The sequence below is a fragment of the Enterococcus olivae genome, assembly GCF_053760925.1.
The window spans coordinates 1-57,671 of the sequence record NZ_JBSMVT010000012.1 but is presented as its reverse complement, the minus strand read 5'-3'; the positions used below and the strand labels follow the sequence as shown (position 1 = coordinate 57,671).

At 38.7% G+C, this 57,671-nt stretch carries 54 protein-coding genes, 1 pseudogene, 1 CRISPR repeat array and 1 riboswitch (1 of these 57 running past the window's edge); of the genes and pseudogenes, 45 read left to right on the top strand and 10 right to left on the bottom strand.

Annotated features, from left to right (window positions below; translation table 11 throughout):
- A protein-coding gene (locus ACWODM_RS09300) for an APC family permease (RefSeq protein WP_455321105.1) crosses the window boundary here: on the top strand, positions 1-175 show its 3' end. Its footprint begins 1,142 nt before the window's first position; 175 of the gene's 1,317 nt are visible here — the last part of the coding sequence; its start codon lies beyond the left edge, outside the window; its stop codon occupies positions 173-175.
- A 44-nt stretch (positions 176-219) separates the two neighbouring features.
- Here the strand turns inward: ACWODM_RS09300 and ACWODM_RS09295 are convergent, their stop codons facing one another.
- On the bottom strand, positions 220-2,268 hold the full coding sequence (locus ACWODM_RS09295) for a methyl-accepting chemotaxis protein (protein WP_455321104.1): 2,049 nt from the start codon (positions 2,266-2,268) through the stop codon (positions 220-222).
- A gap of 314 nt (positions 2,269-2,582) precedes the next feature.
- Between ACWODM_RS09295 and ACWODM_RS09290 the strand changes: the two genes are divergently transcribed.
- From ACWODM_RS09290 to ACWODM_RS09275, 4 genes are all read left to right on the top strand, one after another.
- A complete protein-coding gene (locus tag ACWODM_RS09290; RefSeq protein ID WP_455321103.1) occupies positions 2,583-2,807 on the top strand; it encodes a DUF1858 domain-containing protein in 225 nt (74 codons plus the stop codon).
- 39 nt (positions 2,808-2,846) lie between these two features.
- Positions 2,847-4,184 (top strand): DUF438 domain-containing protein, encoded by a 1,338-nt coding sequence (locus ACWODM_RS09285; protein ID WP_455321102.1) that lies wholly within the window; start codon positions 2,847-2,849, stop codon positions 4,182-4,184.
- Positions 4,185-4,380: 196 nt separating this feature from the next.
- Complete coding sequence (locus ACWODM_RS09280; protein WP_455321101.1) at positions 4,381-5,115, top strand: metal ABC transporter ATP-binding protein; 735 nt, start codon at positions 4,381-4,383, stop codon at positions 5,113-5,115.
- Positions 5,105-6,859 carry a metal ABC transporter permease subunit gene (locus tag ACWODM_RS09275; protein WP_455321100.1) on the top strand — a complete coding sequence of 585 codons (1,755 nt, stop codon included), beginning with the start codon at positions 5,105-5,107 and terminating at the stop codon, positions 6,857-6,859. Before ACWODM_RS09280 ends, ACWODM_RS09275 begins: the two co-directional genes overlap by 11 nt.
- Positions 6,860-6,880: 21 nt before the next feature.
- Here the strand turns inward: ACWODM_RS09275 and ACWODM_RS09270 are convergent, their stop codons facing one another.
- Together ACWODM_RS09270 and ACWODM_RS09265 are read right to left on the bottom strand one after the other, a co-directional pair.
- A complete protein-coding gene (locus ACWODM_RS09270) occupies positions 6,881-7,750 on the bottom strand; it encodes a metallophosphoesterase (protein WP_455321099.1) in 870 nt (289 codons plus the stop codon).
- Between the two features lie 511 nt (positions 7,751-8,261).
- Complete coding sequence (locus ACWODM_RS09265; protein WP_455321098.1) at positions 8,262-8,909, bottom strand: hypothetical protein; 648 nt, start codon at positions 8,907-8,909, stop codon at positions 8,262-8,264.
- A 280-nt stretch (positions 8,910-9,189) separates the two neighbouring features.
- On the opposite strand from ACWODM_RS09265, the gene ACWODM_RS09260 reads away from it, so the two are divergent.
- The 4 genes and pseudogenes from ACWODM_RS09260 (at position 9,190) to ACWODM_RS09245 (ending at position 12,137) form a co-directional block, all read left to right on the top strand.
- The gene (locus tag ACWODM_RS09260) at positions 9,190-9,960 is read left to right on the top strand and encodes a TatD family hydrolase (RefSeq protein ID WP_455321097.1); all 771 of its coding nucleotides are present in this window, start codon (positions 9,190-9,192) and stop codon (positions 9,958-9,960) included.
- Complete coding sequence (rnmV, locus tag ACWODM_RS09255; protein ID WP_455321096.1) at positions 9,957-10,520, top strand: ribonuclease M5; 564 nt, start codon at positions 9,957-9,959, stop codon at positions 10,518-10,520. The genes ACWODM_RS09260 and rnmV overlap by 4 nt, the downstream gene beginning before the upstream one ends.
- Positions 10,517-11,404, top strand: a complete 888-nt coding sequence (gene rsmA / locus ACWODM_RS09250; protein ID WP_455321095.1) for a 16S rRNA (adenine(1518)-N(6)/adenine(1519)-N(6))-dimethyltransferase RsmA — start codon at positions 10,517-10,519, stop codon at positions 11,402-11,404. The genes rnmV and rsmA overlap by 4 nt, the downstream gene beginning before the upstream one ends.
- A gap of 1 nt (position 11,405) precedes the next feature.
- A pseudogene (locus tag ACWODM_RS09245) lies at positions 11,406-12,137 on the top strand (class I SAM-dependent methyltransferase).
- A gap of 63 nt (positions 12,138-12,200) precedes the next feature.
- On the opposite strand, the gene ACWODM_RS09240 reads toward ACWODM_RS09245, so the two are convergent.
- Entirely contained in the window at positions 12,201-13,619 is a 1,419-nt protein-coding gene (locus ACWODM_RS09240) for a helix-turn-helix domain-containing protein (protein ID WP_455321094.1), read from the bottom strand.
- 335 nt (positions 13,620-13,954) lie between these two features.
- Here ACWODM_RS09240 and ACWODM_RS09235 point away from each other — a divergent pair, with 335 nt between their 5' ends.
- The 5 genes from ACWODM_RS09235 to ACWODM_RS09215 all read left to right on the top strand — a co-directional run bounded on the left by ACWODM_RS09235 (position 13,955) and on the right by ACWODM_RS09215 (position 20,289).
- Entirely contained in the window at positions 13,955-16,249 is a 2,295-nt protein-coding gene (locus ACWODM_RS09235; protein ID WP_455321093.1) for a glycosyltransferase family 2 protein, read from the top strand.
- 7 nt (positions 16,250-16,256) lie between these two features.
- A complete protein-coding gene (locus ACWODM_RS09230) occupies positions 16,257-17,843 on the top strand; it encodes a carbohydrate-binding protein (protein ID WP_455321092.1) in 1,587 nt (528 codons plus the stop codon).
- A gap of 605 nt (positions 17,844-18,448) precedes the next feature.
- Positions 18,449-19,012: a hypothetical protein gene (locus ACWODM_RS09225; RefSeq protein WP_455321091.1), complete on the top strand. Its 564-nt coding sequence runs from the start codon at positions 18,449-18,451 to the stop codon at positions 19,010-19,012.
- A 285-nt stretch (positions 19,013-19,297) separates the two neighbouring features.
- Positions 19,298-19,483: a hypothetical protein gene (locus ACWODM_RS09220; RefSeq protein ID WP_455321090.1), complete on the top strand. Its 186-nt coding sequence runs from the start codon at positions 19,298-19,300 to the stop codon at positions 19,481-19,483.
- A 137-nt stretch (positions 19,484-19,620) separates the two neighbouring features.
- A riboswitch (THF riboswitch) is annotated at positions 19,621-19,718 on the top strand.
- Positions 19,719-19,746: 28 nt separating this feature from the next.
- Entirely contained in the window at positions 19,747-20,289 is a 543-nt protein-coding gene (locus ACWODM_RS09215) for a folate family ECF transporter S component (protein WP_455321089.1), read from the top strand.
- A gap of 66 nt (positions 20,290-20,355) precedes the next feature.
- On the opposite strand, the gene ACWODM_RS09210 is transcribed toward ACWODM_RS09215, so the two are convergent.
- Positions 20,356-21,030, bottom strand: a complete 675-nt coding sequence (locus ACWODM_RS09210) for a DUF4956 domain-containing protein (RefSeq protein ID WP_455321088.1) — start codon at positions 21,028-21,030, stop codon at positions 20,356-20,358.
- Entirely contained in the window at positions 21,020-21,736 is a 717-nt protein-coding gene (locus ACWODM_RS09205; protein ID WP_455321087.1) for a VTC domain-containing protein, read from the bottom strand. The genes ACWODM_RS09210 and ACWODM_RS09205 overlap by 11 nt, the downstream gene beginning before the upstream one ends.
- A gap of 179 nt (positions 21,737-21,915) precedes the next feature.
- Between ACWODM_RS09205 and ACWODM_RS09200 the strand changes: the two genes are divergently transcribed.
- The 7 genes from ACWODM_RS09200 to ACWODM_RS09170 all read left to right on the top strand — a co-directional run bounded on the left by ACWODM_RS09200 (position 21,916) and on the right by ACWODM_RS09170 (position 28,098).
- The gene (locus ACWODM_RS09200; RefSeq protein WP_455321086.1) at positions 21,916-22,593 is read left to right on the top strand and encodes a response regulator transcription factor; all 678 of its coding nucleotides are present in this window, start codon (positions 21,916-21,918) and stop codon (positions 22,591-22,593) included.
- Complete coding sequence (locus ACWODM_RS09195) at positions 22,590-23,888, top strand: sensor histidine kinase (protein WP_455321085.1); 1,299 nt, start codon at positions 22,590-22,592, stop codon at positions 23,886-23,888. Before ACWODM_RS09200 ends, ACWODM_RS09195 begins: the two co-directional genes overlap by 4 nt.
- 15 nt (positions 23,889-23,903) lie before the next feature.
- Positions 23,904-25,091: a glycoside hydrolase family 3 N-terminal domain-containing protein gene (locus ACWODM_RS09190; RefSeq protein ID WP_455321084.1), complete on the top strand. Its 1,188-nt coding sequence runs from the start codon at positions 23,904-23,906 to the stop codon at positions 25,089-25,091.
- A gap of 103 nt (positions 25,092-25,194) precedes the next feature.
- A complete protein-coding gene (locus tag ACWODM_RS09185; protein ID WP_455321083.1) occupies positions 25,195-26,601 on the top strand; it encodes an aldehyde dehydrogenase family protein in 1,407 nt (468 codons plus the stop codon).
- 113 nt (positions 26,602-26,714) lie between these two features.
- Positions 26,715-27,101 carry a hypothetical protein gene (locus ACWODM_RS09180; RefSeq protein ID WP_455321082.1) on the top strand — a complete coding sequence of 129 codons (387 nt, stop codon included), beginning with the start codon at positions 26,715-26,717 and terminating at the stop codon, positions 27,099-27,101.
- Positions 27,102-27,103: 2 nt separating this feature from the next.
- Positions 27,104-27,772, top strand: a complete 669-nt coding sequence (locus tag ACWODM_RS09175; protein ID WP_455321081.1) for a hypothetical protein — start codon at positions 27,104-27,106, stop codon at positions 27,770-27,772.
- On the top strand, positions 27,718-28,098 hold the full coding sequence (locus ACWODM_RS09170; protein WP_455321080.1) for a hypothetical protein: 381 nt from the start codon (positions 27,718-27,720) through the stop codon (positions 28,096-28,098). Before ACWODM_RS09175 ends, ACWODM_RS09170 begins: the two co-directional genes overlap by 55 nt.
- Before the next feature lie 361 nt (positions 28,099-28,459).
- Positions 28,460-29,314: a CRISPR direct-repeat array (repeat unit 34 nt; unit sequence GTTGCGAACTTATACGGTTCGCATGGATTGAAAT).
- 119 nt (positions 29,315-29,433) lie between these two features.
- Here ACWODM_RS09170 and ACWODM_RS09165 read toward each other — a convergent pair.
- Together ACWODM_RS09165 and ACWODM_RS09160 are read right to left on the bottom strand one after the other, a co-directional pair.
- The gene (locus ACWODM_RS09165; protein ID WP_455321079.1) at positions 29,434-31,185 is read right to left on the bottom strand and encodes an ABC transporter ATP-binding protein; all 1,752 of its coding nucleotides are present in this window, start codon (positions 31,183-31,185) and stop codon (positions 29,434-29,436) included.
- Complete coding sequence (locus ACWODM_RS09160; RefSeq protein ID WP_455321078.1) at positions 31,182-32,900, bottom strand: ABC transporter ATP-binding protein; 1,719 nt, start codon at positions 32,898-32,900, stop codon at positions 31,182-31,184. Before ACWODM_RS09160 ends, ACWODM_RS09165 begins: the two co-directional genes overlap by 4 nt.
- Positions 32,901-33,155: 255 nt before the next feature.
- Between ACWODM_RS09160 and ACWODM_RS09155 the strand changes: the two genes are divergently transcribed.
- The 24 genes from ACWODM_RS09155 to tagD all read left to right on the top strand — a co-directional run bounded on the left by ACWODM_RS09155 (position 33,156) and on the right by tagD (position 56,695).
- Complete coding sequence (locus ACWODM_RS09155) at positions 33,156-34,025, top strand: Rpn family recombination-promoting nuclease/putative transposase (protein ID WP_455321077.1); 870 nt, start codon at positions 33,156-33,158, stop codon at positions 34,023-34,025.
- Between the two features lie 48 nt (positions 34,026-34,073).
- A complete protein-coding gene (locus ACWODM_RS09150) occupies positions 34,074-34,307 on the top strand; it encodes a hypothetical protein (RefSeq protein WP_455321076.1) in 234 nt (77 codons plus the stop codon).
- 389 nt (positions 34,308-34,696) lie between these two features.
- On the top strand, positions 34,697-35,872 hold the full coding sequence (locus ACWODM_RS09145) for a 3D domain-containing protein (protein ID WP_455321075.1): 1,176 nt from the start codon (positions 34,697-34,699) through the stop codon (positions 35,870-35,872).
- 194 nt (positions 35,873-36,066) lie between these two features.
- Positions 36,067-37,125 carry a hypothetical protein gene (locus ACWODM_RS09140; protein ID WP_455321074.1) on the top strand — a complete coding sequence of 353 codons (1,059 nt, stop codon included), beginning with the start codon at positions 36,067-36,069 and terminating at the stop codon, positions 37,123-37,125.
- 36 nt (positions 37,126-37,161) lie between these two features.
- Positions 37,162-38,124 carry an LCP family glycopolymer transferase gene (locus ACWODM_RS09135; protein ID WP_455321073.1) on the top strand — a complete coding sequence of 321 codons (963 nt, stop codon included), beginning with the start codon at positions 37,162-37,164 and terminating at the stop codon, positions 38,122-38,124.
- Positions 38,125-38,126: 2 nt separating this feature from the next.
- Positions 38,127-39,125: a dTDP-glucose 4,6-dehydratase gene (gene rfbB, locus ACWODM_RS09130; RefSeq protein ID WP_455321072.1), complete on the top strand. Its 999-nt coding sequence runs from the start codon at positions 38,127-38,129 to the stop codon at positions 39,123-39,125.
- 30 nt (positions 39,126-39,155) lie between these two features.
- A complete protein-coding gene (gene galU / locus ACWODM_RS09125) occupies positions 39,156-40,028 on the top strand; it encodes a UTP--glucose-1-phosphate uridylyltransferase GalU (protein WP_455321071.1) in 873 nt (290 codons plus the stop codon).
- Between the two features lie 145 nt (positions 40,029-40,173).
- The gene (locus tag ACWODM_RS09120) at positions 40,174-40,932 is read left to right on the top strand and encodes a hypothetical protein (RefSeq protein ID WP_455321070.1); all 759 of its coding nucleotides are present in this window, start codon (positions 40,174-40,176) and stop codon (positions 40,930-40,932) included.
- A 27-nt stretch (positions 40,933-40,959) separates the two neighbouring features.
- Positions 40,960-41,748 carry a YveK family protein gene (locus ACWODM_RS09115; protein ID WP_455321069.1) on the top strand — a complete coding sequence of 263 codons (789 nt, stop codon included), beginning with the start codon at positions 40,960-40,962 and terminating at the stop codon, positions 41,746-41,748.
- A 12-nt stretch (positions 41,749-41,760) separates the two neighbouring features.
- The gene (locus ACWODM_RS09110) at positions 41,761-42,459 is read left to right on the top strand and encodes a CpsD/CapB family tyrosine-protein kinase (protein ID WP_455321068.1); all 699 of its coding nucleotides are present in this window, start codon (positions 41,761-41,763) and stop codon (positions 42,457-42,459) included.
- 21 nt (positions 42,460-42,480) lie between these two features.
- On the top strand, positions 42,481-43,245 hold the full coding sequence (locus ACWODM_RS09105) for a tyrosine-protein phosphatase (RefSeq protein WP_455321067.1): 765 nt from the start codon (positions 42,481-42,483) through the stop codon (positions 43,243-43,245).
- Between the two features lie 13 nt (positions 43,246-43,258).
- Positions 43,259-43,963 carry a sugar transferase gene (locus tag ACWODM_RS09100; protein ID WP_455321066.1) on the top strand — a complete coding sequence of 235 codons (705 nt, stop codon included), beginning with the start codon at positions 43,259-43,261 and terminating at the stop codon, positions 43,961-43,963.
- Between the two features lie 19 nt (positions 43,964-43,982).
- Complete coding sequence (cps2T, locus tag ACWODM_RS09095; RefSeq protein ID WP_455321065.1) at positions 43,983-45,164, top strand: beta 1-4 rhamnosyltransferase Cps2T; 1,182 nt, start codon at positions 43,983-43,985, stop codon at positions 45,162-45,164.
- Positions 45,165-45,995, top strand: a complete 831-nt coding sequence (locus tag ACWODM_RS09090; protein WP_455321064.1) for a LicD family protein — start codon at positions 45,165-45,167, stop codon at positions 45,993-45,995.
- Between the two features lie 953 nt (positions 45,996-46,948).
- Positions 46,949-48,187 (top strand): hypothetical protein, encoded by a 1,239-nt coding sequence (locus ACWODM_RS09085; protein ID WP_455321063.1) that lies wholly within the window; start codon positions 46,949-46,951, stop codon positions 48,185-48,187.
- Positions 48,180-49,106, top strand: a complete 927-nt coding sequence (locus tag ACWODM_RS09080) for a capsular polysaccharide synthesis protein (protein ID WP_455321062.1) — start codon at positions 48,180-48,182, stop codon at positions 49,104-49,106. The genes ACWODM_RS09085 and ACWODM_RS09080 overlap by 8 nt, the downstream gene beginning before the upstream one ends.
- Positions 49,107-49,121: 15 nt before the next feature.
- On the top strand, positions 49,122-50,144 hold the full coding sequence (locus ACWODM_RS09075; RefSeq protein WP_455321061.1) for a DUF6625 family protein: 1,023 nt from the start codon (positions 49,122-49,124) through the stop codon (positions 50,142-50,144).
- A 63-nt stretch (positions 50,145-50,207) separates the two neighbouring features.
- Complete coding sequence (locus ACWODM_RS09070; RefSeq protein WP_455321060.1) at positions 50,208-51,626, top strand: oligosaccharide flippase family protein; 1,419 nt, start codon at positions 50,208-50,210, stop codon at positions 51,624-51,626.
- A gap of 31 nt (positions 51,627-51,657) precedes the next feature.
- A complete protein-coding gene (gene rfbA, locus ACWODM_RS09065) occupies positions 51,658-52,527 on the top strand; it encodes a glucose-1-phosphate thymidylyltransferase RfbA (RefSeq protein WP_455321059.1) in 870 nt (289 codons plus the stop codon).
- Positions 52,528-52,539: 12 nt separating this feature from the next.
- Entirely contained in the window at positions 52,540-53,112 is a 573-nt protein-coding gene (rfbC, locus tag ACWODM_RS09060) for a dTDP-4-dehydrorhamnose 3,5-epimerase (protein ID WP_455321126.1), read from the top strand.
- Positions 53,113-53,125: 13 nt separating this feature from the next.
- Entirely contained in the window at positions 53,126-54,154 is a 1,029-nt protein-coding gene (gene rfbB / locus ACWODM_RS09055; RefSeq protein WP_455321058.1) for a dTDP-glucose 4,6-dehydratase, read from the top strand.
- Positions 54,155-54,199: 45 nt separating this feature from the next.
- A complete protein-coding gene (gene rfbD, locus ACWODM_RS09050; protein ID WP_455321057.1) occupies positions 54,200-55,039 on the top strand; it encodes a dTDP-4-dehydrorhamnose reductase in 840 nt (279 codons plus the stop codon).
- Between the two features lie 37 nt (positions 55,040-55,076).
- A complete protein-coding gene (locus ACWODM_RS09045) occupies positions 55,077-56,243 on the top strand; it encodes a nucleotide sugar dehydrogenase (RefSeq protein ID WP_455321056.1) in 1,167 nt (388 codons plus the stop codon).
- A gap of 44 nt (positions 56,244-56,287) precedes the next feature.
- Positions 56,288-56,695, top strand: coding sequence for a glycerol-3-phosphate cytidylyltransferase (gene tagD / locus ACWODM_RS09040; protein ID WP_455321055.1), 408 nt, complete (start codon positions 56,288-56,290; stop codon positions 56,693-56,695).
- A gap of 661 nt (positions 56,696-57,356) precedes the next feature.
- Here the strand turns inward: tagD and ACWODM_RS09035 are convergent.
- Positions 57,357-57,539, bottom strand: a complete 183-nt coding sequence (locus ACWODM_RS09035; protein WP_455321054.1) for a hypothetical protein — start codon at positions 57,537-57,539, stop codon at positions 57,357-57,359.
- On the bottom strand, positions 57,536-57,671 hold a 136-nt coding region (locus ACWODM_RS09030), incomplete at its 5' end, for an ATP-binding protein (RefSeq protein WP_455321125.1). The genes ACWODM_RS09030 and ACWODM_RS09035, both read right to left, overlap by 4 nt.

Sequence of the window (57,671 nt, the reverse complement as noted above, 5' to 3'; positions counted from 1 at the left end):
CATGCCAAGGCCCTACAAAGTCCTCCTTTATCCAATCACGCCACTGATTGCCATGCTTGGTGGAGGCTTCATTCTAGTGATGACAACGATCACTACACCGATCTTGGTGATGACAGGAATTGGGATCACCGCTCTAGGTATCCCTGTATTTTATTATTTGCAAGGGAAAAAATAAGAACGAAAAAGGCTCAGAATCCACGAGATTCCGAGCCTTTTACTTTAGTTGAGGATCGTTAATTGATCGATTGTCTGTTTCAAGTTTTCAGAGATTGTTTGTAGGTCACTGACATGGTTAACAAATTCCTCCATGGTTGCCAGCACTTCTTCTGAATTGGCAGAGACTTCTTGAGTACCGGCTGCATTTTCTTCCGTAGAAGCAGAGATACTTTCCAGATTTTCTAAGATCGTCCCTTGGATCGCTACAACCTGATTGGTGGATTGCTCGACTTGCTGTAGTCCATCGATCATGGCAGTGCTACGTTCAAAGACCTCTTGCGAAGAGAAGATCGCCTGATCGATCAAGCGTGTCTGGTTCTCGCTGCCTTCCAATGAACGGGAGGCTTGATCGACCATTTCTAATGATTGAGACTGAATTTTATTGATGATCGTTTCAATCTCTTTGGTCGAACTTTTACTTTGCTCAGCCAATTGGCGGATCTCAGAAGCAACGACAGCAAAACCTTTGCCAGATTCCCCTGCGCGAGCAGCTTCGATCGATGCATTCAGTGCCAGTAGGTTGGTCTGATAAGAAATATCATTGATTACATTGATGATCTGATTGATTGCTTGGATACTTTGATTCATCGCATTCATATTGCTGACAAGTGAGCTCATTTGAGACATTTCGTTTTGCCAGCTGGAATTGACCGCATTCATGACATCCATACTTTGTTGATTGATACTAGATGCTTCCTGAGAATGTTCGTTCATGGTCTCCACATTTGTCGTCAATTCTTGCACGATGTCAGACAACTGATGTAGTTGAGAGACGCTGCGTTCAGTTTCTTCGGCTTGTGTTCCTGTGACTTCAGCGATCCCAGTGATTGTTTCAGTGACCTCACCTGTCGCCGAGCTTGTTTGCTGTGACAGTTCCAAGAGAGAGTTTGACATTTCAGCCACGTTTTGACTTTCTTTTTGGATCTCTGTTACCAGCACTCCAGTTGCTTGGATCATCTCATTGTAGCTAGCAGCCATGCGGTGGATCTCTGTGCCATGGTCATTAGGATAGACATAGTTTCGAGCATTTTCCTTGAGACTCCAGAACGAAGACTTCGCTTGTTTTTTAGCGATTGGACGATAGACACCGCCTCTTAATTCGTCGAAACGTTCAACGAAGACTAAGACAATTTCTTGAACAATGTTTTTAACCAGAAAGGCAAAGCCTGTGGTCAAAATCAAGATCACCACCATGATCGTCAAAGTAGACAGTAGCATCGCCTTGGTTTCTGTTGAATATTCGTGGTCGCGTATGGTGGCAAAAGCCCAGCTCTCGTTGCCTTCTTCCCCACGATTGAAATAAATATTGGCAACCCCTTCTTCGGATGAAGCATCAAGAATACCTGTCGATGCGGGCGACTCTTTCATTTTCACAAAAATCGGATTGTCAGAAAGGTCGACACCGACACGTTCTGGATCAACATCTGCAATGATTACACCCTCAGCAGTAATCAAAGAAACATGTCCAGTACGTCCAACTGCTAGTTCCTGCAGCAATGCAGTCACATTTTCGTAAGAAATATCAGCGGTCAGAACACCCCAGTCACCGTTTTGATTGCGAACCACTTTAGAAACCGTATTGACGATTTCATTTGTCAGTATATCTTGATAGGGAATGGACCAGACGGCTTCACCGTCAGCTGTGACAGCATCTTCGAACCAAGGACGAGTGCTTGGCTTAAAGTCAGCTGGCAAGCCTTCGAGTGAAGAAGCATAACTGTCATTTGGCATGGCGAAGGTTAGAGATAACATATTGGTATCACCAACGATCACAGAATCGACGGTTTTCTGAATATCCTCCAAATCGAATTCGGTTTGAAAAGCGTCTAAGTTTGCAGCGCCGGCCAAACGAGATTCTGTGTTGGCTAATAGATTTTCTTTTTCTGTTAGAACAGCCTGTGTGCCACTTTCTTGCGCAATGATGTTGCGTTCCTCCAGTAAATTGGTTGTCGTGATGAAGGTGCTGATCAGCATCACAAGAATCGGTAATAGTACTAGTAAGATCAAAACAGAAAGAATAATTTTTGCGATACTTTTTTGTTTGGTCTGCATTCGATTTCCTCTTTTCTAAAAAATATAGTCATACCTATTATTAAAATCGTCTGGGAATGAAAAAATTTAAGTAAAATGATGAAAAAACTTGATTTTTTCAAAAAAACGCCGTTATATCAAATATGTTCTTCAATAAAAAAATGAAAAAGGATCGATTAATTCTTTGATTCACAAAACAACGGAGTATGGATAAGCTTGTGATTCAGCTTTTTAAAAAGAGGAGAGAGAAAATATAAATAAATTAGTGAAAAAAGTATCAAATAGGTGTATACTGGTTCTAATTGAGAATCATTCTTAATAAGGAGGAGTGCAAAATGGTCGTCGACTTTACAAAAACATTGTTCGAACTAGTGTCTGAATACCCAGTAATCAAAGAGTTGATGTTTGATATCGGATTTAAAGAGATCACAAAACCGGGAATGCTACAGACAGCCGGACGCTACATGACGATTCCTAAAGGAGCAAAAATGAAAAAAATTCCATTGGAGCAAGTGATTGAAGCCTTTGAAGAAAAAGGCTTTACCGTAATAGGATGCTAAAGTTACCAACGTCAAAAGAAAAATGAGGAGTGTAAATATATGGAACGTACACGCGAAGAGCGTCAACAACGAATTGTAGAGATTTTGTCTTTGCTTCATGAAGGCGGTTCTTTTGAAGAGGCGAAACAGCTGTTCAGTGAAGAATTTGACGGTGTGGATGTGACCGAAATCACCGCAGCAGAAAAAGCATTGATTCAGGGAGGGCTAGATCCTTCTGAGATCCAACGATTATGCAACATCCATGCAGCAGTTTTTAAAGGTTCGATCAACGAGATTCATCGTTCAAATCAAACTCACGGACAACCAGGACATCCCGTCCATACACTAAAGCTTGAAAATCAAGTGCTAGAATCTTTACTGACGGATGAAATTGATGGACTACTGGCAAAAATCGAAAAAGGAGATTGGCAGCCAAAAGAACGCTTGATTGCTGCATTGATTGATTTAGGCCAGATCGACAAACACTATGCGCGCAAAGAAACCTTGATTTTTGCTTATATGGAAAAATATGGCATCACTGCACCGCCGCAAGTCATGTGGGGCGTCGATGATGATATCCGAGCGATGATCAAAGATCTGTTGCAGTATACACAGCAAGAAAAAATTGCCTTTAATCCTCTAATGGAAAAATGGGAAAAAGTGAAAAATGAGATCGAGGAAATGATCTTCAAAGAAGAAGAGATCATGGTGCCAATGACGTTGGATGTCTTTACTTTAAAAGACTGGGAACAAATTGCCGCAGACAGCTTTGATATCGGCTTTGCTTATATCCCTGAGCCCTTACCGTTTAAAGCCAGTCAAGCAGATCTCGAAAAAGAGGCTGAGCGTGAGCCGCAGCGACTAGCCGCCGTTCAACAGGCTAAAGAAACAACGGAGGGCATTGCTGCCAGCTTGAATCTTGAAAAAGCCAAAGCTGCGACGGATGAAGAAATCTATGATTGGGAAGAAACACAATCAGAGGGGACAGTCGTCTTACCTACAGGGATCTTACAGCTTGAGCAGTTGGTTGCCTTATTCCAAGCGCTACCTGTAGATTTGACTTTTGTCGATGATCAGGATCGAGTGAGATTTTATTCGGAAGGCAAAGAACGGGTCTTTCCGCGGACAAAGTCAGTTATCGGAAGAGAAGTAGTCAATTGTCATCCACCAAAAAGCATGCATATCGTTCAGAAAATTTTAGATGATTTTCGCAGTGGAACAAGAAAAGCAGCTGACTTTTGGATCGATCTGGGACCAAAGAAAATCTACATTCGTTATTTTGCCTTAAAAAACAGTGAAGGACAGTATTTAGGCTGTCTCGAGGTCACTCAGGATATTACGGAGATTCAAGGAATCGAAGGACAAAATCGCTTGTTAGAAGGCTTTACACAACAATAAATAGAAAAAATACCAGGAGATAAAAATTCTCTTGGTATTTTTTTGCTTGCAATTCTTTTTTTAGAGGTATATAATCCACTTGAATAAAAGTTTAGGCAAGCCGAAACTTTTTTAAAGCCAACGTGAGAGAAATAAAGAACCGCCATTCAAATCTGTTGAGGAGATAGATGTGGTGAGAGAATCAGGAGGAAAAAACATGTTGAGATTTGATCATATTTCTGCAAGTTATGACGGAACAAACCCAGTCGTCAAAGAGGTCACTTTTACTATTGAACAACCTGCGATCGTAGGAATCATCGGTCCAAACGGTGCTGGGAAATCAACCTTTATCAAAGCAGCCTTGCAGCTGATTTCAGGAACTGGAGAAACAACGGTCGATGGGAAGCCCTTGAAGACTGTTCAAAAACAGATTGCTTATGTGGAACAGAAAACAGCGATCGATCATACATTTCCAATCACTGTCCGCGAATGCGTATCATTGGGAATTTACCCCCAGAAGAAACTTTTTCAGCGATTGACTAAAAAAGACTGGGACAAAGTCGATCAAGCCCTAGCTTTGGTAGAAATGACCGAATTCAAGGAACGCCAGATTGGTGAGCTTTCAGGAGGTCAGTTCCAGCGAGTGTTGATTGCCCGAACTTTCGTACAGGAAGCGTCCATGATTTTTCTGGATGAACCGTTTGTTGGTATCGACGCGACCAGTGAAGGAATCATTATGCAGCTTTTACAACAATTAAAAAAAGCCGGAAAAACTATTTTTATTGTGCATCATGATTTGAGCAAGGTAGAGGAATACTTTGATGAGCTGGTTATCTTGAATAAAGAATTGATTGCGCAAGGAAAGACGAAAGAAGTTTTCAATGAAAAAAATTTGGTTGCTGCTTTTGGAGAAAGTATTTTTGTGAGAGGAGGACATTCAGATGCTGAGTAATTTTATTGAGGGTTTGTTGAATTATCATTTTTTACAAAACGCACTGATCACCTCCGTTGCGATCGGAATCGTAGCCGGTGCGATCGGCTGCTTCATTATTTTGCGAGGCATGTCCTTGATGGGTGACGCGATCTCCCACGCAGTTTTGCCAGGGGTGGCTCTCTCCTATATCTTGGGCATCCATTTCTTTATTGGAGCGATTCTTTTTGGTTTGTTGGCGTCCGTATTGATCACCTATATTTCGCAAAACAGTGTCATTAAAAGTGATACCGCGATCGGGATCACCTTCAGTTCCTTTCTGGCACTAGGGGTCATTTTGATCGGTGTTGCCAACAGCTCCACCGACTTGTTCCATATTTTGTTTGGGAATGTATTGGCGGTACAAGATGTGGATAAATGGATCACGCTTGCCATCGCATGTTTGGTGTTGCTCTTGATTGTGTTGTTTTTCCGTCCTTTACTGATCACTTCTTTTGACCCAATGATGGCCAAGGCTTTTGGGATGAAGGTCGGACGTTATCATTATTTGTTGATGATGCTGTTGACTTTAGTTGCTGTAACGGCGATGCAAAGTGTTGGGACGATTCTAGTAGTGGCGATGCTGATCACACCTGCGGCAACCGCCTATCTATTTACGAAACGCTTAAGTCACATGATGCTACTTTCTGCAACTTTAGGCGGTCTGTCTTCTGTGATCGGTTTGTTTATTGGGTACAGCTTCAATATCGCTGCTGGTTCCAGTATTGTACTGACAGCTGCCGTTCTGTTTATTTTAGGTTTTCTTTTGTCCCCTAAACAGCGTGCTCGTCATGGGAACAAGGGCTGGATCATTGCTGCTGCCGTCCTTGGATTGACAGCAGGAGGGATCGCACTTTATGCCAATACTCACACAGCAAAAGAAGACAATGACAAGCTCAATATAGTTGTTACCAATTCGATCTTAAAAGATATTACGGAGCAAATTACCGGTGATGCGATCAATTTACACAGTATTGTGCCGGTTGGAAAAGATCCTCACGAGTATGAACCACTACCTGAAGATGTCCAAAAATCGACCGACGCTGATCTACTCTTCTATAATGGACTGAACCTAGAGACAGGTGGAAATGCCTGGTTCACCAAACTGATGAACAATGCCGATAAAGTAGTCAATGAAGATTATTTTGCAGTGAGTGACGGTGTTGAAGTCCTTTATCTGGAACAGGAAGAGGCGGGGAAAGAAGATCCTCATGCATGGCTCGATTTAGAAAATGGAATGATCTATGCAAAAAATATCGCCAAGCATCTGATCGAAAAGGATCCAGAGAATGCCCAGATCTATCAGGAAAATCTCGAGGATTATCTGACACTGCTCGGCGAACTGGATCAGGAAGCGAAAGTCAAATTTGATTCGATCCCGGAAGAAAAGAAACTGATCGTCACCAGTGAAGGAAGCTTCAAGTATTTCTCCAAAGCCTATGGAATCCCATCTGCTTATATTTGGGAAATCAATACGGAGGAAGAAGGGACGCCTGATCAGATCCGTTCACTAGTAGAGCAATTGAAAGCATCTGAGGTCACGGCAGTTTTTGTGGAAAGCAGTATCAATCCTAAACCGATGCAAAGTGTATCAAAAGATGCAGGAATCCCGATCTATGCTGAGATTTTTACTGATTCCGTTGCTGAAAAAGGCAATGACGGTGACAGTTATTACGCAATGATGAAATGGAATCTGGACAAAATCTACGAAGGATTGTCACAATAACAAATAAGAAGCAGCTACTGATCAATCGTCAGCAGCTGCTTCTTGCGTTTCTTTCGCTAAATGATAATAAATGATCTCAGGAGGAGCACCCAGCCGTATTGGCAAGCCGGATGTCCCTAAACCATTCGAGATGGAAAGCAGTGTTTTTTCCTTTAATAAATACATACCATGTGTATATTTGGTGGCTCCGTCGTGTTTAAGATGAATAAACGGCAGTCGCACCTGACCACCGTGACTGTGCCCAGACAAGACCAAATTATAGTTTTCGATCTGATCGATGGCTTGGACAGCATCCGGTTCATGTAACAGAAGTAAATGCCATTCTGCTAGCGTAGGTTCATAATCGAAATGAGGTTCTCCTCTCAAGCAGTCATCAATACCTGTGACGTTGATCGAGATCTTGTCGTTAGCTCCAAAAAGCTCTTCGTTTTTCAATAAAGTAAATCCAGATTCTTTGAACACTTCTTGAACAAAATAATGGCCGTCTTCTAAGTAGTCGTGATTTCCTAAAATAGCGATCTTTCCCATTGGAGCAGATAGACGGGTCAATTTTTCAATCAGACGCTGCGAATATCGATGGGGCCATTTTTTATAATTGTTTACTAGATCGCCAGTAAAGACGATCAAATCAGGAGAATTTTGTAAAATAGATTTGATAACAGGGTTAAAGTGAAGCGGTTGGTAACTATTGGAAAAATGCGTATCGCTGATGTGAGCGACCACAATGTTGGTCTGTTCTTGGTAGAGATCATAGGCTTTGGAGATATCAAGGATCTCTAGGTTGTTTTTACGAATAAAGTAATGCTTTTGTTTTAATCGACGAGGTTCAATGAAGACCATGTAGAATAAAAGAGAAGCAAGGAAAGCTGCTATTCCATAGATAAAATACATTCTCAGGTCTCCTTTGTCAAATTTAGTCAATACATATATAGAATAGAGGAATAACCGAAAAAAAGCAATCGAACAAAAAGTAAAAAATGAGTAAAACAACATCTGTGATTACATTTGATAGTCAGTTTTAGCTCACAACGCTTCACTGCGAGAATGTCTTGCTTAAAGTCAACCGTGGAACCATCGTGAGCCTGTCGTCTCACGACTTTCAAGCTTCAAAGTCTCAGTAACCAATAGAAATTGGCAACTGAGACTAATTCACATTGAATTCTAAACATGGTGACAACGCAAGCCTTTCTCTCCGTTGCGCAAAAGGACCTCTTTCACTCAAATGTAGCTTGTGTAAGGAGTATCCTTTTCTTTTTTTGCTTAGAAAAAGAATCAGCGTCATCATGACGAAGTGAATGACTAGGACCGGTTTGCTTTATTGTCTACCAAAAAACAACGACATCTAAAAAACGTCCCTCTCAAAAGTGCCAAGGCATTTTTCGAAGGACGGGGGAAGTGAAGATTATTTTCTCTTTCTGAATCGTTTCTTTCCGATTCTTTTGGTAGGGATCAAAAGAAGCAGGCAATCATAAGGCAGACTGATCAGCGACCAAGCGAGTGCTTTGCTGGAAGGCTGTTCTTGATAAATGTTCAGAAACAGTAGATGCAACAGAATCAAGCCAACAAACATCGCAAGCAGCAAAACCCATCTTTGGTCGAAGGGAGAGAACTGCAATAGCTTAAGCGACAAGGGATACAAATAAAAGAATACCCCAGCCAAGCCAAAGCGCCAGTTGCGTGTCAGTTGATACAAACTAAGTAAGAAAAACAAGGCAGATAGGAGAATACCTAAGGGTGGAAACAAACCAACTAAAAAAGAATAGCAGAGGCCGAACAGGTTCATTCCTGGTCCTTTAACAAGGGCGGCGATCAATGTGAAGGCCAAAAGTAAGAATAATTGCTGAGAGAAACTTGCGACAGTCAATAGACCGAAGACCAGTAGTAACAGCCAATGGGTTAGAGTGTGGGTTTGATTTTTTTCATTCGGGCTTTGTCTTTGTCGCATCCATTCGGCCATCTCTGGAAAATCACGGCGAAAAGTTTGCGAATCGGCACATGAATCCTTTTTATGTGTCGAATAGTAGCGATATTGTGAACGCAGACGTTCCATCTTGTCCCCTCCTCATTTTTTTTAACCATCCCAGTCGCTTTTGTGTGCGAATAGCTTTGCTTAATGTCAACAGTGGACCTTTGTGTGCTAGTCGTCCGAATAAAAAGCAACTGGAAATGGGAACTTTCTTTCTTCTTATTATAAAAAAGAAGATCAGATTCGGTATCCAACTAGAGACGGATGTTTTTCTAGGACTTTAGCTGAAGAAAAACGAGTCTCCTCGTTTATGATTTATCAAAAATGTGCTATTGTAAACAAGAGAATTAGGAGGAATGGACCCATGATTTTTGATTCGCATACACATTTGAATGCAGAACAATTTAATGAAGAGATACCAGAAACGATCGCACGCGCCAAAGAGTTGGGTGTGACAGAGATGGCGGTGGTTGGTTTTGACTACCCAACCATTGAAAAATCACTGGAATTGAGTCGGACGTATGAGTCGATCTACAGTATCATCGGTTGGCATCCAACTGAGGCTGGCAGCTATGATCAGGAGGTAGAAAATTACCTACAAAAGAAATTAACTGAACCTAAAGTCGTGACTTATGGAGAAATCGGCTTGGATTATCATTGGATGGAAGATCCTAAAGACGTCCAGGAGAAAGTTTTCCGACGTCAGATCGCGATCGCTCGAGAGCATGGATTACCTATCAGTATTCATATGCGAGATGCAATTGAGGATACTTACCGAATATTGAAGGATGAAGAGGTTCGCGATATTGGCGGGATCATGCATAGCTTCAGTGGCGATGCAGAGTGGGCGAAGAAATTTTTGGATTTGGGGATGCACATTTCGTTCAGCGGTGTGGTGACCTTCAAAAAAGCTCTTGATGTCCAAGAAGCAGCCCAAATCGTCCCTCTTGATCGGCTATTAGTTGAGACCGATGCACCTTATCTGGCACCGATGCCTTACAGAGGCAAACGAAACGAGCCGGGATATACACGATATGTCGTAGAGAAAATTGCCGAACTAAGAGAGCTTTCATTTGAAGAAGTAGCCAAACAAACGACCGTCAATGCCCGTCGTTTGTTCCGGATCGATCAATGAGCAAATTATCGATTGAAGAAATTATCGTCGTCGAAGGCAAAGACGATACGCGAAGGATTCAGGAAGTAGTCAATGCGGACACCATCGAAACGATCGGGTCAGCAATCAATGAAGAGATTTTGACACAGATCGAACACGCACAGGAAATGCGAGGAGTGATCGTTTTTACCGATCCAGATTTTTCAGGAGAAAAAATCAGAAAAACGATCATGGAAGTCGTTCCTGATGCGAAACATGCGTTTCTACCTAGAAGTCAAGCGCAAAGCAAGCGCAAAGGAGCCAGTCTAGGTGTCGAGCATGCCAGTGATGAAGCGATCCTTGAAGCTCTGCGTAAAGTAGTGACTTCCGCAGTCAGCCAGCAAACATCGATCGATCGTCAGCAACTATTAGAATATGGCTTGATTGCTGGTCCACAAGCCAAGGAACGCCGAGAAAAATTAGGCGACGAGCTGAGGATTGGTTATACGAACGGCAAACAGCTACCGAAACGCTTGGCGATGTTTAGAATTACTGAAGAAGAATTGCAAGCAGCAATGAAAAAAGTGGAGGAAACAATGTGAACGAAAAAAGAGAGATAGCCGTCCCTTCAAGAACCAAAGAGATTCTTGCCAAACACGGTTTTACTTTTAAGAAAAGCTTAGGACAGAATTTTTTGACTGAACCCAATATTTTACGGAAAATCGTGGAAACAGCAGAGATCACGGAGCAGACCAATGTGATCGAAGTCGGTCCGGGGATCGGAGCTTTGACAGAGCATTTGGCAAAGAATGCTCGTCAGGTGCTGGCCTTTGAGATCGACGATCGTCTAATTCCGGTGCTAGAGGATACCTTGCAAGACTATCCGAATGTATCGGTTGTCCATCAGGATGTGTTGCAGGCGAACTTGCCACAGATCACCAGCGAGATTTTTGAGGAAGAATTACCGATCAAAGTAGTTGCAAACCTGCCTTACTATATCACCACACCAATTATGATGTATTTTCTGTCATCAGGATTGCCGGTGGCTGAAATGATCGTCATGATGCAAAGGGAAGTGGCTGACCGTATTTCTGCCAAACCAGGAACCAAAGCGTATGGTTCACTATCGATTGCAGTTCAGTATCACATGGAAGCCAAGCTAGCGTTTATTGTACCGAAAACGGTCTTTGTTCCGCAGCCTAATGTCGACTCAGCCATTTTAAAATTGACTCGTCGTCAAACACCGGCTGTTTCCATGTCGAATGAAAAGGAATTTTTCAAGCTGACCAAAGCTGCCTTCCAGCTACGTCGTAAGACCCTTTGGAATAACTTGCAGAACAGTTATGGAAAAGATGAAGCAACCAAAGCCTGGTTGAGAGCCAGCTTAGAAACAGCGGCGATCGAACCTTCCCGTCGTGGAGAAACCTTGTCTTTAGAAGAGTTTGCTGCTTTGAGCAATGCTATGGAAGCGGGGAAACAAGGTTAATATGTCTCAAAACTATTATGATGATCCCATCTTTTTTGAAAAGTACAGTCAGATGTCCCGCAGTGTGAAAGGCTTGGAAGGTGCTGGAGAATGGCAGACACTGGAACGCTGACTTCCTGAATTTAATGGTAGGAACGTACTAGATTTAGGCTGTGGCTATGGTTGGCACTGTATCTATGCGGCGGAACATGGCGCAAACAAAGTGGTAGGTATCGACATTTCCGAAAAAATGTTAGCAGTCGCCCGTGAAAAAACGACAACAGAAACAGTCGAATACCGTCGAGGGGATCTTTCGGAATTCGAAGCGACTGACGCGTCCTTCGACATCGTATTAAGTTCTCTAGCGTTGCATTATCTTCCGGACTTCAAAAAAATTGCTGAAAAAGTGTTTCGAGCATTAAAGTCGGGAGGTCACTTTGTTTTTTCTGTTGAGCATCCGGTCTTTACGGCAGAAGGCTCTCAGGAATGGCAATATGACGCGGAGGGAAAGATCCAGTATTTTCCTGTTGACCGCTACTTTGATGAAGGCCAACGAACAACGAATTTTCTGGGAGAAAGTGTCACCAAATATCATCGAACATTAACAACGTATCTGGATGATCTACTGACATCTGGTTTTCTCATCGAACGAATCGTTGAACCGATGCCCTCAGAAGCAATGCTGTCGCTTCCAGGGATGCAAGATGAGCTTCGTCGACCGATGATGCTGATCATTCGAGCAAAAAAACAATAAAAATCCTGTTGTACATTATCCAGACCTACTTGATGAGGTCTGGCAGAGTACAACAGGATTTTTTTATTGATCCAGTAATCGGTCTGCTTGGTCTTCGATCATCTGGAGATCACTGTTAGGAAGGGAAGCACAGATCTGGATGACTTTTTCTTCTGGAAAATCATCCTCTGAAAGATCGACCGTACTGATGATCAGATCCGCTTCTTGAGGAGAAGCGACAAAGTCCACCATGTATTTTGACAAACGGTAATTGATTCTTTTTTGCACAAATGATTGATGCAGCTTCATCACATCTGAGTGGACAAAGAGCTTGATCCGCGGATTAAAGACCGTTAAGTCTAAATAAGCGATCCAATTGAACATAGCGATTGCTCGCAGATAGGCCGAATTTGCGAAAACCTCTGATTGTTGACTGAGAGATTCCCAGAAGGTCTCGAAATGAATCAAATAATCTCGGAAATCTTTTTCGAAATAGCCTAGCGAATACATGCCGACCATATCTAAAAGCATCGGGCTTAAACTCAGAATGTCATTGAATTGTAACTGACGATCCAAACCTTGTCCAAGCCGTGGTCGTTTTTCTAGTGACAAAGAAGCAATTTGTGCATCAAAGGTGTTCAACCATATTTGAACTTCTTTCTCAAAAATATAGGTCGTTTTCTTTTGTAAAAAAATAGGGTCAGAGGAAATGTTGATCGTGTACATGACTAGCAGGAATACTTGCCAGTCAGACTCGGTCCAATTGGCTAAGAAATCGGGCTTCTCAATAAATTCATAATCGTCTACATGTTTCAGCGATGGATCGTCAGGCTCCGCAGAGTAACCGTTTTCGACCCTTTGACAAAAGATATGAACAAATAAATAAGCATCCGAAAGTGTTCGTCGATAGTTCTCTAATTTCAAGTAATCAACGAGCTGTTTCGCCAATGGAAGATAAGGCGCTTCTTTAGAATACCAAGGCAATCTTTCCAAATCTTTGTGAACACTGTGGAAGTACAGTTGATAGAGCAGTCGAATCCTGCTTTCAGGACCTTTCAAGCTCATGTGTTCAGACAACGTGATATGCAGATCGTAGTCATTCAACACAAGGTTCAACTGCTTCAATTTTCTGGACAAGGTAGATTTAGAAATATAATGTTCTTCGCAAAAGTCGGCCGTCAGCACCTCTTTGTCTAAAAAAAGTTTGCAGATGATATCGTAAGACATACTTTTGGTAAACAGATTTTCTATCAGTCGTTGAATATTGACACCTCTGCGGATCAGCTTGATCCCATCTCTTTTGGTGATCTGAAATTCAGCTTCTTCCGGTGTATAAAGCTCCTCAAAATCAGCCTGCAGTTCCAAACAAGTGTTTCGAATCATACTGCGGCTGTAACTTTCGAATTCCTGACAAATCTGTTCGGTAGAGATATAGTCGACATGATTATTGAGCAACTCGATGATTTTGGTTTTTAAAAAGAGATTCGTCTTTAGTCTCTCCATCTTTTGTTGCTGAATAGCAAACATTCAGAAGCTTAGTTCATCTCGGAATGTTTCCTCAGCAATACCTCCTTTGGTTTCTAGATATCTGTATCTTTACTTTTCACAATGGAGCCATTTCTCACTCTTATTTTACCATAAAAATGAGAATACCATGAATGATAAGTGTCAAAAACACGAAAACATAATTCACAAAAATGAAGTGACTTCTTTTATTAAAAGGACGTATATTTGTAGTAATAACAGTGAAATTTGGTTATTTCACCAAAAAGGTTATAAAAAAGAGTTGGAAAAAAAGAGTCTTGACGGTCGTTTCTAAATGAGGGGATGATGAGAAAATGAAATCAATGAAAAGAGAACTAGGGACTGAGCGAAATCTGGCTCCGTTACCCTCTGTCCATGATAAGCCATCTGTCGTGAAACTTGTATTCAATCGTCTGTTTATCTTGATAACCATCAGTTTTTGGCTACTGTATGTCACCTCTACGATTTTCAATTACTGGACTTTTGAAGTCTATACTTTTCAACGAACCGTTGAATTAGCGTTATATATCGTGATCGTCACGATGTTGAATTTCTCTGCACTGATGTATTTGATTTCCCGAGGCGGTGCGCTGCAAAGATTCAAAAAGCATGATCGGGTCCCTCGAGAGCTGTTAGATGCCCATTTTTCCGACCATCAGCCAACGATCACCGTCCTTGTACCTTCTTACGATGAGGAGGTTTCCGTCATTCGCAAGACACTTCTTTCCGCTGCACTGCAAGAATATCCTAATATAAAAGTCGTACTGCTCTTAGACGACAAACCGATCCAAACTGATCCTGAAGCTAGAAGCAAATTGTATGCGACCAAAGCTTTGTCCAGTGAGATCATGCAATTTCTAAAAATACCTAAAGAACACACCAAACGAGCGATGCATGCGTTTGAAGACCGAAAACATTCGATGGGAGAAGTATCCGGCGAGGCTTTGATGGATCTTTCCAAGGAATATAAATGGGCAGTGGACTGGCTGAATCAGGCAGCTGCAAACGAAGTCCACGAAGACCATGTCGATGACTTTTTTATCAATCAAGTGTATCGGGAGCTGGCAGGAGAGTTGTTGCTGATCTCTGAAGCATTGGAGAAAGCCGCATGTCAAGGCTCTACCATCACCTGTGAACGAGCAAGTCAGCTTTATCGCCGCCTGAACTGGATCTTTACGGCAGAGGTCGATTTCTTTCAAAGAAAACAATACGTTTCGCTTTCTCATGAAGCCAACAAAGCCATGAATTTAAATTCCTATATCGACTTGATGGGTGGTCAATATAAAATCAGTCGAATTCCTTCCGGTGAGGTATTGATTCCTACAAAAACAGCACAGGAAGCGAATCTGATCATTCCAGACAGCGAATTTTTACTGACCTTGGATGCAGATTCTATTTTACTCAGAGAGTATTGCTTGCGATTGGTTTATTTATTACAACAACCGGAGAACGAAAAAGTCGCTGTTACCCAGACGCCGTATTCTTCTTTTAGAGGCACGCCAACACGTATTGAGCGAATCGCCGGTGCAACCACCGACATCCAGCATATCCTGCATCAGGGAACGACCCATTATGGAGCAACCTTCTGGGTTGGAGCAAATGCAGTCATCCGCAAAGCAGCCTTGGAGGATATCGCAGAGATCGAATGGGTGAATGGTTTTAGTATTCGCCGTTTTATCCAAGACCGGACAGTGATTGAAGACACGGAATCCAGCATCGATTTAGAAAAACATGGCTGGCAGCTGGTCAACTATCCAGAACGTCTGAGCTACAGTGCGACACCGCCAGATTTCGGTTCACTGATCATTCAGCGTCGTCGCTGGGCCAATGGTGGCTTGTTGATCCTACCAAAGATGTTTGCTACGATGCGCCAAAGAAAAAAAGAAGGCACTCCGATCAAATGGATCGAATTTTTCCTACGTTTGAACTATATGGCATCGATCACCTGGGCGAGCTTTGGCTTAATTTTACTTTTAGCGTATCCTTTCGATAAAAAGCTTTCGAGTATTCTTTTATTTATTTCCGCGATTCCGTATTTTTCGGCAATGGCGAGTGATTTGAAATACTCTCGCTACAAACGCAGTGATATCTTTCGTATTTATGGTTTTAATTTGATTTTATTAGTCGTCAATCTGGCAGGAGTTTTAAAATCGATCCAGCAGTCATTTTCCGGACATAAGATTCCCTTTGCCAGAACACCTAAAGTCAATGATCGAACCGGTTCGCCAACTATCTACCTGCTGGCACCACTGGTAATCATCCTCTTCTCGATCTTCACTGGCTATCATGCGTACTTGAAGGAAAGCTGGGGAAATGTGATGTTTGCCGTACTGAACACGATCACAACCTTGTGGGCATTGGTGGCTTATGTGGGTATCGGACATCTGATCGTTGATATCAGTCATAACTTTTTCAACTGGCTGTTTGTAGAAGTCAAAACAGAAAAAGCAGCCGATGCACAAACAGACGAAGCAGCCGACTGGGAATCTGTCTTGTATTATGGCAGACCAAGCGGTGAGATCCCTCTAGGCGTACGGATGCAGCATACAGAAGAACAACTAGCACAGGACCAATTGTATGATGCTCAAGTCAATACAATGAAGAGGTGAGCTCGCGATGTCAAAAGCTACCAATAAGAAGAAAAATAAGCAAAAAAAGCGAAAATTGTCTATTCCTAGACTGCTTTTACTGTTGCTGATCATTGGCTCCAGTGGGATATTGTTCAGCTTTCGAACAAAGGTGATCGCAAAATTTGAAAAATCCGAACATGAATCCTGGTATGCTGCCTACGTGGATGCAACTGTCACGCCTCAATTTGACTTTGAAAAGTTTGATGAGAATGTCGTACTTTCATTTATCGTTGCTTCGAATGACGATCAGTCAGAACCCAGCTGGGGCGGCTATTACACTATGGAGCAGGCAGGAATCTCTTTGGAATTGGACCGTAAGATCGCCCGTCTTCGTCAAAAAGGCGGCGATGTGATCGTTTCGTTTGGCGGACTCTTGAATGACGAGATTGCTTTGCGCTATAAAAATGAACCCGAAGAACTAGCAAAAATGTATGAGAAAGTTGTTGAACGTTATGATCTCAACACGATCGATCTTGACTTGGAAAATGAAGGGCTGTTAGACAGGACAGCGGGTAAAACCCGTGCAGAAGCCATTCAACTGTTGCAGGAAAAGAGAAGAGAAGCTGGCAAGGAATTGGCGGTATGGGTGACCTTGCCGGTGGTGTACAACGGACTGACAGCAGAAGGCACCGATGCCGTACAGGAGATTTTAGCAGCCGGCGTGGATCTGGCCGGTGTCAATTTGATGACGATGAACTTTGGTGCCAGCCGAAATACCAATCAATCGATGGCTAAAAATGCCATCAACTCATTAAAAAAGACTCACGGTCAGCTAAGGATTCTTTATGAACGCCAGGAAATTTTTCTAAGTGATGCCGTTCTTTGGTCGAAGCTCGGTGCGACCCCTATGATCGGACAAAACGATGTTGGCGATGAGGTTTTTACATTGGAAGACGCTCGTGAATTGAATGAATTTGCCCAAGAGATCCAGCTAGGACGGATGTCTCTCTGGTCAGCCAATCGAGATCGAAAATCCAATCCAGATTATATCAATACGGGCTCTGTTTCAGATTACTACAGTGGCGTTGAACAGAAGGATCAGGAATTCGGGACGATTCTTTCAGAAGGCTTGAACGGAGCAATCGTTGAAAATGCTAAGATCGAGACTGCTTCCGATGTTTCCGAAGAAGAATTGAAAAAAGAAGATGATCCGGAAACCAGTCCCTACGAGATTTGGAACAAGGATAAAACCTATATTGCCAACACTAAAGTGGTTTGGCGTCGTAATGTGTATCAGTCGAAATGGTGGACAAAGGGGGACGCACCAGACAGTCCGATCCTGCAGATCGAGGATGCTCCTTGGGAATTGATTGGTCCGGTATTGCCAGGTGAAAAACCGATTCCGCAAATTTATCTGCCTAAAGGAACATATCCTGAATGGAAAAAAGGTGAGGTCTACATTGAAGGAGACCGTGTGATGGTAGGAGACAATACCTATGAAGCTAAATGGTGGACAGAAAATGAAAATCCACAGGCTGCGGCATTGGATGATCCAGGTTTTCCGTGGCGAGTAGTTACGCAGGAAGAAGTTAGAGAAATACTTGAGGAAGAAAAGAGACAAGAGGCTGAGTGATTTAAGCCTCTTTTTTTCTGTTAGTGCGCTACTACTTGTTAAATCAATGAATATGATTAGTGATTTGCGAGTGATTCGACCTCGTTTCACTTCACTGCGAGAAGGGCTTGCTTCAGGTCAACCGTGGAACCAACGTGAGCCTGTAGTCTCACGTCTTTCAAGCTTCAAAGGCTCAATAGCCAATAAAATTGGCAACTGAGCCTAATTCACATTGAATTCTAAACACGGTGACAACACAAGCCCTTCTCTCCGTTACGTTAAAGGCTTTCTTTCAATCAAGTATCGTTTTCTGTTTTTTATAGTGAAATGAAGTAACAAAGCTACGAAGACAAGGTGCCCCAAAACTGATTTGAATGACGGATTTCTTCGAGGGTAAGTATCATTTCTTCATTTTCTAAATTAATAGGAGGGTGTAAATGAAGGGGATATCTCAGCTGACCGGAAGTAAGTGGTCTCGCAGTGTAGTGTATCAAGCAAAGACTACTTGCTAATTTGAATTGATCTAAGCGTCCATTTTTTTTTAAGGATGTGTCTTGACACATCGACACTTTATCGGTAGAATGAACTCAGTTTGAAGTGTCTTGACACATTTGGAGGAGAAAAAAATGAAAAGAAATTCTGTTAGACAATTGACGATTGCTGCATTATTGATTGCAATGGGAGTCGTTATTCCGATGGTTATGCCGCGCATCGTGATCGGACCAGCATCATTTACCTTGGCAAGTCATGTCCCATTATTTGTAGCGATGTTTTTCTCGCCTAAGATTGCGATTGCTGTAGCATTGGGAACGGCCTTTGGTTTTGTCATGACCGCACCTTTTATTATTGCACTGCGGGCTTTGTCCCACATCGTTTTTGCCTACATTGGCGCGAAATATTTACAAAAGCATCCAGAAATCATTTTGAGCAAAGGGAAATTTCAGCTTTATAACTTATGGATCGGCGTGATCCATTCAGTCGTGGAAATGATCGTAGTGGCACTGTTTTTCCTATGGGGCAACACCGCCGGCACCAACTATGAAGGAAACTTCTTTGTCTTCTTATTTGGATTTATGGGCATCGGCGGACTGATTCACAGCATGATCGATTACAATATCGCTTATTTCGTCAGCAACGCCCTCAGCAAAGTCTTCGAAGTACCAATATTTTCCAAAGCCAGAGAAAAATAAATCAACAGAATTTTTTGAGTAGCTGTTGTGTTTCGTTGAGTAAGAAAATCTGCATTAGATATGCTGAGAAAAAATTCCTTATAATATAAGAAATTGTGAGTACTTAGAAGAGCTAACAGAAAAGCCCCAGTAGACAGCAGAAGAACATTTGCTGTCTACTAGGGATAATTTATTTTCTCACAACTAAGTCTGATGTTTTTCTTTTTGTATAGAGTCATTTGTACAAGCCAAAAAGCTGGAGAGAACCCCATAGGAAATTTCTCGTCGTGCCTTTGAGGAGCTTGGATGAATTATTCTGAGTTAGTGGGAACCACTTACTCAGAGTTTGAACGCCAACAGTCAGAAGACTTTGCAAAAGGCTTCTGGCGGTCCGGCACCACGAGAATGATTTCCGAAGGGGATTCTCGGAAGCTGGCTCATCAACTCAAAGCGGTCTTGCACAATGAGGAAATTTTTCTGGACAGCCAGTAAGGAAGTTTCATAAGCTGCTACAAGATCTATGGGAAACCGTAATCTTCGCAATAAAAAAACAATGAGGAACTTTTTTTGATTGTATATATGCAAGACCTGTGCTATATTCAGAACGTAGACAAACCGTCTATAAATAAATCAGAGTAGGAAACAGAGCGTTAAGTGCTGAAGGGATGGGATGTTGCCTTTTGGACGAAGGATGAAAATCCGCGGTTTTGTTTTCGCATTCGCTGCATATTTATGTGTAGCAGCTCTATAAGGAGATGCTAGAAATGAAAAGAAAAATCAATGCACACATGCTGACAACCATGGCATTACTGGTTGCCTTGATGGTCGTTTTGACACGGATCTTAGGAATTGAAACACAATTCATTCGTATTTCATTTACCTTTGTACCAAAAATGATCATGGCCATGTTGTTTGGTCCATTTTGGACTGGGATCGGTGCCGCTCTTGCGGATGTAATCGGGATCACGATGTTTCCTAAAGCAGCCCCATTTTTCCCGGGATTTACATTGAATGCCTTTTTAGGAGGACTGATCTATGGGTATTTCTTCTATAAAAAAGAAATAACATGGAAAAATGCGATTTTATGTACACTGGTTACATCGCTTGTGATCAATTTATTCTTAACACCATTATGGCTTGCGATCATGTACAATGTACCACTGAACAGCTGGATCATCTGGGGTCCACGCTTGGTGAAGGAAGCGGTCATGTTGCCGATTCATTCGATTCTGTTCTATGTGGTGGGACGTGCGATGCCAATGAAACATTTGACCAAAAATCTAAAAATGTCTGTTTAAACAAATAAATAAATCAAACATCCAATAAGGAGTCCATCGAATGACTGATGGACTCCTTTTTTATGATTACAATTCGTCTCGATTTGTTGCGACTTTCCCTAAAATGATCGGCAGATTGCCATTCCGAACTCGAATGGCGTCAATCAACTCTTTTTCCTGATGAGCATCCTTTAACTGTAAAACATATCTTAGCTCATACAAACTGCCCATGGTCGTTGTTCGCACTGAATCCAGCCGACTGCTGTAGGCATAGGTCTCAAAAATATCAGTGAATAGATCTGGATAATCCAAATCTTCGGGGATCGTGATCTTCAATTCACGCTCGGTCGTTTTTTGATTCCCAAAAGAGGTTCGGTAAACCAAAGCCGAGAAACCAGCGACGATCACGGAAAAGACGAGAATATAGGAAACATAGCCCATGCCTGTAGCCAGACCGATCCCCATCGACCAAAAGATGCTGGTGATCTCACGGGCACCCCCGGCAACAGAACGGAAACGAATCAGACTAAAAGCACCCATGACGGCGATCCCAGTACCGAGATTACCATTGACCAGCATGATCACAGACTGAACGAGCACCGGCAGAATCGCCAAAGTGATCACAAAATTTTTCGTGTAGACATTGCGATACATATGAATGATAGCTACCAGTAAACCTAAAACAATGGACACTGCCATACAAATCAGCAACTCGGTCAACTGGATCGAAGTAGCACCTTCAGTAAATAAACTAGACAACATAGAACAATTCCTCCTTGAATAAATGACGTTGATAGGTTTGAGCATATTTTGAAAAACTGCCCTTTTGGATCTGATAGTTGCTTAACAATTCGACAAACCATAAAGGATAAGCACCGATTGCTTTGACTTCCATCAATACCCCAAGCTCCGGAGCAACCAGCTCTCCGCGTGCAGCTGCGACTCGTGTATCTTCCGCTTGGTAACGGATATTTTGATCAAAAGTAATCCGAAAATCCTCGTCTGCTTCACAGAAAAATGACAAGCGATCGTAGGAGATCAAGACTTTGGGTGTCAGATCGGGATGTTTCAAAAATAACCAAGTAATCTCTTGTCCGATCTGGGTGTGCTTGAGTGCTTCTGGCAATTGTCCGGTTTTTTCCCAAATCTGATATTCTGGAAAAGTGATCGGCAAGCGACGTTTGTAAACGATCCCCTTGACCTTTTTTTTGATTTCCAGAAAGACCAGACTGTCTGATTCCGGGGTGCCGTAACAGCGGATCCGAAATTTTTCCTTGTATTTTGGTTTGTCCATTGAATGACGGATGAATCGGTAGTCTGTTGTATCATAGTAAAGCGAACGAATTGTATGTAGTCCGTACTGATCCAAAGTCATATAAGTCTGCAGCTCTTCTAGAAAAGCAGTGAATTGCTGCTGAGTGAGTAAATATTTGCTTTCTTTTCGTTGAAACACATTTTTTAATTTCATGTGAGTGTCCTCCTGTTTGATTGGTATGGCTAAAGAATACGCAGTGAACCTTAAAGTTAGCTTAATGAATCGAAAAAAGTTTTTTACCCAAAGAATGAGTTTTGGATCAACACATGAAAAGATAAGTTAAGGTTTCTTTAAGGGAAAAATGGTATGATACTGCTAAAGAAGGTGAGACAATGATTAAATTTTTACTGATTGAAGACGATGCTGTCCTCTCAGATACGATCAAAGAAATCGTCTCTGAATTAGGCGAGGTCACCCAAATATATGAAGGCAGTGAAGGCCTGTATGAAGCAGAATCAGGAATCTATGACTTAGTGATCCTTGATTTGATGTTGCCTCAGATGAATGGTTATCAAGTACTGGAAGAGCTAAGAAAACAAGCACAAACACCGGTCCTGATCCTGACCGCAAAAGATGGACTGGAGGATAAGATCACTGGTTTTGAGAAAGGAGCCGATGATTATCTGACCAAGCCCTTTTACCGTGAAGAACTGTTGATGCGGATCAAAGCCTTGCTCAAACGTTCGTTAGGGTTGTTTGACGAAAAAAATCTAACTTATAAAACGATTGATTGTCATCTAGCTTCTAAAGAAGTCTATTTTGGTCAAGAGCTTTTGCCAATTCAAGGGAGAGAATTTGATCTGCTGACTTATTTTTTACAAAATCAGGGAATGATTCTAACCAAGGAACAAATTTTTGATCGGATCTGGGGATTTGATTCTGAGACGACACAGACTGTTGTTGAAGTCTATATGAGTAATCTACGGAAGCATTTGCGTCCAACTGGTCTGGATAAGGAATTTCGCACCTTGCGTAATGTGGGGTACATGCTGAAAGGAGAAGCAGGATGAATAAGACCTTATCCAGTAGGCAACGCAGCACCTTTTTCTTTTTGAATGTGAGTGCCTTTGCGGGAATTTTTATCTTTTTAGGAATGATCATTTTGCAATTATTGAATCAGACCGCGTATCAGGAAACCGATCAGTCCTTGACAGAGATGAGCCAAAATTCGGAGCTAGTTCAGCAGGAAATCTTTCGGTATATCGAAGGCTCGGCTTTTTCTCCTCAGCGTTCAGAGATGCAAGAACCGCCGAACAGTCCCTCAAGTAATCGGTTCAACACGCAAGTTATTTTGTGGTCAGAAACAGGTGTGATCTTGAATCAAGCAGCGATCGGCGGCCGTTTTTCTGAACTGGAGGAACTTGAGCTGCAGACAGACTCGCTGGATACTATCGAAACGGTCACCTTGACTGGAGATGAAGAGCTTACGTTTCATTCAATTACGCAATCCTACGCCTTTGACGAGGTCGCCTATGTCCAGATCCTTTCCAATGTCAATCAGATCCAGCACTCTTTGAAGACCTTTCGAATCATCGTGATCGGCTGTATGATCGTTTTCTGGCTCTTGTCGATTGGTATCAGCTACTGGTTGTCTTCTGTTTCGATGAAACCCATCTTGAAAGCTTGGCAAAAACAGCAAGAATTTGTCGAAAATGCGTCCCATGAACTACGGACACCCTTGACGATCATTCAAAATCGTTTAGAAGGGTTATTCAGAAGACCGGAGCATACGATCATTGAAGAATCCGAGAGCATCGCGCAGGCACTGAATGAGACCCGTCGTTTGACCGGTCTGACAACGGACTTGCTGACGATCGCTCGCAGTGACGCCAATCAGTTGACTTTGGACAAAGAAAAAATCCTTTCGGCAGACTTTCTACAAGAAGTAACTGCTCCTTTTCAAGAATTTGCTTCGATGGAGGAGAAAAGCTTTATCCTGCAGCTGGAGCAATCACCAACTGTGCAGCTTGACCGCAAGAAAATAGTTCAAGTATTTGTCATCTTACTGGACAATGCGTTAAAGTATACCCAACAAGGGGACGAGATTCGGATCATAGCGACCCAGACCCACAAATGGTGGGAAGTCCATGTTACGAATACTGGACCAACGATTTCAGAGGAAGGCAAGCAGCATTTGTTTGACCGCTTTTATCGGGAAGACAAATCACGTTCAAAGGAAACCGGAGGCTATGGTCTTGGTTTAGCGATCGCCAAACAAATCGTTGAAGAGCATCAGGGCAGTATCACGGTAAGTGATCTTGCTCCCCGGGGAGTAGATTTTTGTATCAAACTACCCCTCAACTAAGAGAGGAGCAATTAGATGAATAAAAAAATAATGGCCGTGTTGACGATCCTGTTGCTAGTAGTTGTGGCAGGAATTTACATTTTTAGTCAGACCCAAACGAAGACAGAGCCAGCAACTTCGTCAGAGTCAAGCACAGAAACATCCAGTAGTGAAGAAACAGTAATTGAAACAGAAACAACGGAAACCGTTGACGACGGACCCATCGTTGACCGGTTACTGGAAGAAATGACCTTGGAAGAAAAAGTCGGACAATTGTTTTTCGTTCGAGTTCCAGAAACCAACCAGCTGGAAGATATTCAGACCTATCATTTAGGTGGCTATGTTTTGTTTGGTCGCGATGTTGAAAATGAAACTAGCGACAGCTTGAAACAAAAAATCGCAGACTATCAAGCTGCCAGTAACCTACCTTTGCTGATCGGTGCAGATGAAGAGGGTGGCACAGTCACCAGAATCAGCCACAATCCCAATTTAGTAGAGACACCCTTTGCTTCTCCGCAAGCAATCTATGCCGAAAGCGGCTGGGAGGGAATCGTAGCGGACACTCGCGAAAAAGCCGCCATTCTTAATGACTATGGGATCCAGACAGGCTTGTTCCCTGTAGCCGATGTGGCGACTGATCCGAATGCCTTTATTTACGATCGGACGATTGGTTTGGATACAGAAGGAACCAGTCAATTTGTGACAGAAGTCGTCACAGCGCTAAAAGAAGCAGACAGCGGCTCCACTCTCAAACATTTTCCCGGCTACGGAAACAATCGGGATTCACATTTTGAGATCGTGACCGATGATCGCTCTTTAGAAGAACTACAGCAAAATGATTTACCGGCCTTTCAAGCAGGAATCGAAGCAGGCGCCGACAGTGTCTTGGTTTCACACAATATCATTGCCAGTGTGGACCCGGATGCCCCAGCCTCTATCTCACCGGCTGTTCACCAGCTGTTGCGCGAAGATCTAGGCTTCGATGGAGTCGTCATGACCGATGATATGGATATGGCCGGCTTGGCTGATTTTATTTCACAAGAGGAAGCAGGATTGGCAGCCTTGCAGGCAGGGAATGATCTCGTGATGTCTTCTAGTTATCAAACACAGATTCCTTACATTCTTCAGGCAATCGAAGATGGAGAGTACAGTATGGAACAATTAGAGACTTCGGTTCGTCGTGTCTTGCAATGGAAAGAAGCATTAGGTTTGTTGGAAGAATAGCCAATAACGCGTAAATTTTTGACGTAAATTTTTCATCGTGGTAACTTAAGAGAGTAAGTGAAGCAAGATATTTGGAAGATGGAGAAACAGGGAGGAAACGCAGATGAAAAGAATTGATAAATTGTTTTATGATGGTCAATGGCAAACACCTCGTTCTACAAAATTTTCAGAAGTCATCAACCCAGCGAATGAGGAAGTTATTGCAGAAGTGATCCAAGCGAGTCATGAAGATGTTGATTTGGCCGTGCAAGCAGCCAAGGAAGCCTTTGTCGGTTGGAATGCAACATCGCCGGAAGAGCGTGCCAGCTACGTAGAAAAGATCTTGTCGGGTATTCAAAAACGCCAACAAGAACTAGAAGACACGATCATCGCAGAATATGGCTCGAGTCGCCAATATACCAAAAATGCGCAAGTTCCTTTGTCCATCAATGAAATGAAGGGGACCTTGGAAGAACTCAAAAGGTTTTCTTTTGAGGAAACGATCGAAAATGCAACGATCCAAAAAGAAGGCTTCGGTGTGGTTGCCTGTGTGACACCATGGAACTTTCCTTTAAACCAGATCCAGCGCAAAATCACGCCAGCGATCTTGGCAGGAAATACCGTGGTCGTGAAACCAGCGAGCAATACACCGTTGACGGCGATTCTTTATGCAGAGATCATTGAAGAAGCGGGTTTGCCAGCAGGAGTCTTCAATCTGATCACTGGTAGTGGTCGTGATGCAGGAAATTATCTGACAGAGCATCCAGATGTAGAGGTTATTTCCTTCACTGGTTCGACAGATGTCGGAAAAGGCTTATACAAACCAGCCAGCACAACAGTCAAAAAACTCGTCTTAGAGCTAGGTGGAAAATCTGCGATGGTTTACTTGAAGGGTGGCGACCTGCAAAAAGCAGTCGAAGCAGCTGCCAATACCGTTTTAGATAATCAAGGACAGACCTGTTCAGCTTTATCTCGTCTGATCGTGCCTAAAGAGGAACTGGAACGAACCAAAGAACTTTTAAAAGATTACTACAGCAAAGTCGTTGTTGGGGATCCGGCAAAAGAAGAAACCAAAGTCGGTCCGATGGTTTCCCAAGATCAATTGGATACCGTTTTGGATTACATTGAAAAAGGAAAAGCAGAAGGCGCGGAAATTCTAGTTGGCGGCAATAAGCTAGAAGGTCCAGGCTATTTTGTAGAACCGACTGTTTTTGTTAATGTGACCAATGACATGACGATCGCTCAAGAAGAGATTTTTGGACCAGTCTTGACCGTCTTGACCTACAATTCAGTAGATGAAGCGATCGAGATCGCCAACGATTCCATTTATGGATTAAACGGTGGTGTCGTAGGACCCGAAGAGGAAGCCTATCAAGTTGCTCGACAATTACGTACCGGCAATGTGATCATCAACGGCGTTACACGAACGGCCAAAGCACCATTTGGCGGATACAAACAATCCGGGATCGGTAGAGAAAATGGTTTGTTTGGCTTAGAAGATTACTTAGAGATCAAAGCGATTTTTAGATAAATGAAAAAAGAGGCTGCGTTTTAGCCTCTTTTCTATTTTTATATTTACTTTATTTTACGCTGTGCTATGATGTTACTGAGGAGAAACAAAAAAATAATAGTAGCAGGTGCGTAATGATAAATAATATGCTATTTAGTCAAATTAGTCTCTTTCTCGCAAATTTTAAAGAGTGTGCATCGCAAGGAAAAATTGACTATTCAGAAGTAAAACCTAAAACAACTGATTTTCTCATGAGTATTGGATGGACCTATCGTGCAATGAATCAATATATTCTAGGAAATATTGAACCCAAGCATTATTTTAGAGGGCCAAGTGAACATCATAACAGAATGGATTGTACAGTAGTTGAATTTGGGATGACGTGTGATGGTATAGATCTCTATGTGAAATTAGAACTGATTATTCAAGCCAATGAGTTTACTGCAGGTTATATGTCCTTTCATCCAAGAGAGCAGGAGATAATGGAATTTCCTCTAGATCAAACGGGAGAGGTGAGGTAAAAATGGAAAAAATAATTAAACGATATTCTAATGACACGGGAAAAATGGAACAATACAAATGGGTTGAAGTAGAAAAAAAAGCATGTGTAAAGGGCGAGAATTTCACAATGCTTCATGAATATTATCAACGGATTTCTGATGGTGAACTTTTTGAATTGTTTGAAGATCCTGATAGAAATATAGATAAGGCGTATACTTTTTATAGAAGAAAGCATCATTTGTTAAGCTCTGATGAAATAAAGAAGATAAGAAATACGTATAGACTTTCAATAAGGGATTTTTCATCTATGCTGGGCATCAGTTATGCCAACCTTTCATCTATCGAAAATGGAAGTATTCAGTCTAAATATATAGATAGTCTACTTAGACTAGCTCAAGATCCCTATGCTTTTAGAGAACTAGTTTTTGCAAGAAGTGAAGACATTGCTAGTGATGTCTATGCAAGGTTAATGAAAGAATTAGAAGAATTGATTTTATATTCATATATAGAACACAAGAAGGTAGCTGAAGAGGTTAGAGGGTATCATTTGGATATAAGAAATAATATGATAAGAATGACGAATAAAATTGTACTAAATTATAAAGGGATAGAAGGAAATCCAGAAAGGAAAACTTCATGGAAAGAATCAAATATAGTAACGCAGAAGGGACTCTGGAAGAGCTCATTTTAAATTTAGAGAATCAGAGTCTCGCTGAAAAAGCATCTATGATCAATATCACAAATAATACGCAAGTTGGTATTCGTGAAGATAAACATTCTGAAATTAAAGTAATGATACAGCTAAGTCTATTTGACGGAGAGGCTGAAGATGCTTTTCTTTTTGTGAAGTATTCCTCAGTATTCGATACAGATAATCAACTCGAAAGTTTTGAAGGAGAGGATCCTGAAAAAGTAGTTGATTTGATTAATTTTGTTATGAGTGAAATAAGTGAAGTCATAACTTTTGTAACAAGCAAAGCACTTCCGAAACCAGTTGAGATACCGAAAGAAATATAAAAAAGTTTCTTGATGCAATATTAAAGAAGCTTGATATGAGTATTCAAATAGATAGAATCGTATCGAAAATACCTACCCAAATTGCTATAATTTCGGCAGGTATTTTTTTGCCGCCAAAATACTTAATTTTATTGTGAGTGAAGTAGGAAATCATGGTAGAATAAAGAAAACATAGACTTAGAAAGAAACTTAGTGCGAAACCCAAGCTCCCAGAAAATCTCTAGAACATTCGCACCGGAAAACTGAGTATAACTAAGAAATTGATGAGAAAATAAATACGTTTCTATGCGATAGGTATCAAAATTGTATAGAAATGGGCGATTCTCAGCTGAAATATAGGAAAATTTTAGTCAAAATCGCTGTTGCGAACCTATACGGTTCGCATGGATTGAAATTGTGCTAAAGTCCAACCATCCCGTGACTTCTAAGTTGCGAACCTATACGGTTCGCATGGATTGAAATGATGTAGTAAATATCTCCTTCGTCATACTCCACATGTTGCGAACCTATACGGTTCGCATGGATTGAAATACGTATGAAACCTAACACCAAATGGACTCAAAAAGGTTGCGAACTTATACGGTTCGCATGGATTGAAATACCCTCTCCTACCAATTTACATAAGTGAGTGCTACGTTGCGAACTTATACGGTTCGCATGGATTGAAATTGGATCCAAACCTTCATAAAATTCTAACGCACTCGTTGCGAACTTATACGGTTCGCATGGATTGAAATCGTTAGATAAGCAAGATGAGTACCAAGCGAACAACGTTGCGAACTTATACGGTTCGCATGGATTGAAATATCATTACAAATCCATGTTCCAAATGACCGCCTAGTTGCGAACTTATACGGTTCGCATGGATTGAAATTGTTGCAAGAAACCACCGCAAAAGACAGGAAGCAGTTGCGAACTTATACGGTTCGCATGGATTGAAATAGATAGTGAGGAATTTATTGATCACTTGCTAGGCGTTGCGAACTTATACGGTTCGCATGGATTGAAATAATTAGAGGTAAAAACTGAAAATGGTGAATCGTTGGTTGCGAACTTATACGGTTCGCATGGATTGAAATATCGCTTGCGCTAGCTGATAGCACCGTTCCTAAGTTGCGAACTTATACGGTTCGCATGGATTGAAATCACTGTTCGTTTTTTAGGTCAATCACATCAATGAACGTTGCGAACTTATACAGTTCGCATGGGTTGAAATCCTAAAATTGATTCTTTTAGCGGTTTTCCAACTGGTTGCGAGCTTATACGGCTCACATGAACCAAAATCTCACAAAAAACCTCCGAAACCCAAACAACGCTAGGTTTCGAAGGTTCTTTTTATTGTTCAAATTGTGCGTGATGTAGCTGATAATAAGCACCTTTATTTGCTAACAGTTCTTCATGTGTCCCTTGTTCAATAATGTGTCCAGCTTCCATGACTAGGATTTTGTCGGCAGACTGAATCGTTGAAAGACGGTGGGCGATCACAAAGCTCGTGCGACCTTTCATCATCTCAAGAAAAGCAGACTGGATATTTTTTTCAGTCAAGGTATCCACCGAACTAGTGGCTTCATCCAAGATCAACATCGTAGGATTGCTGATCATTGTTCGCGCAATGGTCAAAAGCTGGCGTTGTCCATCAGAAATTTTGATTCCCTGTTGTCCAATCAGTGTATCCAGTTTTTGTGGTAAACGCATCACAAAATCATACATATAGGCTTTTTTCAACGCTTGATAAATATCATCATCTGTTGCTTCGGCATTGCCATACATCAGATTTTCTCTTAACGAAGCATCAAACAACCACGTATCTTGGAGAACCATACCGAACTGCTGTCGTAAATCATCGCGTTTCATTTCGCGAATATCTGTCCCGTCAATCGTGATCCGACCGCTGTCTACGTCGTAAAAACGCATCAGTAGGTTGACCAGCGTAGATTTTCCTGCACCAGTCTTTCCAACGATAGCAATCGATTCACCAGGATGGGCGGTAAACGTAAAGTTTTCGATCAGTGGACGTTTTGGGTCATAGGCAAAGTCAACGTCTTCAAAACGAATTTCTCCTTGAACATGCGATAACTCCTTGCCAGTTTCATCGGTTGATTCAGGTTCTTGATCCATCAAATCGAAGGTCCGTGTCAAACCAGCTAAAGCCGTTTGGATTTGAGTCGTGATCCCAGAAATTTCAATAAACGGTTTAGAAAATTGTGTAGAATAGATCGTAAAACTTGAAACGACACCAATCGTGACCAGTTGGCTTCCAGAAAAAATCAAGTAGGCACCTGTGAAACCAACGGCGACATAAGCCAAATGATCAACGAAACGTGACAATGGATTCGTTAAGGAAGAAGAAAATTGAGCTTTTTGACCACGAACATAAAGTTCCTGATTGATCGCTTCAAATTTGGCTTGGTTGACGTCTTCTTGCTGGAACGCTTTGACGACCTTTTGATTGCCAACCATTTCAGTGATAAATCCGGAGACCTCTCCGACGATCATTTGTTGCTGGCGAAAATCATTTTGCGAAGCATTGGCGACTATCCAGCTGACTAAAAAGATGATCGGCGTAGAAACAAGAACGACCAGTGTTAAAGGAATACTCATGTACACCATCATAAAAAGCGCCAGTAAAACAACTGAGACACCAGAAAATAGCTGATTGAAAATCGCAGAAACGGCAACGGAAACATTGTCCATGTCATTGGTAAAACGACTAACGATGTTGCCGTGAGAGGTCTGATCGTAATAGCGCAAAGGCAGCTGATTGAGTTGTTGATAGGCTTCTTTTCGCAGATCAGCAACTGCTAGATACGCCACCCGATTACCTAAACGCTGAATCAACCACTGACTGATAATCGTGACAAGCACGACACCGGTAAACAATCCCAAAATTCTGTAAAGACCTGTAAAATCAACCGCATTTTCGCCAACCATTTGATCCACGCTTTGTCCGATTAGATAGGTCATGTAAACGGAGGTCAGACCGGCAATGATCCCTAGAAACATCGCCGTAATATTTTCTTTTTTATATTTCAATAGATAAGGAAAGAAACGTTGGAGACCCTGCCAGTCAAAAGATTTCTTATTCATTCGATCCCCTCCTCTTGTGATTCGACGATTTCTTGGTACTCTTTAGAGACTTTCAGCAATTCTTCATGACTGCCTTTGGCTACTAATTTTCCAGCATCCATAACAAAAATCTGCTGTGCATCTTGAATCGAGCGAATACGCTGTGAAATGATAATGATGGTACCAGGCAATTGCTTCAATGCTTTTCTCAAATTGAGATCCGTTTGATAGTCCAGGGCACTTAGCGAATCATCCAAAATCAAAATATCCGGTTGGGCAATCAATGCTCGGGCAATCGTTAATCGTTGTTTTTGTCCCCCGGAAAAGTTTTTTCCACCTTCGAAGATCGGTGTATCCAAACCTTCTGGCAAGGCTTCGACAAAATCTCGCGATTGCGCAATCTCCAGAGCACGCCAGCATTCTTCATCAGAAGCGTCTTTTTTCCCCCACTGCAGATTTTCTCGAATGGTTCCTGTAAACAAGACGGCTGTTTGTGGCACCATCGCGATTTTTTCTCTTAAACGATCCAGAGACCAGTTGCGCACATCGAGACTATTGACTTTGACAGAACCGTTGTCAATATCGTAAAAACGAGGAATCAGTTGAGTGATCGCTGTTTTTCCGCTTCCGGTTGGTCCAGTGATCCCGATCGTCGTATTTGCAGCAATCGAAAAATCGATCCCTTCTAAAGCCAATCCGAATTCAGGCGCAAAACGAAAGTCGACCTGTTCAAAATCGATACTCCCTGAATCACGGGTCTCAGGAACACTGTTTGGTGTCGGCTCTTGGATCGAGGAATCCACAGCGAGTACTTCATTGATACGATTCGCCGAAGCAGCTGCGCGGGTAAAAATAATCACCAAATTGGAAACCACGATCAAAGCTAGTAGCATTTGATTCATATAGTTGACTAAGGCCAAGACCTGTCCTTGCTGAAGATTACCAACATTGACCTTAAAGCCGCCAAGATAAAAAATCGCCAAGATCCCTGCATTCATGATCAAGGTAGTTGCCGGTGTCAATAGTGCTGACAAATTGGTCACTCGAAGATAGACTTTGGATAATTCATCGGTTGATTTATCGAAGCGCTGGATCTCTGTGTTGCGGCGAGCAAAAGCACGAATCACCCGGACCCCACTCAAATTTTGACTGACCAACTCATTGACATGATCCAAATGCTGTTGGACTTTGTTGTACAGGGGAACTGATTTGCCAATGATCAAAAACAGAACGATACAAAACAATGGCAAAACCAGTAAAAAGATCAAGCCGATCTGCCAATCGATATAAAAAGACATGATGACGGCACCGACACTAAGAAACGGCGCACGAACCACCAAACGGATCAGCATGGCCAAAGCCAATTGTAGCTGATTGATATCATTTGTTGTTCGAGTGATCAAGGTATCCGTTCCGAACTGATTCAATTCTTGATGAGAAAGTTGGTTGATTTTTTTCATCAGCTGGTTGCGTAATTCAGTGCCGAAACCCTGTGAAGCAAAGGAAGAAAAATATTGGCAGATCACGGCACAAATCAAACCAACCACCGACATCACGACCATCCAAAAAGTCATGGATAATACCGTCGACCAGTCATTTTTTTGGATTCCTTCATCAACCAAAACAGCCATCAACAAAGGAAGGATCAGCTCAAAGACAGCTTCCAGAAATTTGAAGAACGGACCCCAAATAATTTGTTTCCGATAATCTTTTGCATAACGTAATAATTGAAACATGAGGACCTCCTAAATAAATTCATGAAACCAGTATAACAACTTCCCTAAAAGAACAAAAGTCTCATGCAAGTTGTCTAGGGGAGAGAGAAGGGATTTGAAAGATAAAAATTATTGAGAAAAGGTTGTCACATCGGCGATGCAAGCCTTTTGTGGTATACTTAAAGCAAGATAGAGAGCTCTCCCTTTTATTCTGGATAGATCAAAAAACTTTTGATGCTCCTTCACGTATTTCTTTTAAAAGGGGAGGGAAAAATCTTGCAAGAAAAGAAATTTGAAACCAATTTAATGAATGATTTGACTTTTAAAAAACTATTCGCCAGTGAAGAAACGACTGAGATTACCCGCTATTTTCTCAACGAAGTAGCTGGCATCGATGTGAAGAGCGTCTCTTTACGACCAATAGAGGTCTACAGTGCTAAAAAACTAGCCAATTTGGTGAAGGAAAATGACATCTTACGAACCAAAGTCGATTTATTGGTTGATTTTGAAAGTGGACAATTGGCAACGATCGAACTACAAAACAAAGTGCAGTCTTTCTTCGCCGAACGTTCACTGTTTTACATGGCCAAAGGATACATGACAAGCTATAATGAAGCAGACGCAGCATCCAAATATAGCTCCTTGCGATCGATATATGGCATCAACATCGTTAATTTTCATCAGCATCCACCAGAAATGACGGATGAAGTGATGCGCTATGTATTGAAAAATGAGAAATACAATCTAACGTTGAGAAACAATCAGACAGACAGCGAGCTGTGGACACTCATATTTTTTGAGTTACCCAAAGTAAACCAACGATCAACCAGACTGTTACAGGAATGGAAGGCATTGTTCCTAACAGGAAAAGTCTCAAAAACGGCTCCCGAACATCTGAAACGAGCCGCCGAATTCATTGCTTTTGAAAACCTAGGAGAGGAGGAACGGCAAATGTATATTAATTTTGATGAGCACGAAGCCATAAGACATGCAGAGCTGGAAGGGGCTAAGGAACAAGAGAGAGAACAAGTAGCGAGAAACCTCCTAGCAATGGGTTTGACCTTGCCACAAGTATCAAAAGCAACTGGACTTACACGAGAACAAATTCTAAAAATCCAGAAAGAAAGCACACCAAGCTCTGTGTGATCAGCCCAATTCATTGCTTTTAAAAACTTAGGAGAGGAGGAACGGCAAATGTATATTAATTTTGACGAGCATGAAGCTATAAGACATGCAGAGCTGGATGCAGCCTTTGAGCAAGGATTCCAACGAGGATTTAAGCAAGGATTCGAACTGGAACTAGAACAAATAGCGAGGAATCTCCTAGAGATGGATTGTTTGCCCCTAGCACAAATATCAGAAGCAACCGGACTCACCCAAGAAAAAATTCTAAAAATCCAGAAAGAAAGCAAGGCAAAATATGTTTAATTACAACATTTATATGATTCAGAGAACATGAGGTCAAAGCAGTACACTCGATGAGTGAAGGAGCTGTTTTGACCTCTATTTTGTATGCATTTGAAAACATCAGATGCTTCGAATAAGGGGACTCAAAATTGTTAATTTCGATGAAATATCGTCCCTTCAGAGAATAAAATCGTCGGTATTTGAGCGTAATGTTACGAAAGTGTTACATTTTTTAAGACGGAACAAAACAAGAGTTATCGCTATTTTTTTGTTCGTATAAGGGGATAGAGGCAGTGAACATACCATCATCTAAAAAAATGTAACATTATGTAAATGAAATGAAACAAACGATGTAAGCTCCTCTTGTATAATAAACAAAGTTGAAGATTATTAGGGGAGGTGTGACTTCATTGAAAGCAAAGCAGTTTTTGACCGTTTGTCTGTTAGGGACGATGATCATGGGACCAATTGCAGTTCATGCAGATACGATCGAATCGTTGGAAAAGCAAGAAGATGAACTTTTGCAACAGAGCCAAACGATCAGTGCAGATGTACAATCTGCGTTGGACAGCGTGAATCAAAAATATCAGGAAGTCGAAACATTAAAAGAAAAAATCTCAGAGAATGAAGAAACATTAGCCGATACACAAGAAGCAATTGAAACGACGGAAGAAACGATCGAACATCGCAAAGAGATCGTTGCTGAACGTTTGAAATCCTTGCAATTGAATCGAGCGAATGAAAATAAAGTAGCTATTTTATTGCAGTCTTCAAGCATTCAAGAATTCATCAGCGGATTGTACGCAATGACGATGCTACAATCAGCAGAAAAAGAAGAGATTCTTGGTTTGCAAGAAGAAACGGTCAAGCTTCAGGAATTAGAAGAGAAAGTGACCGCTACGCAAGAAGAACTAAAAAACAGTGAGACAGCACTCGTAGAAGAAGCCGATGCTTTGGATAGTGAGATCTCTACCTTGCAAAATCAATTAGCAAACAACGAAACAGCGTTAGCAGAAATTTCAAAGAGCAAAGCAGTTGAAACACAACGCTTAGAAGCAGAAGCTGAGCGCGAGGCAGCAGAAAAAGCGGCAGCCGAGGAAGAGGCAAAACGTCAAGAAGAAGCTCAAGCTAATCAACAATCATCACAACAAGCTTCACAAAACGAAAGTGCAAGCACAAATGCGCCATCAAGTTCAAATGATTCCAACAATTCAAGTAGCAGTACATCACCACCACCTGCTCAGGAAACGACACCACCGAGTCAGCCGAAAGAAGATGAGCAACCAGCTTCATCGAATGGCAGAGTGTTGTATGTAGAGGCAACCGCGTATTCTTATACCCAAGCAGGCTTGAGTTACTATACAGCAACAGGTATTGATTTGCGTCAGAACTCTCAAGTCATCGCGGTTGATCCAAGTGTCATCCCATTAGGATCTCTAGTCGAAGTACAAGGCTACGGCATTGCTATTGCTGGTGATACCGGAGGCGCGATCAAAGGAAACAAAATTGATCTCCACATGACGAGTGAAAAAGCTTGCTACGATTGGGGTCGCCGATACAACATTAAAGTAACCATTTTAGACTAGTCACAAACAATCATTCCGTAAAAAGAATGATTGTTTTAGTGTATAAAAGCATAAAAAAAGCGAAAATAGTCCTGATTTTGTTGGGAATAAAAGGTTTACAATCTAAAAACACCTTCCTTTTATAAAGAAATTCAGGTAAACTAAGTTTGTGTATTTTTTGGACGAAAAATAAGGGGAAAGGATGCTGACGGATCATGAATAAAACATATCTTAAAGGCATCGGCATCGCAGCCGCTGCAGCCATAGCTGTAGGTATTTGTTTGATTGGTTTTAGGATCAGTAGCAATCGACAGCATGAGCAGCGAGTCGCTTATGCAGAGACAGCCGTTGCAAGTGAACAGCTACAACTAACAGAACTGGCAGAAACGATTGATGAGCTGTATGCTGGCGAGGAAGAATACGTCTTTCTCAAAAATGACATTAAAATAGAAGAAATCAACAAAACACGTATGGAATTGGAAGAGATTCGAGTGACTGCTGAAGATTTTAAAATCAGAGAAACGTCCTTGCCGGCAGGTCTGCAAGAGTTATCTGATCAAAAAGCCAGCTTGACCGAGCGACTCTCAGATATCTCAAGTAAATTCGAGATTCAGAAACAAACCAATACGATGTTCACAACAGAAGTGAAAAATTGGCAAAAGCTTGAAAAGAACATCATTATTCAAGATGAATTGAAAACAGCAACGATAGAAGAGCTTCAGACAAAAGTAGCGGATATGCCAGAAGATGACTGGCGTGAGAGGATTGAAGACTACATAGACAGTGCTTCAGAACAGTTGACCACTGCTGAAGATCTACAAAAACAACTAGACGAGCTTTTAAAAGACGGAACAGTCGTGACACAGGAAGATTACGACCAGCTACTTGCAGCGATCGAAGAGATTCGTAATCCAAAACTAAAAGAGAAATTCACGGAACAAGCGAACCAAGTCGCAGCCAAAATCGAAACTATCGAATCTTCAGAAGAAATCGAAGAACCAGAAGTAATCGAAGAGGTTGAGGAAGAGATCTGGGTTCCACAGACACCACCGGCCAATCAGCCAACACCGCCTACTAATAATGGTGGAGGTAGTGGCAGTGGCGAAACGACACCGCCAAGTGATGACAGCCCAAGTGACGGAGAAACAGATGGAGACACAGGGGAAGATACAGGAGAAGACGATAATGATACAGGAGGAGAAGATACTACTCCACAACCATCAGAACCCGAACCAGAGCCAGAGCTGCCACCTGAACCAGGCACTGAAGAATAACAATAAAATATTTTGCATATAAATGGAGGAAACACTATGTCAAGAAGAAGTAGACACAACACTCGTTCTACCGGTAAAAAAATATTTTGGATTTTCTTTTCCATCGTTGTTGGATTGGTACTAATCGGTGGAGCAGTGGCTGCCAAAGTGTACTTTGATTTCTCTGGTTCAATCAAAGAAACTTATGAAGCTGTCGAGAGACAAAACAATGAAGAAGAAACAAGACGTGAAGCGCCCGTGGATCTGGATAAAAAAGAATCTTTCAGCGTATTGCTACTAGGAATCGATACCGGAGATTTAGGTCGGACAGAGCAAGGACGTTCAGATACCTTGATGGTAGCAACTGTCAATCCAGAAACTAAGAAAACGACCTTAGTAAGTATTCCGCGTGATACCTATTTAGAAATCGTGGGTCGTGGCACACAAGACAAAGTCAATCATGCCTATGCCTTTGGTGGAGCAGCGATGTCAATGGATACCTTGGAAAAATTCTTGGATATCCCGATTGATCACTACGTGTCGATCAATATGTCGGGTATCAAAGAACTGGTTGATGCTTTGGGCGGAGTGGAAGTCAATAATGATTTAGAGTTTACTAGCCGTGGCGAACATTATGATTTTGGACCGATTCATTTAGAAGGTGATCGTGCGTTGACTTATCTGCGTATGCGTTATGAAGATCCCCGGGGTGACTATGGACGGCAACTACGCCAGCGTTCTGTAGTGGAAGCAATCGCTAAAAAAGGATTGAGTCTATCAGGTGTGTCTCAGTATCAAAATGTCTTAGGAACACTAGAGGGAAACATGAGAACGGATATGACCTTTGACGATATGCAAAATATCGCATTGAATTACCGCGATGCATTTGGCAGTATTGATTCCTTACAATTGCAAGGGACGGGCTTTATGCAAGGGGGCGTTTCTTACCAACGTGTGGATGAAGCTGAATTACAGTCGGTACAAGCAGAATTGAAGAAACAATTGGATATTAAAGAATAAAGATGAAAAAAATACTTGTTACGGGTGGCGCCGGTTTCTTAGGCACCAACTTTGTCCATTATGTACTTAATGCTTATCCGCAGGTACATATTACTGTTCTAGATAAGCTAACGTATGCTGGAAAAGTCAAGAATCTTTCAGGAATAAGTTCAGAAAAGTTGGAACTTATCGTGGGGGACATTCTTGATGTAGCATTGGTCGAAGATTTGGTTAAAAAGACTGATGTTGTCGTTCATTATGCGGCGGAATCACACAACGACAATTCGTTGACCAATCCATTTCCTTTTATAGAAACTAATATTATTGGGACGTACAATTTGATTGAAGCCTGCCGGAAATATCAGAAAAGATATCATCATATATCAACTGACGAGGTCTTTGGTGATCTGACTTTGGAGGACGAGAAAAAGTTTGATGAAGAAACAGCTTATGATCCATCAAGTCCATACTCAGCTTCAAAAGCCAGCTCGGACATGCTAGTTAAAGCTTGGATCAAATCCTTTGGACTACAAGCGACAATTTCTAATTGCTCCAACAATTATGGACCATATCAGCACATCGAAAAGTTTATTCCCAGACAGATTACCAATTTACTAACTGGAAGAAAACCGAAACTTTATGGGAATGGCAAACATATTCGTGATTGGATCCATGCTCAAGATCACTCTTCAGCGGTCTGGATGATTTTAACCAAAGGCGAAATTGGAGAAACCTACCTGATTGGGGCAGATGGAGAACAAGAAAACAAAGTGATTGTTGAGATGATCTTAGAGCTAATGGGACAACCTATCACAGCTTATGACTTTGCCAAAGATCGATCAGGACATGATTTACGCTATGCTATTAATGCCAGTAAATTAAGAAGCTTAGGCTGGCATCCACGATTTACTGATTTTCGTGAAGGCTTAAAAGAGATGATCAACTGGTATACAGAAAATCGTGACTGGTGGGAAAATGAGAAAGAAACAATAGAAACAAAATATAAAAAACAAGAGCAATAAATAATAACATTCAAATGGGGGAAGAAACAAATGGCAAAAGTACGTAAAGCAGTTATTCCGGCTGCAGGATTAGGAACTAGATTTTTACCAGCAACTAAAGCAATCGCAAAGGAAATGTTACCAATTGTTGATAAACCAAGTATTCAGTTTATCGTTGAAGAAGCAATTGCTTCTGGGATTGAAGACATTTTAGTAATCACTGGGAAAGCTAAACGACCAATTGAGGATCATTTTGATTCAAATTTTGAGTTAGAATATAACTTGGAAAAATCAGGCAAGACCGAATTATTAAAGTTAGTAGAAGAAACGACGGGTATTCGTCTGCATTTCATTCGTCAAAAACGCCCGTTAGGTTTAGGCCACGCTGTCTTGCAAGCCAAAGCCTTTGTTGGAAATGAACCTTTTGTGGTGATGTTGGGTGATGACATTATGGAAGACAAAACACCACTAACCAAACAATTGATTGATGATTACGATAAGACGAAGGCTTCTACACTTGCGGTGATGCCAATCCCCCATGAAGATACCTCTAAATACGGTGTGATCGATCCTATTTCTGAAGTTTCCAAAGGCTTGTACGATGTCAATGCCTTTGTTGAAAAACCAAAACCTGAAGAGGCGCCAAGTGATTTAGCCATTATTGGTCGCTATCTGTTAACACCGGAAGTTTTTGATATTCTAGAAAATCAAAAACCAGGCCTAGGGGGAGAGATCCAATTGACTGATGCCATCGATACTTTAAACAAAACGCAGAGAGTGTTTGCCCATGAATTTACAGGTAAACGTTACGATGTAGGGAATAAGATGGGCATGCTAGAAGCCAATATTGAATATGGCTTGAAGCATCCAGAAATCAAGGATGATTTAAAAGTCTATCTAAAAGAATTAGCAGAAAAAATCTAGATAAAGAATCGTTTAAATAACATATACAAAATGAATGAATAAATAACTTGAAAAATCCCTTTTATTACAAGGGCTTTGCTAGTATAATGGATTTCAACGTGTATAAATGTGACGATTGAACGTCTGAAGGAGTGATACACATCAAATGAAAAAATCCTTTACCAAAGGAATCGTTGTGACTTTCTTTGCGGTGCTTGCTTTTGCGGTGGTAGTTATCGGACAGCAATTGAATAGCCGTAATCAATATAAACAACGAGTTGAATTTGCTGAATCTGCGGCATCTGTGGAACGAGAGAAGCTCGAAAGCTTGGAAAAAACAGCCAATGGCTTTTATGCGGATGAGAATCAAGTGTTTTTAGCAGACGATGTATCAATTGAAAAAATAGAAGCAATTCGATCTCAGTTAACTGGGATAAAAATTACTGCAGAGGATTATGCAATAAGAGAAGAATCTCTGCCTGAGTCGATTCAAGGATTGACAGAACGAAAGAGAGAGCTTCAAGAAAAATTGATAGATACCCAAGATAAAGCAATTGTTCAGGATAAAACGAATCATTTATTTACTGAAACTATCGAAAGTTGGCAAGAAGTAACATCGGACCTGAGTATCGAAGCAGATGCAAGCCAAACAATGACAAGTTCTATTCGTGAAGACCTGACTCTTTTTTCAGATTCACAGTGGAAAGAAAATATTTCAGAATACTTAACAGAAGCAGAAGAACAGATCCAAGAATCTGAGGAATTGCAGGAAAGATTAGAGCACTATTTAACAGAAGGTGTGGTAGTAAGCTACACGGACTATTTAGACGCTCTCTATGCAGTCGAAGAAGTACCTAACGAGGAGCTACGTACAAGGTTAACTGAATTGATAGATGAACTTGCCTCAAGTATGGGTTTGGAGTAATCAGATAAAATAGAAAGTGGAGAAAAGATGGAAGAGACTATTAGTTTAAAAGAAATTTTTGATATTCTACGCAAGCATGTCGCATTGATTTTTATCAGTTTGTTTGCGGGAGTGGCTATTGCTGGTGCAATTACCTTTTTCGTAATTACCCCTCAGTACAGTTCTCGTGCGCAGATGATTGTGTCTTTGCCACAAAGTGAAAATTCTGCTGGGAATGTCAACGATGTTAATTTTAACTTGCAAATGTTGAATACCTACAAAGATATTATTAAAGAAAGTGATTCTTTAGCCGCCACTGTACAAGAGACATTGGCTGGGGATTATGATATCCAAATGACACCGGCAGAAATTAAAGAGAATTTGCAGGTGACACAATCACAAAATTCGCAAATGTTCTCAATTTCGGCAACGAGTCCCCGAGCAGTGGATGCGGAGAGAATCGCTAATACAGCAGCGGAAGTGTTTCAGCAAACAGTATCAGACGTACTAACGAATGTCGAGTCAATCACGATCGTTTCGGAAGCAACTGCTAGTGCGCGACCAGTATCTCCTAATAACAAATTGAATTTAGCGATGGGCTTGGTTTTAGGAACAATAGTGGGTATAGGATTAGCATTTTTGATTGAACTATTAGATAGAACGGTGAAGGATCAAAAATTTGTTACTGAAACGATTGGTTTTACTATTTTAGGAACTGTACCACAAATGAGTCAGAAAGAATTAAGTGCAACAACAAAAAAATTACCAAAAAAAGCTGTTAAAGAGTTGGAATCAAAACCAGAAGTCCAACAACGTCGCAGTCGATCACGAGTCTAGGAGGAGAAGGACATGGCAAAAAAAGAACGTAAGGGAACAGAAACAAATCCAGTAAGTTTGATCACGCTAGTAGACCCTTCTTCTCCGGTGGCCGAACAATATCGTACGATTCGTACCAATTTGCAGTTTGCATCTTCAGTTGATCGTAAATTACAAACAATTGTAATTACTTCTTCAGGGCCTGGGGAAGGAAAATCAACAACATCCGCTAATTTAGCCGTTGTTTTTGCAAACTCAGGTAGTCGGGTTTTATTAATCGATGCGGATATGCGGAAGCCAACGGTTTATAAAACTTTTCAGTTATCCAATGCATCAGGTTTGAGTACCGTTTTAAGTACTGAAAAAAGTGTTGTAGGAACGGCTCAAAACACGGGTATTGAGAATCTATCGGTGTTGACAAGCGGTCCTAAGCCACCAAATCCGTCGGAACTATTAAATTCACAACGAATGAATCAAATTCTTGAGGAAGCACGTCGCTCCTACGATATCGTTATCTTCGATATGCCACCAATCGTTGCTGTAACTGATGCCCAAATTATGGCGTCAAAAGTGGATGGTACACTATTAGTTGTAAGAGAAAATGTGACAAAGAAAGAATCAGTAACAAAGGCTAGCGAATTGTTGAAACTAGTCAATGCTAGAATATTAGGTGCCGTTTATAATGGGGCGGAGCAGAGCAAAGATCAAGGATATTATTACTATTCAAATTAAGTCTTAAAGGAGTCGAATGCAATGATTGATTTACACTGTCATATTCTACCAGGAGTCGATGATGGGGCGGACACAATTGAAGATAGCTTGGCAATGGCAAAAAAAGCCATTAGTCAAGGAATTACTCATATCTTGTGCACACCACATCATAACAACGGCCGGTATGAGAATGTGAAAGAATCAGTTATTCATTCGGTTTCTTTGTTACAGACTGAAATTGATAAACATAATTTAGATTTGACCTTACTGGAAGGTCAAGAAGTCCGAATCACTGGAGATTTGATTACTGAAATTAATCAAGATCGAATCTTATTCACTGATTTGGACGATACATATATTTTAATCGAGTTTCCAACTATGGATGTACCTGCGTATACTGAGCAAATCTTTTTTGAGTTGAGAGCTATGGGAAAAGTGCCAGTAATTGTGCATCCTGAGAGAAATGCAAAATTACGAGAAAATCCAGATTTACTGATTCCATTTCTGGAGATGGGGTGTCTAGGACAATTGACAGCTCCTAGCATTGTCGGAGTCTTTGGAAAATCGATTCAAAAGACAGCAAAAGAAATGGTCGCTAGAAATCTAGTTCAGATGGTGGCCTCGGATGCTCACGGAATTAAAAAACGGACTTTTTATATGAAGGAAGCATATGAGATCATTGGAAAAGAAAATGGGAAAGAGAAAATTACCTTAATGAAGCAAGTGACAAGAGACCTTGTTAATGGAGAAACTGTTACTTATCCAGCTTATGAGAAGAAAAGAAAACGGAAATTTGGATTATTTTAGGAAGGAGAAATCAATGAAAGCTATTGAAAAAACAAATTCAGTTAAAAATTCAACTGCAGAAAATCAAAACCTAACTAAAAAAACATTAAATCCAGAATTACTAGAAGAAAAATATGCCTATCTTTTTATTAAGAGAATAATCGATATTATGGGAAGTTTCGTGGGACTTATTTTATTGTCTCCGTTATTCTTATTTATCAGTATTATGATGAAGATTGAAGAGCCTAAGGGTCCGATTTTCTTTTCACAGACAAGAGTTGGAAAGAATGAAAAAGAATTTAAAATGTTTAAGATTCGATCAATGTGCGTGGATGCAGAAGACAAACTAGCAGAGCTTCTAAAGCATAATGAAGTTGAAGGTGCTATGTTTAAAATGAAAGATGATCCACGCGTTACAAAAGTGGGGAGATTCATTCGAAAAACTAGTATCGATGAATTACCACAGCTTTGGAATGTTTTAAAAGGCGATATGAGCTTAGTAGGACCGCGACCTCCATTGAAAAGAGAAGTAGCAGAATACACGTTTTACGATAAACAACGTTTACTTGTAAAACCCGGATGTACCGGTTTATGGCAAGTTAGTGGTCGGAATGATGTTGGTTTTGATGAAATGGTAGAATTAGATATTAAATATATACACAATCTAAGCGTTTCAAATGATATAAAAATTATTTTTAAAACTATAGGTGTAATCATAAAACCTAATAGTGCATATTAAAAAGCAGGAGTACTTAAAAATGAAAAAACATGTTTATGTAATAGGAAGTAAAGGAATACCAGCAAAATATGGTGGGTTTGAAACATTTGTAGAAAAACTAACTGAAAATCAAGAGTCTGATAGTATTCAATATCATATAGCCTGTATGGAAGAAAATTCAGCAAAATCAAATATTACGGAAAAACATTTTGTCCATAATGGAGCTGACTGTTTTAATATATCAGTACCCTCAATTGGTCCCGCAAAAGCCATCTATTATGATATTGCTGCATTAAATTATGCTATTGATTTATCGACAAAAAATAATGATTCAAAACCAATTTTTTATGTATTGGCTTGTCGTATTGGTCCTTTTATAGGCCATATGAAAAAGAAAATAGAAAAGATTGATGGTCAACTTTTCGTTAATCCAGATGGTCATGAGTGGTTACGTGAAAAATGGAGTAAACCTGTGCGTAAATATTGGAAAGAATCCGAAAAGCTTATGGTTAAATATGCAGATTTAATTATTTGTGATAGTAAAAATATTGAGAAATATATTCAGAAAGAGTATAAAAAATTTCAACCAAAAACAACATATATAGCTTATGGCACAGATGTATCTAAAACAAGACTGCATTTTAATGACAAAAAAGTTGTAAATTGGCTCAACAAAAATAACTTGAAATTAAATAATTATTATTTGGTTGTTGGAAGATTTGTACCTGAGAATAACTATGAATCGATGATTAAGCAATTCATGATCTCAAATACAAAAAAAGATTTTGTATTGATTACTAATGTAGAGCACAATAAATTTTATGAGAAACTTAAAAAAGATACTAATTTTGATAAAGATATTAGAATAAAATTTGTAGGTACTGTTTACGATCAAGAGCTTTTAAAGTTCATTAGAGAAAATGCATTTGCTTATATTCATGGACATGAAGTTGGTGGGACTAATCCTTCTCTATTAGAAGCATTAGCTTCTACAAAAGTAAATTTGTTACTAGATGTAGGATTTAATAAGGAAGTTGCTGAAGAGGGAGCATTGTACTGGAACAAAAGTAATTTGTCGGAATTAATAAACTTTATTGAGAAACAGTCTGATATGTACTATTTAAAACTTCAGAAACTATCTAATGATAGAGTCTCTAAAGAATATGTTTGGAAAAAAATATTAAATGAGTATGAAAATTTACTAAATGAGGAAAACATCTAAATGGAAGATAAAAAGAAACTACAACAAATAGAATTGAATATTTTAAAAGAAGTGATAAAAGTTTTTGAGAAGCACCAATTAAAATATTTTGCTCTTGGTGGTACGATGTTAGGTGCTGTAAGGCACAAGGGGTTTATTCCTTGGGACGATGATATTGATATTGGTATGCCAAGAAAAGATTATGAAAAATTTTGTGATATATATATAAAAGAACTTCCATCAAATTTAAAACTAAGAAACTTTAAAACGGATATATCCTATAGATATTACATTTCTAGAATATTAGACTTGAACTATAAACTAATAGAGAAAAGGAATAAAGACGTTGAAGCATTTACTTATGTAAGTATAGATATTTTTCCTTTAGATGGTTTACCAACTTCTCTAATATTTCGAAAACTACACCAAGCAAGAGTAATGTACCGTAGAATGAAGATGTCATTGGGATATTTTGAAACGCTTGATAAAGAACGTGAACGCAATATTGTAGAAAAAATAATAATTAACTTTTTCAAGATTTTTCCTTTGTACAAATTCATAGATTCTAATGATGAGAAAAAGAAAATAGACAAATTATTAAAAAAATATGATATTGACAATAATTCGTATTGTTCAAATCTAATGGGAGCATATAGGACTAAAGAAACTTTCAAGAAAGAGGTTTTTTCAAGTGGTTCAAAATATGATTTTGAAGATATATCAATTATGGGACCTCATGATAGTCACTGCTATTTAGAACAAATGTATGGAGATTATATGAAAATTCCATCTTCTGAAGAAATATTAACCAAAGAACATTTTGAAATTATAAAGGGACAATATTATGAATAAGCCCAAAATTTTTGAAATCTTTAATTATATGAATAGATTAAGTTATAATGGCATAAGAAGCTTAAAGTAGAGTATTATATTTATTTTTTTGAATTTAGCTTTTTAAGATAATTGAAGAAAGATACTTGAAAATCTCACATATTATTGAATTTACTATGCTATCGATAAAAATTGAAATCACAATGACGTATACCGAAAATAATATAAAGCAACTTATAAACATACTTGACTTGCATGTAAGATATACTTGTACAAATTGAAACTTGCGAATTTTTTAATCAATAATTATCAGAATAGTAACATGAAAAAGAGAAAAGATTCGCTAACAATAACCTCGTCGGTTAAAAGTCCTTGAGTTTATGTCTAATTAGATCGATGCATGATGAAAAATACTATTTCTTGAGTAAGACTCTGGAACATTTAGAAAGAAATTAATTTTTTTCTAAATGATATACCATATATTTACATTGATTAAAATTACATTGAATCAAAAATATGAACTCTATCTAAAATTTCGTCTCAAAGCTATTTAAACTTAAAATATTGAGAATGAAAAATTCCGTTGGGAAATATAGATATTTTTGATGTTTTTAATGAGTTGTTGAACTTGAGATGATAATTTTTCTAGGAGCATCGACTTGCTTAAAACTGTCACTGTTGCGAGGGTGCCGTACAGTTATATGAAACCATATAACTGTACGGCAAGTCTTTAGCTTTAGGCGTGACTGTGTGGGTCGCTACTTGTTTAATTTAGCTCAATCTACATTAGTATTATGGTGTTAATCGTATATAGTCATGATTCGGGCAATGTATTGGGAGTAATAATTAATAAGCTATAATAGACAGTTAATGTTATATGATTTCTATATTATTCTACTTTTAAACAACTGGCTTTGAACTGCTTGATTTAATATATGAAAGTTTATTCGTACAAAAAAGATAGTTAGGAGAACATGATGCAAGATCAATTTTTGAATACGATTAGTTTTAAAAAAAAATATAGTATTTCGACAATATTTTCTTTATTTTGCCTATTTATGTATACATTTTCTCAGGTGTTCTATTATTCTAATGTGAAAATTTCATTACCTATATTTTATTCTATAACAGAAACACTTCGAATCGCCTCTCTGTTATTCTTTGGAATTTTAAGCCTATATAAAATAAGGACAATAAAAAATCTATTTCGATTTGCAATAATACTTCTTTTATCAATCGTAATTTTTATATTAACTAAAAATCATGAATTTTATTTTATTTTGCTAGTTGTACTTGTTTATGGTATGCAGAAGGTATCTTTAAAAGATAGCATTTTCGTAATTAATATCGGTATCATTGCTTCTTTTTCAATCATTGTTCTAATGTCAATGTTGAATGTCATAGATAACAATGTTTTTATTAGAATCACAGAAAACTCTAGAACCATAAGAAACTCATTTGGTTTTCAACATCCAAATGGTTTTGGATTTATGTTACTGGTTATTAGTATAAATACTATGATTTTTTCTAATTTAAAAAAAAATAAATACTTAAGTATGTCTTCTATAATTACAAGTATTTGCTCAGTATTTTTAATCAATACGTTAGCCGATTCCAAAACATCAGCAGGATTGATTTTTATTATGTTAGCCATTACTTTTTTTATCGACAGAAATTGGTTTAATAGTAAACAACTTTTCCATTTATCAAATTGGTTAGTTGTGTTTTCAGTAGGTTTCACCTACTTCTTTTCAATAAATTATCAGTATGGTAATTCAATACATGAACTGTTAAACAAGGCGCTTTCCAATCGAGTGATGCTGCTTCATCAATTTTACAGAGTCTATGAATTTTCGTTTTTAGGACAGAATGTGGAAATGACTACATATAGATTCGGAAATGACTATTTCTTTTTAGATAATGGATTCGGAAGAATGTTTATTGAATTTGGTGTATTATACTTAATCTGCTTTCTTTTACTAATTTTTTACAGTAATTATATTGCTTATAAAAATGACGACATTAATGTTAGTGTGTATATTATTTTTATTGCAATATACACACTAATTCAGGATCGTATGGTCGTTGATGCGGGGTGGATTTTACCTGCAGTATATGTACTAACAAACTACTCATCAATTTTTTTGAAACTCGATGAAAATCCTAAAAATAAATTGATACGTAATGAGGAGGTTTTTCAAAATTATGAATAAGTCTTTATTTAGTAAAAAAAATATTCAACAGCTAAAAACTTATTTTAGAACAGGACAAATCTTTTATTTTTTTTCATTTTTATTACTTAATGGATTCGATAAGAATTCATTAGAATTAGGAAGGATAGGTGCTCAAAATAAATTATATAAAAAGTTTAGAAGAAAATATAAAAAAATATTGAACAATGAAAATAGTGTACCGATTAATTTTTCTAAATATGATGATAAACAAATTATTTGGTTTTGTTGGTTTCAAGGACTAGAAGATGCTCCAGTTGTTGTTAAAAAATGTTATGAGAGTATTCAAAAGTTTGGTGGGTGTCCTGTAGTTGTAATAACTGATGAAAATTATCATAAATATACAAATTTGCCAGATTATATTATAAGAAAGTATAAAGAAAACACAATAACAAAAACGCATTTTTCTGATATTCTTCGCTTGGATTTACTTTCAAGACATGGCGGTATATGGATTGATTCAACAGTTCTACTTACTGAAAGAATATCTCAATCTATAATGGATTCAGAGTTGTTTTTTTTTCAAAAGTGTAAACCAGGAAAAGATGGTAGTTCTGTTTTTATTTCTAATTGGTTTTTAGTTTCAAAAGCAAATAATAAAATAATTTTAAAAACAAAAGAATTGATATTTAATTATTGGAAAAATGAAAACCAGATAGTTGATTATTTTTTCTTTCACATTTTTTTTAGTTTAGTTTGTGAAAAATACCAAGAAGAATACAATGCTGTTAATAAATTAGATAATTCTGCCCCACACTATTTACTGTTAGAATTACAGGAAAAATTTTCAGATACTCGTTATAAAGAAATTTTAAATAAAACAGGAATTCATAAACTAACATACAAGTTAGACGACAGCATTATAAATGATGATCAAAATTTATTTAACTATATTTTTTAAAGAATAGGTGAAATTATGAATGATGAAAACTCGATCGTGTTGATACTTCCTTACTTTGGAAATTTTCCAAACTATTTTAATCTTTGGATTAAAACTGCTGAATATAATGAAACGATAGATTTTATGATAATAACAGATAATCCGTCCCAGGTTAAATCTAAAAAAGAAAATATTAAAGTCATTGAAATGACATTTTATGATTTACAACAAAAAATATATAGACTATTAGGAAATAATGTTCGAATAGACGATCCATACAAATTATGTGAATACAAACCAGCTTTTGGAGAAATATTTAACGACCTTATTATAGGTTATACTCACTGGGGATTCTGTGATCCGGATTTGATTTGGGGTAACATTAGATCATTCTTGACAAATGAAGTACTCAATAATCATGATAGAATGTATTTTTTAGGACATTTGACTATTTATAAAAATTCGGAGTATATTAATTCTTTATATAGAAGTTATAATAGAAGACAATTACCCAACAATGTACTTGATTATGAATTAGCATTTAGTACAAAATATGTGAAACAGTTTAGTGAAATGGCTGGTACATCTGCTTGGTATCCACATGTAGGAGTAAAAACCTATTCAAAGATTGATTTTGCAGATGTAGATTTTAGAAAATATGATTTTTATAGTACGTTTCTAGATAAAAATGAATCGGAAAGATATTTTTGGAAGGAAGGAAAAGCTTATAGAGTCTTTTCTAATGGGATTATGAAAGAGGTTATATATATTCATTTACAAAAAAGAAATATGAAGTTTTCTGAAGATTTTTTGATAAATACGGATAAATTTTTTATAAAACCTAATATGTTTAGTTTGAAAAAAGATAGTTCGTTTTGGTGTATTGATAAGAAAATAGCTGAAGAATACGAAGACAATGTTAGAGAAAAAGAAAAAAAGAAAAAGTTAAAAAGAATATGCTCAATTGATTTTATAATATATTATATCAAATTAAAACTATTTGGGAAAAAAATTCCTAAGATTCCTAGCAAAGTTTTTTATCCTAAATATTATAAATAATCTTTCAAAATACTATTAATTAAGATTATGAGGATTTCTTGAATAAAAATTTGAGGTGTTATTTTGAAAAAATTTATATCTAATTTTTTTTATCAGTCGTTATTCCAAATAATAAAGTTAACTGCTCCTTTAATTACAGTTCCTATAGTAAGTCATGCATTGGGACCAACTAACATAGGACTGTATAACTTCACGCAGTCTATTGCACAATATTTTATTTTATTATCGGGATTAGGTATATCTCTTTATGGTCAAAGAAGTATAGCTAGAGTGAGAGATGATAGAGATTTACTATCTAAAAAATTTTGGGAATTGGTATTTCTTATCATAATATCAACAATTATCAGTTTTTCTATATATTCTATCATATTTCTTAGAAATCAAAATTGGTTAGCATATTTTTTACAAGGTTTTACAATAATTGCCGTGGTTTTTGATATATCATGGTTTTTTATGGGAATGGAGGATTTCAAACTAACTAGTTTAAGAAGTCTAACAGTTACTCTAATTACTTTTATATGTATTGTTTTTTTTGTTAATGATTCCTCAGACACATATGTATATATCGCAATACAATCTCTAGGAATATTATTTAGTCAATTGGTGATGTGGCCGTTTTTACGTGGAAAAGTTCATTTTATAAGACCATCTATTTATTCTATTAAAGATCATTTTTTAGAATGTTTGCAATACTTTGTTCCTCAAATTTCTGTAACTTTATATACTAATTTAAATAAAACAATCTTAGGTTTATTTAGAAATAATACAGAAGTAGGTTTTTTTTCAAATGCATTTTTAATAATAATAGTTATTCGTACTTTAATTTCAACTGTAGATACAGTTTTACTTCCAAAATTATCAAATATGTCAGAAAAAAATAGTAGACAAGAAATACTAAAATTATTGAATATTTCTTTGAATACACAATTTTATTTTACTATACCTGCCACAATGGGAGTCATTGCTATAGCTCCTAAACTGATACCATGGTTTTTTGGAGTATCTTTTTATCCAGTGGTCGAGTTAGTTTCGATAATGTCTATATTAATTGTGATTGTTCCAATGGGAATGAGTATCTCTAGACAATGGTTGATTCCTACAGGAAATTTAAAATCGTATAATATATCTATATTTGTAGGAGGGGTAATAGGAATAATTTCTAATATCTTTTTAATACCTTGGTTAGGAGCAGTTGGTGCAGCCCTTTCACTAGTGATTTCTGAAATTTTTGTAACATTTACAAGAGGTTATGATTTTATTAAAACAACCCATTTTAGATACGATATTAAATCCTTATTTTATTATTTAATATCATCAGGAATCATGTACATAGGAATATATGTCTTAACTAGAAATATGGGAGCAAGACTTTTAACAACTTTCTTACAAATTGCAATAGGAATAATAATCTATTTATTTTCAACAACAGTATTTAAAGTTAATCCTATAATTTTGTATTTAAGGAGTAAAAAGTTAAATTAATGGATATTATTAATAAATGAGGAGTGGTATTTTGAAAGGTATAATCTTAGCAGGAGGTTCAGGTACTCGTCTGTATCCTTTAACAAAAGCAACATCAAAACAATTAATGCCAATTTATGATAAACCGATGATTTATTATCCAATGTCCATTTTAATGTTGGCAGGGATCAAAGAAATATTGATTATTTCTACACCACAGGATATTCACCGATTCGAAGCGTTATTTGGTAATGGAAATGAATTAGGAATCAGTATTGATTATGCTGTTCAACCTAGTCCTGATGGTTTAGCGCAAGCATTTATTATTGGAGAAAAATTCATTGGTAAAGACAGTGTGTGTCTTGTTCTTGGAGACAATGTGTACTATGGTGGAGGCCTGTCCAAGATGCTTCAAAACGCTGCCTCAAAAGAAGCTGGTGCAACTGTCTTCGGTTATCATGTAAATGATCCAGAACGTTTTGGTGTAGTAGAATTTGATGAAAATATGAAGGCTATTTCTATTGAAGAAAAACCCGAAAATCCTAAATCAAATTATGCTGTTACCGGGCTATATTTTTATGATAATGATGTCATCGAAATTGCCAAGAATATTCAACCTTCACCAAGAGGAGAGTTAGAAATTACTGATGTAAATCAGGCTTATCTTGAAAAAGGTGGTCTTTCAGTAGAAGTAATGGGTAGAGGTTTTGCATGGTTAGATACTGGAACGCATGAGTCTCTATTAGAAGCCTCTACTTTCATTGAGACAATAGAAAAACGTCAAAATCTAAAAGTAGCTTGTTTAGAGGAGATTTCGTATCGTATGGGCTATATCACTAGAAAACAATTGATTGAATTAGCACAGCCTCTAAAGAAAAATCAATATGGTCAATATATGCTACGCTTAGCGGAGGAATTATAAGATATGGGAAAAATTAAAGTTACTGAAACAAAACTAAAAGACGTGAAACTGGTTGAACCAGCTATTTTTGGGGATCATAGAGGTTTCTTTACTGAGTCTTATTCGGAAAAAGATTTTAAAGAAGCTGGAATTGATACTGACTTTGTTCAAGACAATCATTCGTTGTCTACACAGGCTGGAGTATTACGAGGCTTGCATTTTCAAAAGGGTGAAGCAGCCCAAACGAAACTCATTCGTGTAGTGAGTGGAGCAGTATTGGACGTGATTGTAGACATGCGTAAAGGTTCCCCTACATATGGTCAATGGGAAGGTTACATCTTATCAGAGCACAATCATCGTCAATTATTGGTTCCTAAGGGATACGCCCATGGATTCGTTACATTGACGGACAATGTTAATTTTCTATATAAATGTGATAACTATTATAATACTGAAGCAGATGGTGGTATTAGTTTCTTATCACCAGATTTAGGTATTACATGGCCGATTGACATTGAAAAAGCTATTACATCTGAAAAAGATGCCAAACAACCAACTTTTAGTGAATTTGAGAAAGACAATCCATTTGTTTATGGTGAAGTTTAATGGGGGAGATATAATGAAAAAAATCTTAGTTACAGGCGGAGCTGGATTCATCGGTTCTAACTTTGTTCATTATGTAGTGAATAACCATCCTGAAATTCATGTGACAGTATTGGATAAGTTGACTTATGCTGGTAATAAGGAAAATATAGCTGAATTACCGTCCGATCGAGTAAAGTTAGTTATTGGAGATATTGCAGATTCAGAGCTAGTAGATGAACTGGTGAAAGAAACTGATACCGTGGTACATTACGCTGCGGAATCACATAATGATAATTCATTAAATGATCCTTTTCCATTTGTACAAACAAACATTATTGGAACATACACACTGATTGAAGCATGTCGTAAGCACAACAAACGTTATCATCACGTGTCAACTGATGAAGTCTATGGCGATTTACCATTACGTGAAGACTTACCGGGTCATGGAGATGGTGACGGTGAGAAATTTACAGATGAAACTCCTTATAATCCGTCTAGTCCATATTCATCTACTAAAGCAGGTTCCGATTTGTTGGTAAAGGCATGGGTACGTTCATTTGGATTACAAGCAACGATATCCAATTGTTCAAATAATTATGGACCTTACCAACATATTGAAAAATTTATTCCACGTCAAATTACAAATGTTTTAAGTGGTATCAAGCCTAAGCTTTATGGAGAAGGTAAAAATGTCCGTGACTGGATTCATACAAATGATCATTCTTCGGCAGTTTGGACTATCCTAACGAAAGGTCGCATTGGGGAGACATATTTGATCGGTGCAGATGGCGAAGAAGATAATAAAAGAGTGATTGAGTTGATTTTAGAATTGATGGGTCAACCAAGAGATGCCTACGAGCATGTGAATGATCGTTCTGGACATGATTTACGTTATGCAATAGATTCCAGTAAATTGCGAAAAGAATTAGGTTGGACACCGGAATTTACAAATTTTGAAGAAGGATTAGCAGATACAATCAAATGGTATTCTGAAAATCAATCTTGGTGGCAAGCCGAAAAAGATTCAGTAGAACAAAACTACGCGAAACAAGGTCAATAAAAAGTTAAGCAGGAGCAATCCTGCTTTTTTGAAAGGGAGAACAATATGATACTTCTTACAGGCGGAAATGGACAACTTGGAACTGAATTGAGACATTTGTTAGATGAGAAAAATATTGAATATATCTCAACAGATGCTGGGGAAATGGATATTACCGATGAGCAAGCGACAATGGCATTTATTCAAGAAGTGAAACCAACAGTGATTTATCATTGTGCAGCCTATACTGCTGTAGACAAAGCTGAAGATGAAGGCAAAGAGCTTGGTGAAAAAATAAATGTTGCTGGTACTAGAAATGTCGCATTGGCAGCTAAAGCGGTGGATGCAACGCTGGTTTATATCAGTACGGATTATGTTTTTGACGGAACTTTGAAAGATGATGAGTATAGTACTGATGCACAAACCAATCCTCAAAACGAGTATGGTAGAACAAAATTATTAGGCGAAGAAGCAGTTGAAGAAATTTTGGACAACTATTATATTATTCGTACTTCTTGGGTGTTTGGACAATATGGACATAACTTTGTTTTTACAATGCAGAAACTAGCTGAAACCAGAGATACCTTAACAGTGGTCAATGATCAATTTGGACGACCAACTTGGACGAGAACTTTAGCAGAATTCATGAGTTTTGTTATTGAGAAGAAAGCACCATATGGTATTTATCATTTATCCAATGATGAAAGCTGTTCATGGTACGAATTTGCGCAAGAGATCTTAAAAGACAATTCTAATGTAACAGTATTACCTGTAACATCTGAAGAGTTTCCTCAAAAAGCAAAACGTCCACAGTATTCAGTAATGAGTTTGAGTAAAGCTAAAGACTTAGAGTTTACAATTCCTAGTTGGAGAGAGGCATTGCAATCCATGCTTGCTTCGTTATAAAAATTTTGACTAGTGCAGTTTGAAAGGAAGAAGAAGAATGAAAATAACAGTTGCAGGTACGGGTTACGTAGGATTATCCAATGCGGTATTATTGGCTCAAAATAATGAAGTAATCGCACTAGATATTATTCAAAAGAAAGTAGATATGATCAATGCTCGTCAATCACCAATAGTAGATGAAGAAATTGAAGAGTATTTGACGACAAAAGAGTTGAATTTGACAGCTACTACAGATAATTTTAAAGCTTTCAAGGATGCTGAATATGTTATCATTTCTACTCCTACGAACTATGATTCAAAACTAAATTATTTTAATACTAGAACAGTGGAAGCTGTCATTGCTAATGTGCTATCTATTAATCCAGAAGCAGTGATGATTATCAAATCTACTGTACCAGTTGGATATACTGAACAGATTAAAGAAAAGTTTGATACAGAAAATATTATTTTTTCTCCTGAATTTTTACGAGAAGGTAAAGCATTATATGATAATTTATATCCTTCAAGAATCGTTGTAGGGGAACAAAGTGATCGTGCAAAAGTATTTGCTGATTTATTAGCAGAAGGTGCAATCAAAGAAGAGATTTCAACCTTATTTACAGACGCTACTGAAGCGGAAGCAATTAAGCTGTTTGCTAATACATATTTAGCGTTGAGAGTTGCGTATTTCAATGAATTGGATTCTTATGCAGAGATCCGTGGGTTGAATACGAAACAAATTATCGATGGTGTTGGTTTGGATCCGAGAATTGGCACCCATTACAATAATCCTTCATTTGGTTATGGTGGATACTGCTTACCAAAAGATACTAAGCAGCTTTTAGCAAATTATGCAGATGTGCCACAAAATATTATGTCTGCAATCGTTGATGCAAATAGAACTCGTAAGGATCACATTTCTGATATGATTCTTGCTAAACAGCCAAAAATCGTAGGAATCTATCGATTGACGATGAAGGCTAATTCAGATAATTTCCGTCAGTCGGCGATTCAAGGAATCATGAAACGAATCAAAGCTAAAGGTATTGAAGTAGTTGTTTATGAACCATCACTAGATACAGAAGATTTTTATAATTCCAGAGTTGTCAAGAATCTTGACGAATTCAAAAAGGTTTCTGATATTATAGTTTCTAATCGAATGGAGAAAGAATTAGAAGACATTGAAGAAAAAGTGTATACAAGAGATATTTTTGGCAAAGACTAATGACAAATAGTTGTAAGAAAAATGAAATTAATTGAGGCGATAGAATGAAGAGAGTTATAACATATGGAACATTTGATTTACTACATTATGGACATATTAATTTGTTGCGTCGTGCGAAAGAGCAAGGAGACTACTTGATAGTCGCTTTATCGACAGATGAATTTAATTGGAATGAGAAACAGAAAAAATGCTACTTTTCTTTTGAGAAGAGAAAGCAACTTTTAGAGGCGATTCGTTATGTAGATTTAGTTATTCCAGAAAATGGTTGGAACCAGAAAATAACAGATATTAGTCAGTATCATATTGATACCTTCATTATGGGAGACGATTGGACAGGAGAATTTGATTTTGTTAAAGAAAAAACAAGTGCGGAAGTGATTTATCTTTCCAGAACACCTGAAATTTCTACAACACAGATCAAAAAAGACTTAGGCTTAGAAAGTAAAAATTAGTGAATATTGCGAATGAATAAAGCCGCATGTGCAGAATAATGAGCCAGTATTTGCAGAGGATTAAGCAACAATTACGTGTAAGGGAACCACTCAAATTTTTTAGCTGAATAAAAGAAACCTCTTGTATAATGATATTGTGTTAACGACAGGTATAAAATGGTTCTTTCCTGATTTAGATGCTAAAGTGTCAAGGTGCATACGTCGGCAAAAAAGAGCCACTGCGTCGGAACTTAAAGAGCCATCAAAATCGGTCATTATTGAGCCACACGAATCGGAGCTTGAAACCAGTTCCGATTTTTTTTGTATTCATGATATAAATAATTGATGGAGTTCTTCCGTAAGGTAAGCGCCGTATACCAGAGTACCTAAAAACAAAGTCCACCTTCGATTATACTTTGAGTACAAAGAAAAATCGGAGGTGGTTTCTTTATGAAGGAAAACCGAGAAGTGGTTCAATGATATCCGCCACAGGAAATTACCAGCAGTGACATAGTTATTACCACCTAGTGACACCGATATTACCAGTGAGTGCCAGACAATGAGTATTGCGGACAGTTTGAGCCACTCATGCGGAATTTAGAGCCAGCGAGTGCGGGAGATAAAACCGGTCAATGCGGAAGATAAGGCCACTGATATATCTTATTATATCAGTGGCCTGCCATTATTCTTCTAACACACTCTCTATAATGGTTAGTGCCAGTTTTACCATATCATCATCGGATGGTTCTACATCTTCTAAATAGAACGGGAGTAACTTTTCTTCAATTTCCATCATTATTTCGTCCGGCAAATAATTTCGAAAATAGTAGAGTGCAATTCTAACTTCCACTTCTACAGAGATCATTTCGTCACCCTCAAACCATGTCTTTCGCGCATAGAGACTTCTCCATCAATTAAAATACTATAGGAATCATGCACGATACGGTCAAGAATCGCATCAGCTACAAGAGCATCACCGAGTTTTTCATACCATCCT

Excerpts from the sequence above, each read along its gene's own strand:
- ACWODM_RS09295 (WP_455321104.1), bottom strand. The coding sequence starts at position 2,268 with ATGCAGACCAAACAAAAAAGTATCGCAAAAATTATTCTTTCTGTTTTG.
- ACWODM_RS09290 (WP_455321103.1), top strand. The coding sequence starts at position 2,583 with ATGGTCGTCGACTTTACAAAAACATTGTTCGAACTAGTGTCTGAATAC.
- ACWODM_RS09285 (WP_455321102.1), top strand. The coding sequence starts at position 2,847 with ATGGAACGTACACGCGAAGAGCGTCAACAACGAATTGTAGAGATTTTG.
- ACWODM_RS09280 (WP_455321101.1), top strand. The coding sequence starts at position 4,381 with ATGTTGAGATTTGATCATATTTCTGCAAGTTATGACGGAACAAACCCA.
- ACWODM_RS09275 (WP_455321100.1), top strand. The coding sequence starts at position 5,105 with ATGCTGAGTAATTTTATTGAGGGTTTGTTGAATTATCATTTTTTACAA.
- ACWODM_RS09270 (WP_455321099.1), bottom strand. The coding sequence starts at position 7,750 with ATGTATTTTATCTATGGAATAGCAGCTTTCCTTGCTTCTCTTTTATTC.
- ACWODM_RS09265 (WP_455321098.1), bottom strand. The coding sequence starts at position 8,909 with ATGGAACGTCTGCGTTCACAATATCGCTACTATTCGACACATAAAAAG.
- ACWODM_RS09260 (WP_455321097.1), top strand. The coding sequence starts at position 9,190 with ATGATTTTTGATTCGCATACACATTTGAATGCAGAACAATTTAATGAA.
- rnmV (WP_455321096.1), top strand. The coding sequence starts at position 9,957 with ATGAGCAAATTATCGATTGAAGAAATTATCGTCGTCGAAGGCAAAGAC.
- ACWODM_RS09240 (WP_455321094.1), bottom strand. The coding sequence starts at position 13,619 with ATGGAGAGACTAAAGACGAATCTCTTTTTAAAAACCAAAATCATCGAG.
- ACWODM_RS09235 (WP_455321093.1), top strand. The coding sequence starts at position 13,955 with ATGAAATCAATGAAAAGAGAACTAGGGACTGAGCGAAATCTGGCTCCG.
- ACWODM_RS09230 (WP_455321092.1), top strand. The coding sequence starts at position 16,257 with ATGTCAAAAGCTACCAATAAGAAGAAAAATAAGCAAAAAAAGCGAAAA.
- ACWODM_RS09225 (WP_455321091.1), top strand. The coding sequence starts at position 18,449 with ATGAAAAGAAATTCTGTTAGACAATTGACGATTGCTGCATTATTGATT.
- ACWODM_RS09220 (WP_455321090.1), top strand. The coding sequence starts at position 19,298 with ATGAATTATTCTGAGTTAGTGGGAACCACTTACTCAGAGTTTGAACGC.
- ACWODM_RS09215 (WP_455321089.1), top strand. The coding sequence starts at position 19,747 with ATGCTAGAAATGAAAAGAAAAATCAATGCACACATGCTGACAACCATG.
- ACWODM_RS09210 (WP_455321088.1), bottom strand. The coding sequence starts at position 21,030 with ATGTTGTCTAGTTTATTTACTGAAGGTGCTACTTCGATCCAGTTGACC.
- ACWODM_RS09205 (WP_455321087.1), bottom strand. The coding sequence starts at position 21,736 with ATGAAATTAAAAAATGTGTTTCAACGAAAAGAAAGCAAATATTTACTC.
- ACWODM_RS09200 (WP_455321086.1), top strand. The coding sequence starts at position 21,916 with ATGATTAAATTTTTACTGATTGAAGACGATGCTGTCCTCTCAGATACG.
- ACWODM_RS09195 (WP_455321085.1), top strand. The coding sequence starts at position 22,590 with ATGAATAAGACCTTATCCAGTAGGCAACGCAGCACCTTTTTCTTTTTG.
- ACWODM_RS09190 (WP_455321084.1), top strand. The coding sequence starts at position 23,904 with ATGAATAAAAAAATAATGGCCGTGTTGACGATCCTGTTGCTAGTAGTT.
- ACWODM_RS09185 (WP_455321083.1), top strand. The coding sequence starts at position 25,195 with ATGAAAAGAATTGATAAATTGTTTTATGATGGTCAATGGCAAACACCT.
- ACWODM_RS09180 (WP_455321082.1), top strand. The coding sequence starts at position 26,715 with ATGATAAATAATATGCTATTTAGTCAAATTAGTCTCTTTCTCGCAAAT.
- ACWODM_RS09175 (WP_455321081.1), top strand. The coding sequence starts at position 27,104 with ATGGAAAAAATAATTAAACGATATTCTAATGACACGGGAAAAATGGAA.
- ACWODM_RS09170 (WP_455321080.1), top strand. The coding sequence starts at position 27,718 with ATGGAAAGAATCAAATATAGTAACGCAGAAGGGACTCTGGAAGAGCTC.
- ACWODM_RS09165 (WP_455321079.1), bottom strand. The coding sequence starts at position 31,185 with ATGAATAAGAAATCTTTTGACTGGCAGGGTCTCCAACGTTTCTTTCCT.
- ACWODM_RS09160 (WP_455321078.1), bottom strand. The coding sequence starts at position 32,900 with ATGTTTCAATTATTACGTTATGCAAAAGATTATCGGAAACAAATTATT.
- ACWODM_RS09150 (WP_455321076.1), top strand. The coding sequence starts at position 34,074 with ATGTATATTAATTTTGACGAGCATGAAGCTATAAGACATGCAGAGCTG.
- ACWODM_RS09140 (WP_455321074.1), top strand. The coding sequence starts at position 36,067 with ATGAATAAAACATATCTTAAAGGCATCGGCATCGCAGCCGCTGCAGCC.
- ACWODM_RS09135 (WP_455321073.1), top strand. The coding sequence starts at position 37,162 with ATGTCAAGAAGAAGTAGACACAACACTCGTTCTACCGGTAAAAAAATA.
- rfbB (WP_455321072.1), top strand. The coding sequence starts at position 38,127 with ATGAAAAAAATACTTGTTACGGGTGGCGCCGGTTTCTTAGGCACCAAC.
- galU (WP_455321071.1), top strand. The coding sequence starts at position 39,156 with ATGGCAAAAGTACGTAAAGCAGTTATTCCGGCTGCAGGATTAGGAACT.
- ACWODM_RS09120 (WP_455321070.1), top strand. The coding sequence starts at position 40,174 with ATGAAAAAATCCTTTACCAAAGGAATCGTTGTGACTTTCTTTGCGGTG.
- ACWODM_RS09115 (WP_455321069.1), top strand. The coding sequence starts at position 40,960 with ATGGAAGAGACTATTAGTTTAAAAGAAATTTTTGATATTCTACGCAAG.
- ACWODM_RS09110 (WP_455321068.1), top strand. The coding sequence starts at position 41,761 with ATGGCAAAAAAAGAACGTAAGGGAACAGAAACAAATCCAGTAAGTTTG.
- ACWODM_RS09105 (WP_455321067.1), top strand. The coding sequence starts at position 42,481 with ATGATTGATTTACACTGTCATATTCTACCAGGAGTCGATGATGGGGCG.
- ACWODM_RS09100 (WP_455321066.1), top strand. The coding sequence starts at position 43,259 with ATGAAAGCTATTGAAAAAACAAATTCAGTTAAAAATTCAACTGCAGAA.
- cps2T (WP_455321065.1), top strand. The coding sequence starts at position 43,983 with ATGAAAAAACATGTTTATGTAATAGGAAGTAAAGGAATACCAGCAAAA.
- ACWODM_RS09090 (WP_455321064.1), top strand. The coding sequence starts at position 45,165 with ATGGAAGATAAAAAGAAACTACAACAAATAGAATTGAATATTTTAAAA.
- ACWODM_RS09085 (WP_455321063.1), top strand. The coding sequence starts at position 46,949 with ATGATGCAAGATCAATTTTTGAATACGATTAGTTTTAAAAAAAAATAT.
- ACWODM_RS09080 (WP_455321062.1), top strand. The coding sequence starts at position 48,180 with ATGAATAAGTCTTTATTTAGTAAAAAAAATATTCAACAGCTAAAAACT.
- ACWODM_RS09075 (WP_455321061.1), top strand. The coding sequence starts at position 49,122 with ATGAATGATGAAAACTCGATCGTGTTGATACTTCCTTACTTTGGAAAT.
- rfbB (WP_455321058.1), top strand. The coding sequence starts at position 53,126 with ATGAAAAAAATCTTAGTTACAGGCGGAGCTGGATTCATCGGTTCTAAC.
- rfbD (WP_455321057.1), top strand. The coding sequence starts at position 54,200 with ATGATACTTCTTACAGGCGGAAATGGACAACTTGGAACTGAATTGAGA.
- ACWODM_RS09045 (WP_455321056.1), top strand. The coding sequence starts at position 55,077 with ATGAAAATAACAGTTGCAGGTACGGGTTACGTAGGATTATCCAATGCG.
- tagD (WP_455321055.1), top strand. The coding sequence starts at position 56,288 with ATGAAGAGAGTTATAACATATGGAACATTTGATTTACTACATTATGGA.
- ACWODM_RS09035 (WP_455321054.1), bottom strand. The coding sequence starts at position 57,539 with ATGATCTCTGTAGAAGTGGAAGTTAGAATTGCACTCTACTATTTTCGA.